The following is a 45,141-nucleotide window of genomic DNA, read 5'->3' on the forward strand; positions in this document are numbered from 1 at the left end:
CACCATCGGCCTGATCAAGTCGATCGACCGCTTCGACCTCGGCCGCGGGGTGGAGTTCTCCACCTACGCCACGCCGACGATCGTCGGGGAGATCAAGCGCCACTTCCGCGACAAGGGCTGGGCCGTCCGCGTGCCCCGCCGCCTGCAGGAGCTCAAGCTGTCGCTCACCAAGGCGATCAGCGAGCTGTCGCAGCGGGAGGGCAGGGCGCCCACGGTGGCCGAGCTGGCCACCTACCTCAAGATGACCGAGGAGGAGGTGCTCGAGGGCCTGGAGTCGGCGAACGCCTACTCGACGGTCTCCCTCGACGCGCCGGACTCTGGCGACGACGACGCGCCCGCCGTGTCCGACTCGCTGGGCATCGTGGACGAGTCCCTCGAGGGTGTCGAGTACCGGGAGTCGCTGAAGCCGCTGCTCGAACGGCTTCCGCCGCGCGAGAAGCGCATCCTGCTGCTCCGGTTCTTCGGGAACATGACGCAGTCGCAGATCGCAACAGAGCTGGGCATCTCGCAGATGCACGTCTCGCGCCTGCTGGCCAGGACGCTGGCACAGCTGCGCGAGGGCCTTACCGCGGACGACTAGCGGTCCTCGCCGTAGAGTGCCTGGGTGGTCGGGGGCGCGAGCAGCGTGCCGATCCCCAGCACGGCGAGCACCAGCAGCGGGACGCCGATGAGCGGCTGCCCGTCGGCGAGCACGGTGCCGCCGACGGGAATGAGGAAGATCTGCGCGAGCACGCCTGGGGTGCGGCCCCAGCGCTCGACCTTGAACAGCCCGCCGTACGCGACCCAGACCAGACCGGCGCCGATGAGCAGGAAGAACGCGACCTCGGCGATGGCTGCGGTGGTCTCCTGCGCTCCGCCGCCGAGGGTCTCGACGCCGAGGAAGATCCCGAAGGCCAGCGCCGCCAGGCCCTCGACGGCCACCACTGCGGCCCCTGTCACCAGCGTCCACGGCTTGTTCACCCCCGCACCCTACCGCTGGGTGGCGTCGCTCTCCCTTCTGACGTGGTGTTGTCTGTACGGCGGAGCCGTGGGACACCCACTCGCCGACCGTGGCCGGGCTCCGTCCAGGGACACGCGACGACGAGCGTGCCCATTACCCGCCGTTACGACTGCCTCGTCTGGTTTTGGTGATCAGCGGATACGCTGGCGATATGCGCGCCATGCTCCTGGTCAACCCGAAGGCGACGACCACCAACCACCGCACCCGCGACGTGCTGATCCGCGCCCTTGGTGCGGCCGTGGATCTGACGGTCGAGGAGACCGGCTACCGGGGGCACGCGGCGACGCTGGCGGGGACGGCGTGCGCGAAGGGTTTCGACGCCGTGGCCGTGCTCGGCGGGGACGGGACGATCAACGAGACCGTCAACGGGCTGCTCAACGCGGACACCGGCGCGTCCGCCGACACCCGGCCCGCGCTGATGGTGATCCCCGGGGGGAGCGCGAACGTCTTCGCGCGAGCGTTGGGTCTGCCCAACGATCCGGTGGAGGCGACGGGCGCGGTGCTTGAGGCGTTGCAGGAGGATCGGCGGCGCACTGTTGGCCTGGGCCAAGCCCTGTGGGACAACGAGTCCCGATATTTCACCTTCTGCTCTGGTATGGGGTACGACGCGGAGGTCGTCCGGGCTGTCGAGGGTTTGCGGGGCGCAGGCCGTAAAGCCACTCCCGCGCGCTATGTGAACACCGCCGTGCGCCACTACTTCCTCACCGACAAACGCCACCCCGCGATCACCGTCACCGGCCCGGGGATCCCCACGGCGAAGGGGGTGTACCTGGCGATCATCTCCAACACCTCGCCGTGGACATACGTCGGCTCGCGCCCGGTCTCCCCGACCCCGTGGGCGAGCTTCGAAACGGGGCTCGACCTGCTGGGGCTGCAGCGGATGGGCCTGCCGTCCTTCCTGCCGATCGTGCGGCAGATCCTGCGGGAGAGCGACGGGTCGCTGCCCCACGGGCGGCACCTGGTGCAGCTTCATGACGAGCCCGAGTTCACGCTGACCGCCGAGCGGCCGGTGGCGTTCCAGCTCGACGGCGACTACCTGGGGGAACGCGAATGGGTGACATTCCGGTCTATCCCGAACGCGTTACAAGTTCTGGTCTAGCTGGTTACATTCGGTCATTGTGTGACGCATCCGACATCCATATCCGCCAAAACTTCCCACCAACCCTCTTGCGTGCACTCTGCGTGGCTGACAATCTCGAATCTGACGTCGGAACGTAGGACCTTTGCAGAACCCCCAAAGATCCTTCCGATGTTCAGCGAACATCCCCCGGGTCTAACCAGGACTCGGGTAAATGTTCGCGCTAGTTAGTGAAAGTCTTCACAAAGTCATGCCGCACCGGAGCCCACACGGCTCCTCGACGAAGGAGTGGACGCATGGACTGGCGCCACAGAGCTGCCTGCCGTGACGTGGACCCTGAGCTGTTCTTCCCGATCGGCAACACCGGTCCCGCACTGATGCAGATCGAAGAGGCCAAGCAGGTCTGCCGTTCCTGCTCGGCCGTGGAGAAGTGCCTGAAGTGGGCCCTCGAGTCCGGTCAGGACGCCGGCGTGTGGGGCGGTCTGAGCGAGGACGAGCGCCGCGCACTCAAGCGCCGTACGGCTCGCGCTCGAGCCAGGGCCAACGTCTGAACGGGGTCCGCGAGGCTTTCGCGACCACGTCGAGGAGCGATCACGCGGTTGTTCCGGTCATGTCTTGCACATGACCGCTGCAATCAGCGTGATCGCTCTTCCTTTTCCACCCCTCTGACTCCACACCCCTTCACCCCCACAACACACACCCTTCACACCCGCCTGCCCGCCCTCCGCCCACCCACCCACCCACCCGCCCCTGGTCCTGCTGTGGCTGGCCACTTCTGGCAGTTTCCGTCCGTGCATCTGACGTCCAGGACGGTCAGCCGGTCTCAGGGCGACGCCTGCACCCTTCCGGGGTGAAGGTAAAGGCCTCACAGAACGGCACAGAGCCCCGGCGGATGGCCAGAAGGAGGGGCTCGCTGTAGACCGGCCGCCGGCTCGACGGATCTCCAGGATCGGTTCCATTCCAGAGGTGGAAGAAGATCATCGGATTCGCGGACTGCATGGCGACGTATCCGAGCGTCTTGCCGTACAGGGGGCTGCTGCCGCCGAAGAGCACGGATGGTGCGCCGAATGTGTCCACCACCTCGCTGAGGGTGTGGTCCTGGACGGCCCAATCGTCCAGTCTCTCGTCCATGGCCGCATATTCGTCGGCAGAGAGCACCTCAGTTACTTCCAGCCAACCGCAGGCTCTGACGAACTCCGCATAGGCCGACGCAACACCGTGCCCGCAATCGCCTGGCATCACGGCTTGGAACGCACCCGTTACGCCCAGCGCGTTGTGAGTCCCATGCCCCTCCATCACGCGCCACTCTGCCGCCCACGACGCTTCGCGTTTGTCTACGTAGGCAAGATGATCGAGCAATAGTCGCAGAGCAACTTCTCCGCCGAACATCTCCGGACGGCGCAGGGCGTGATTGAGCCGACCGATGAGGTACTGGCGAATCTCAGCTGAGGACCGTGGGGCAGGGGGTGCAGTCATCGCACCATTTTGGTCCGAGAGGCCCCCTCCCTACCGCACGAGTCACTATCCGGTGTGAACGGAGTGATCTCGCTACGCTGGAGGCTGTGGCGACGAATCCTCGCGACCTGCGAACCCACAGGGCTGAGATTCTGCGGCGAGTTGAGGACATGGACGCCCTGGACACGAATCAGCAGGTGCGTGCTCGCCGTATGTGGATCCCTGCGGAGGAGGTCGCTGCCGGACTTCGCTCCCTTGGAGCTAGAGATAATGCCTTGGCGGCGACGCTTCGTGAAACGCTGACCAACACCACAGACGATCTCCTGTGGTGAGGCGGGTCACGCACGACGCGGGCTTCTCATGACCAAGGTCCCACTGCCTGGCGGCTCGGGCCGACGATGGATGGTTACGAGGCGGGCAAGGGGAGGGAGAGGGTTACTTCGGTGCCGCCGCCCTCCCTGGGTTCGATGGTCAGCCTGCCGGAGAGTTCGCCCACCACCAAGGTCTTCACGATCTGCAAGCCCAAACTCGTCGAGTTCTCCAAGACGAAGCCCTCCGGTAGTCCCTGGCCGTCGTCCCATACGACCACGCCCAGCCTGCCTGGCTCGCCTGCTGGGCGTTCCGACGAGACCAACACCTGCAGACGCCTTGGCCGCCCGTGTTGCAGAGCGTTCTGGAGGAGTTCTGTCAGGGCCATCGCCAAAGGTGTGGCAATCACCGAGGGCAGGACGCCGAAGGCGCCTACTCTGCGTGGGGTGACCATCGCCTCGGGCGCCGAGACCTCGCCGGCCATCGCGATCACCCGGTCGGCGATGTCGTCGAAGTCCACGAACTCCTCCGGCGCGTGCGACAACGTCTCGTGCACGATGGCGATCGAACCCACCCGTCGTACGGCCTCCTCCAAAGCCTCCCGCCCCTCGGGGACCTGCAGCCGCCGGGCCTGGAGGCGGAGCAGGGCGGCCACGGTTTGCAGGTTGTTCTTCACGCGGTGGTGGATCTCGCGGATCGTGGCGTCCTTGGTCATCAGTTCGCGTTCTCGGCGGCGCAGCTCCGTCACGTCGCGGATGAGGACCAGCGCGCCGATCCGGCCGCCGCCCACGATCAGGGGGATCGCGCGGAGCTGCACGATCGTGCCGCCGGACTCGACCTCGGTCTCCTTGGGCGCTCGCCCACTTGCGACGATCATGAGGTCTTCGTTGATCGGCTCGTCTGAGTAGCAGAGCGTCGCGGTCACCCGCCCGAGCTCGGCTCCCACCAGGTCGGCGTTGAGGCCCAACCGCCTGTAGGCGGACAGCGCGTTCGGTGAGGCGTAGGTGACGCGGCCGGCCCGGTCGAGGCGCAGGAGGCCGTCGCCGACCCTGGGTGACCGTACGAGGATGGGCTCTTCCCCGGAAAAGGGGAAACGGCCCTCGGAGACCATCTGGGCCAGGTCGGAGGCGCTTTGCAGGTAGGTGAGCTCGAGCCTGGACGGGGTGCGGGCCGACGAGAGGTTCGTGGAGCGCTGGATCACGCCGAGGATGCGGCCGTCACCATCCGGGAGCGTACGGCGGACCGGGATGGTCTCCTCGCGCACCGGGACGCCCGTCGACCAGTCCGGGTCGCCTTCGCGGCAGATGCGCCGCTCGTTCCAGGCGGTGTCGATGAGGTGGCGCTCGCCCTTGGAGACGATCGTGCCGACGATGTCGTCGTGGTAGACCGTGGGACCCGTCGTGGGGCGCATCTGCGCGACCGCCAGCCAGCCCTGGCCGCTGAGCAGCGGAGTCCAGAGGATGAGGTCGGCGAAGGAGAGGTCGGCGAGCAGCTGCCAGTCGGAGACGAGCGCGTGCAGCCACTCGAGGTCGCCATCGTCGAGCGCGGTGTGGCGGACCGCGAGGTCGCTGAGAGTCGGCACGAGTGCATCATGCGTGCTTTCCCCCACAACAACCAACTCGACGTGCACTCAAGGCTGCTTTTTCGGGAATCTCACAATGTGAGAACCATCACACAGTGGAGGGGAGCCCCTTGGCCAGCGCGCCCATGGCTGTGGATATTCTTCACCGACTGCCCGAGTGGTGGTTGACCGTTCGGGCCCATCTGAGTTCCGATGATCTCGCGGTGATCAGACACGACCTCACCGCCGTGGCTGAAATGAAGGTGTGAGCGTGACTGAAGATCCACCGCGCGTTCCCAAGTACTACGACGTCAAGCGGAGCCTGCTCGAACTGACCAAGAGCCTGCCCGCCGGCGCCTCGCTGCCGCCTGAGCGGGCGCTGGCCGTGCGGTTCGAGACGTCCAGGACGACGGTACGGCAGGCGCTGACCGAGCTCGTGGTCGAGGGACGGCTGCTGCGCATCCAGGGCAAGGGCACGTTCGTCGCCCAGCCGAAGGTGGCGCAGGTATTGCAGCTGACCTCCTACATCGGCGACCTGCGCACAGCGGGTCTGGAGCCGGACACCAAGATCCTCGACATCGGCTACATCACGGCCGACGAGGCGCTGGCGCGCCGGCTGGCGATCAACCCGGGCGGGCGCGTGTTGCGCATCCACCGGCTGCGGCTGGCGAACGGGGAGCCGGTGTCGATCGACACCACGCACCTGTCGGCACGGCGGTTCCCGCGGTTGCGCCGGGAGCTGGAGGTGCACTCGTCGTTGTACGAGACGTTGCACAACGCCTACAACGTGCGGCTGACGGACGCTGAGGAGATCATCGAGACCGTGCTGGCCACGCCGTACGACGCCAAGGCGTTGGGGGTGGACGTGGGGTTGCCGATGTTGCTGCTGACGCGGCACGCGTTCGACGCGGACGGGAATCCGGTGGAGTGGGCGCAGTCGCTTTACCGTGGCGACCGGTACAAGTTCGTCACGAGGCTGAGAAGACCTTAGGGGTACGGCGGAGCCGTGGGATCCCCAGTCGCCGACCGTGGCTGGGGACATTCCAGGGACACAGCCGACGGCCGTGCCGACGACCCACCGTTACGCCGACGCGTCAGCGCCGGCAGCTCTCCAGCTTCCACGCCTCGGTGAGCGTCGTCGGGAGGATGCCGCCACACGGCTGGAAGTCGCCTTTGTAGGTCCACTCGCCGACACCCGGACGAGTCCAGAGCCGCATGGGCGCCCAACCGGCCGCGAGGTAGTAGACGTCCTGCGTCGGGTCGCTCCCGTAGACCACGCCGTAGAAGAGCTCCTTCGCCGCGCCGTCCGCCTTGGCCTCCGGTGTGGTGCCCGTCGCCGCCAGGACCTCGCTGCGGAGGCCGGGGGCAAGAGTGAGACCGGCGGCCATACCGGCTGGCTGGCGGGACGGCGTGCTGACCGCGGTCGGCGTCGGGCGGGGTTTGCCTGCAGGCAGGAGCTGCATGACCGCCAACACCCCCGCGAGGAGGACGCCGAAGGCTAGAGCGGCGATGACCGCGGGGCCCAGCCATGATCTCGACACCCACGATTCCTAGCGAAATATCCGGCAAAAGACAACATGTCGGCCGGGGTGATCGCGTGGGAAAATCATCGCCGGGGAATCACACGGGCTCGGAAACGGACGTTCATGCTGCGCCTCCACGTTCTTGGACCGCTCCACGCAACCCTGGACGGTCACCCCCTCGACCTCGGCACCTCACGCCAGCGGGCGGTCATCGCCAGGCTCGCCGCCGCCGGTGGGCAGGTGATCTCCACCGACCGCTTCATCGACGACCTCTGGCAGGGCCAGCCACCACCCAAAGCCCTCGCCGCCCTCCAGGTCTACATCTCCAACCTGCGCCGCGCCCTGGAACCGGACCGCCCGCCCCGCGCACCCGCCCAGGTGATCGTGAGCGCCCCGCCCGGCTACCGGCTGGCCCTCCCCCAGGACGCCGTCGACGCCTGGCGCTTCCCGAACCTCATCGAGGCAGCGGGCGAGGCGCTCAAACACGCCGACCCCGCGACCACGCACCGCCTGCTCGACGAGGCGCTCGGGCTGTGGAAGGGCCCCGCCTACGCGGAGTACGAGTGGGCGGCGCCCGAGTCGGCGCGACTGGCCGAGCTGCGGCTGCTGGCCGTGGAGTACCGGGCGGAGGCGGCGCTGATGGCGGGCGGCCACGCCGAGGCGGTGCCCGAGCTGCGCGGGCACGTCCGCGAACACCCGCTGCGCGAGAACGCAGTGCGTCTCCTGGCCCTGGCGCACTACCGGGCGGGCAGCCAGGCCGAGGCGCTCGCCGTACTCAGAAGGGCCAGGAACAGGCTCAGGGACGAGCTGGGCGTCGATCCCGGGCCCGCGCTGAAGGCCTTGGAGCAGGAGATCCTGCGCCAGGACGAGTCGCTGCAGGTCCCAGCCGTCGTCGAGCCCGCCAGGAGGCCCAAGCAAGAGCCCCAGGGCCTGGTCGGCAGGGCGCGCGAGCTGGCCAGGCTGCGCGAGGAGGCGGAGCAGCACGGGCACAGGACGGTGTGGCTGGGCGGCGAGCCCGGCTCGGGGAAGACGACGCTGGCCGAGGCGTTCGCCGCCGCCTCCACCAGGCGCGTGGCGTTCGGCCGCTGCCCGGAGATCGACGGCGACGCCCCGCCCGCCTGGGCGTGGAGCGAGATCGTGCGGCAACTGGGCGCGAAAGACGAGCGGCTGAGGCCGCTGACAGAAGACGGCGTGCCGATCGCCAGCCAGTTCCTGCTGGCCAGGGCGCTCGCCGACTACCTGGCCGGGCTCGGCCCGCTGCTGCTCGTGGTCGAGGACGTGCACCGGGCCGACAGCGAGACCCTGCACCTGCTCAGGCACCTGACCAGCGCGGACGTCCTGGTGATCGCCACCTACCGCCCGGACGAGGCGGGCGACGACCTGTTCGCCACCATGGCGGCCCTGGCGTCCGTGAGCGCCCACCTGCGGCTCGACGGGCTGGAGGAACACGAGGTGGCCACCGTCCTCGCCAGGATCTCCGAGCGCGAGGTGGACGCCGACCTGGTGCGTACGGTCACCGAACGGACGGCGGGCAACCCGCTCTTCGTCAGCGAGGTCGCCAGGCTCATCGCGGGCGACGGCCCCGAGGCGGCGCAGAAGCTCCCGCTGGGCGTGCGCGACGTGATCAGGCGACGGATCGCGCGGCTCCCGGCCAGCGCCAGAACCGTGCTGCGCAACGCGGCCATCGTCGGCAGGGACGCCGACGTCGAGGTGCTCCTGCACCTCCAGGACGAGGACGCCGTGCTCGACGGCCTGGAGGCGGGCGTGCTCACCGGCCTGCTGACCGAGCCGCGCCCCGGCCAGGTGCGCTTCACGCACGTGCTGGTCAGGCAGGCGTTGTACGAGGAGACCGCGCGGATCCGCCGCACCCGCCTGCACGGCAAGGTCCTGACCGCCCTCCAGCAGGTACGGCCGGCCGACGTGGCGGCGCTCGCCCACCACGCCCTGGAGTCCGCCTCGCCCGAAGCGGTGCGTTACGCCTCGGCGGCAGCCGTACAGGCCTCCGGGCTGTACGCGCACCGGGAGGCGGCCGCGTTGTGGGAGGCGGCGCTGGAGTTCGCCCAGGACGACGACACCAGGCTCGACCTGCTCTGCGGGCTCGTCTCGGCGCGCGCGCACGCGGGCGACGTCGTGGGCGCGTTACAGGCCAGGGCGCGCGCCGTACAGCTCGGCCTGCGCACCGGCCAGGCGGCCAGGGCGCTGACCTCCTACGACGCGCCGGTCACCTGGACGCTGCAGGAGAACGGCGCGCTCGACCCCGCGTTCGTCGCCGCCGTGGAGCGGGAGCTGGCCGCCGAGCACGACGACGTGACGCGGTGCCGCCTGCTGGCCGCGCTGGTGTTCGCGCTGGAGAGCCACGACGACGAGCGGGTGGACGAGGCCGGGCTGGAGGCGGTGGCGCTGGCCCGCCGGCTGGGCCGTCCCGACCTGCTCTGCCTGGCGCTCAACGCGCGTTACTTCTCCGTCGTCGGCCCGTGGCGCAGGGACGAGCTGGCCGCGCTCGGGCACGAGCTGCTGGAGCTGGGCGAGACGCACCGGCTGGTCGGCTACCTCATGCAGGGGCACCACGCGCTGTTCATGGTCGCCCTGGGCGGCAACGACCTGGAGACGGCGCAGCGCCACGCCGACCGCGCCGTCGAGCTGTCGGCGACCGGCCAGCTCGGCCTGGCGCTGGCCGTACTCGGGCTGTTCGGCGCGGTGCGCAGGCTGCTGGAGGGCGACTTCGACGCAGCCGAGGCCACCTACGCCGAGATGGCGCGGCTCATGGGCGAGCGCGGCGGGGTGAACGCGGCCTGGATCGGCGTGCTCGGCCGGTTCTTCGTCAAGCAGGCCCGGGGCACGGCCGGAGACCTGGTGCCCGAGCTGAGGGCGCTGTTCGAGCTGGCAGCGCGCAGCGGCCCGCCGAACGAGGGCGTGCACGAGGTGTACGCGGGCGCGCTGGCCGCCGCCGGGGACCTGGACGCCGCCAGGGCGGTGTGGCGGCCCCACATGCCGCACCCGCGTAACTACTACTGGCTGCTGTGGGAGACCCAGCGCGCGATCACCGCGGTGGCGCTGGGCGACACCGAGGTCGCCGCGCGCTGCTACGAGGAGCTGCTGCCCTGGTCGGGCCAGCTCGCCGGGCTGCACAGCGGCTCGATCACGCTCGGCCCCGTCGCGCTGGTCCTGGGCGACCTGGCGGTACGGCTCGGCCTGCCCTCGAAGGACCACTACGACAGGGCAGCGAAGGTGGCCGAGTCCGTCGGGTCGGGACACTGGGCGGACGAGGCTAGGCGAAGATCAGCCGCTGCCGCCTCCGGTGTCCGCGGTTGAAGAGCGCCAGCAGCGCCACCATGAGCGGGCCCGCCTCCTCGCGCAGTGCGTCCATCTCGTCCGGCCTGGCGTACTGCGCGATCCTGGGCAGCTCGAAGCTCAGCTTGCTGCCCTTGCGCGCGGCGTCCTCGACGGTCTTCCAGTCGGCGTCGGACACGTAGCGGGTGATGAGCGGGAAGATCAGCCGCTCCTCCTCCTCGATGTGCTCGTCGAGCAGGTCGGCCAGCCGGGCGAGCGCCTTGGCCATGCGCGCTGGGGCGGCGACGTTCTGGACGACCTCGTCCAGCAGCGGGTCGAGCGCCTCGTGGTCCTCGGTCAGGTCGCTGAGATCGGCTGCCGCGCCGGCCGACCTGACGATGATCGGCCACAGCACGTCGTCCTCGGTCTCGTGGTGGTGCTTGATCGTCGCGCAGAGCCGGGTGGCGAAGCCGCCGATCGCGCGCAGCCGTACCGCGTCGGGGAGAAGCTCACCGGCGGCGATCTCGTTCATGAGAACGGCGAGGCGCCGGGTGTCCGCACGCATGGCCCGGTGGGCGATCCGGATGCCGAGCAGGTTGGGGGCCATCGGAGACCCTCCTTTCTTGGGTGACTCCAGCGTGCGGTTCCCCTCTTGTGTCCCTCTTGGTTCAGACTTGGGACCGATGAGCGTGCTAGTGGTGACGGGGACGGACGCAGGGGTCGGCAAGACCGTGGCGACCGCTGCGGTGGCCGCGCTGGCGAGGGCGCGCGGCTCGACGGTGGCCGTGGTCAAACCGGCGCAGACCGGCGACGCGAGCGACGTCGACGACATCATCAGGATGTCGGGGGTGACGACCACCTTCGAGCTGGCCAGGTTCCCCGAGAAGCTCTCCCCCGCGGCGGCTGCCAGGCTCTGCGGGCTACCCCCTGTCTCGTTGCGCGCGGCGGCGGAGCGGGTTACCGAGCTGGCGGAGTCGAACCGGCTGGTGCTGGTGGAGGGGTCGGGTGGGCTGCTGGAGCGCTACGACGAGGACGGCGCGACGGTCGCGGACCTGGCCAGGTCGCTCGACGCGCAGGTCCTGGTGGTGGCCGGGGCGGTCAACCACGCGGCGCTGACGCTGGAGGCGCTGGCCCACCGGGGCCTCGACCTGGCCGGGGTGGTGATCGGCTCGTGGCCTGCCGATCCTGGTCCCGCCGACCTGAGCCTGGCCGACGACCTGGAGATGCTCGCCGCGCGGCCCCTGGCGGGCGCCCTGCGGGAGGGCGCGGGCCGGTTGTGCGGCGAGGCGTTCCTGGAGGCGGCCCGCGCCGGTCTCGGCCCGACGCTGGGCGGCGCGTTCCGCCGTTAGCAGGCGGCTTCCGGGAGCCGGCAGACCTGGCCGAGCATCTCCTCGGCCAGCTTGATCAGGGGACGGAAGCCCTTGAGCGGCAGGCTCTTCGTGGGCCAGTCGTTCTGACCGTAGATCATGATCGCGGCGCCCCTCCTGACGACCACGTCGTGCGTACCGCCCTCATCGAAACGGGTTCCCGCTCTGAGCGCATCGTCACCCAGGTCCAGCGGTTTGTACCAGTAGTGGGAGGGCGCGGCCTCCTTGGCGACGGGCGGGCATTTGGCGAGCTGGCCACGCAGCCCCTTCATCGCGGCTTCCGCAGAGGAGACGTCCTTGTAGACGATGAGTTGCTCCCATTTGCCGCCGCCCTCTCCCTCAGGGCTGTAGACGACGGTCCTGGCCTCCAGGCGGCCTTTGTCCCAGTGGCCCTTGAAGCAGGGGTTGAGGACGAAGGGCAGGGTGCGCGTGTCGTCGACCGACCAGTTCTTGTGCCCCTTGGCCTGCGCCTCCAGGAGGAGAAACCCGTCGGGCAGGCTCGCTGGCGTGAGTGCGATGGCCGCCGCTGCGGCTAAGTGAAGGATCACGATCGGTGTGATGCGTAGTAACCCGTATTCGTTCTGGTATTTCGGGACTTCTCGATTACCACAGGTGATGATGCAGCCATGGCAAAGGCAATCGAACAGCCGGTCCCCGGCATCACGGTCGGCCACGCTCTCCTGGCCCGCTCCAACGGTGTCGCCCAGCCGGTCGACAAGATCGTGCACGACGGCGACACCATCAACATCGCGGCCGACGGCAACTTCGGCGTCCGCCTGCTCGGCGTCGACGCCCCGGAGGTCAGTTTCGAGCTGCCGCGCAGCCCGAACTTCCCCGGTCACCCCAAGGGCTTCGTCAAGATCGAGCACCCGGCGTGGACGGAGTTCCTGACCGACCCGTTCGCCAAGGGCTACCCCGAGCTGGTGCTCCGTACCGCCCTCCACGACCACCTGCTGACCAAGGTCGGCCCGCAGGCGGCGGCCAACCACGCGGCGCTGGCCAAGCCGTCCACCGAGGCGCTCAAGGCGATGGTCCAGCAGGACATCACCGAGCAGGGCCACACCGACGAGACGTTCAAGCTGCGGCTGGCCTTCGCGCACGAGATCCTCGACAGGTACGGCAGGCTGCTGTGTTACGTCAACCGCGACCAGAGGGAGAAGCCGCGCCCCGACCCCTACAACGAGCGCCTGCTCGCGGCCGGGCACGTGATCCCCTACTTCATCTGGCCCAACGTCGACCCCTTCGTCCGTCAGGAGGGCCGCATCTTCGACGCGGTGCCCGAGCCGGGCAGCGCCCGCACGATCGCCGAGGCGGGCACCCTGGGCCGGGCCAGGCAGGGGGTACGGCAGGCGCGCGAGGCGGGACTCGGCCTGTGGAACACCGCTGAGCCGCTGAAGCTGCTCCCGTTCGAGCTGCGCTTCCTGGCCCAGCGCCGGGCCCCGGACCGCTTCGTGCTCGACCTGTCGGACAACGCGCACGAGCTGCTGCACCCGCAGAGCTACTTCCGCATCCCCAACCCGGAGGACCGGCTGTTCGTCAACGCCGAGCACGCGCCGCTGTTCAAGGAGAAGGGCTGGTCGGTGCCGCTGTAGGTGGGGCTAGCCCCACCTTTTTCCCGGCTACCACACCTATGTCGGCGCGCCCCGGGAGGTCTCTACCGTAGAGACCATGAAGTTGCCCTGGTCAGCGCGCGCCTGGCTGGACACCGCGCACGTGGTCACCGGGCTCGTGGTCTCGACGATCACCGGGTTCCTGACGATCGTGCTCATCGTGTGGCCCGGCCTGTGGCGGCGCGCGGTGTCGTTGTTCACCCGGGTGCAGCGGTCCAGGTTCGCCGCGTTCCAGGGGGTGGACATCCCGTCTGCCCCTTACTCCCGCAGGCAGGCCGTCTACCACCTGTTCAGCGTGTTCCTCGGGCTGGCGGGCACGCTCGTGACCTGCATGGCGTGGGCGGCCGCGTTGATCCTCACGCTGTCGTTCCTGCTGCCGGTCGCCTTCCCGCCGCCGATCGTGTTCGCCTTCGACTACCGCAGCCCGATCGTGCTCTCCGTTGCCGTCGCCTCCGGCCTCGTCCTGCTCCTGGTCACGCCGTGGATCGCCAGGGGCTTCGCCACCCTCGACCTGGCGATGGCCACCGCACTGCTCGGGCCGAGCCGCGTCGAGCTGACCCAGCGCATCGAGACGCTGCGGGAGAGCAGGGCGGGCGCCGTCGACGCGGCTGACGCGGAACGGCGGCGCATCGAGCGCGACCTGCACGACGGCGCCCAGCAGCGGCTGGTCTCCCTCGCCATGAACCTCGGCCTGGCCAGGGCCACCATCACCGACCTGTCCGAGCCGGCGGCTGAAGCGCTGGCGCAGGCGCACGACGAGGCCAAGCTGGCGCTGAAGGAGCTGCGCGACTTCGTCAGAGGCCTGCACCCGGCCGTGCTCAACGACGAGGGCCTGGACGCCGCGCTGTCCGGCATCGCCGCCCGCGCCCCGCTGCCGGTGCAGCTCCGCGTCGACGTCGGCGGGCGGATCTCGCCGACGATCGAGGCCGTGGCGTTCTTCGTGGTCTCCGAGGCGCTCACCAACATCAGCAAGCACGCCGAGGCCACAAGCGCGGAGATCGTCGTCCAGCGCAGCGGCGACCGGCTGCGCCTTATGGTCTTCGACGACGGGAAGGGCGGCGCCGCCCTCGACGGCGGCACCGGGTTGCGCGGGCTGAGCCAGCGCATCGCCTCCGTGGACGGCGTGCTGCACATCGAGAGCCCCGACGGGGGCCCGACGAGGATCAAGGTGGAGCTTCCGTGCGAGTGATTCTGGCCGAGGACTCCGTGCTGCTCAGGGAGGGCCTCATCAAGCTGGTCCACGCGGGCGGCATGGAGGTGGCCGCCGCCGTGTCCGACGCCTCCGAGCTGCTGCGCGCGGTCGCGGCCGACCGGCCCGACCTCGTGCTCACCGACGTCCGCATGCCGCCCTCGCACAGCGACGAGGGCCTGCGCGCCGCGCTCGTCCTGCGCAAGGAGCACGTGGGGCTGCCCGTGCTCGTGCTGTCGCAGTACGTCGAGGAGCGGTACGCGGCGCAGCTGCTCTCCTCGGCGAGCGGCGGCGTGGGTTACCTGCTCAAGGACCGGGTGGCCGACGTCAGCGACTTCCTCGACGCGCTGCGCAGGGTCGCCGCCGGTGGCACCGTACTCGACCCCGAGGTCGTCGCCCAGCTCCTGCTGCGCGGCGACAGGGACCCGCTGGAGAAGCTGACCAGGCGCGAGCGCGAGGTGCTCGCGCTGATGGCGGAGGGCAGGTCCAACAGCGGCATCGGCGAGGCGCTCGTGCTCAGCGAGGGCGCGGTCGGCAAGCACGTCGGCAACATCTTCACCAAGCTCGACCTCCCCCCTGCGGAAGGGGACCACCGGCGGGTCCTCGCCGTCCTGCGATTCCTGAAAGGTGCTCCGTGATGACCATCGTCAAAAGCCTGTGGTTGTTCCTGGGCATCGCGACGACGACGGTCGCGATGTTGTTCTCCTCCACGGCCGTCTGGGAGCTCCTCGCCAGGGCGGACGAACCGACGGAGGACACCCAGCGCTCGGTCCCCTTCACCGGCTCCCGCCTGAAGATCGAAGTGGTCGAGGGCGCGGTGGACGTCGCCGTCGAGCCCGGCGCGGCCGGCGCCATCACGCTGAGAAGGGCGCTCCAGTGGTCGGGTGACAAGCCGAAGGTCAAGGAGGAGTGGGACGGCGGCGTGCTGCGCCTCAGCGCCACGTGTCCGGGCGCCGACCAGCCGGACGGGCCGACCTGCCAGGCCAGCTACGTGATCTCCGTCCCGCCGGAGACCGCGCTCGACGCCTCGACGATCTCCGGCGAGCTCGACGTGCGTGGCATCTACGGCGCGCTGCGGCTGAGCTCCGTCTCCGGGGACGTCGAGGCGGGGCAGACGCCGGCCAGCCTCTGGGCGCGCACGCAGACGGGCAACGTCAACGCGCACGACCTGCGCGGCGGCCCCGCCGACGTGGAGATCGGCAAGGGCAACGCCGACCTGTCGTACAGCAAGGCCCCCTCCGACGTCAGCGTCATCGTGCGAGCCTCGGGCGACATCCGACTCAACCTGCCCACCGGGGAGCCCTACGCCATCACCACCTCGGGGGAGAACGTCGACACGACAGGAGAGGTGCTCGCAGAACCCACCTCCCCCAGGAAGATCGTCGCCCGCACCGCCGAGGGCAACGTGTGGATCAGCGGGCGCTAGCGCGCCACCCGCGCCGTGCCGTCGTCGGCCACGATGATGGGCCGCTGGATCAGCACCGGATGCTCGGCCAGCGCCGCCAGCCACCTCGCCCGGTCCTTCGGCCAGGCGTCCATCCCCAGCTCGCGCGCCACGCTCTCGCCGAGCCGTGTGATGTCCCACGGTTCGAGGGCGAGCCTGGCGAGCACGTCCTCCAGCTCGGCCACCGTCGGCGGATCCTCCAGGTATCTGCGCACCGTGTAGCCCGCGCCCTCCGCGTCGAGCACCGTCAGGGCCGACCTGCACTTGGAGCAGTCGGGGTTGATCCAGATCTCCACGCTGACCTCTGTTTAGCTTTGTGACTGGCTGGTAGGTTCCACGCCATGGAGCCAGCCAAGCACGCAGGCGATGCCGCTGTGGCCGTTTCCCGGGCCTACGGCGTCGAGACCATGTTCACCCTGTCAGGCGGGCACGTCTTCCCGCTCTACGACGGCGCCGTGCACGAGGGCATGCGGATCCTCGACGTACGGCACGAGCAGAGCGCGGTCTTCGCCGCCGAGGCGACGGCCAGGCTGACGAGGAAACCCGGCCTGGCCGTGCTGACCGCCGGCCCCGGCATCACCAACGGCGTGAGCGGCGTGGCCACGGCGCACTTCAACGGCTCGCCGGTCGTCGTCATGGGCGGCCGCGCGCCGCAGTCGCGCTGGGGCAGCGGCGCGCTGCAGGAGATGGACCACCCACCGCTGCTCGAACCCGTCACCAAGCTCTCCTTCACCGCGACGGACGCGGGCCAGGACGTCGAGACCGCCTTCCGCACGGCCCTGGCCCCCCATCGCGGCCCGGTGTTCGTCGACTTCTACATGGACCACCTGTTCTCCCCGGCGCCCATGCACCAGGCCGAGATCCAGACGCCCTCGCCGCTGGAGCCCGATCCCGAGTCGCTGGCCGCCATCGCCCGCCTGCTTTCCGAAGCCGAGCGGCCGGTGCTCGTCCTCGGCTCGGACGTGTGGATGGACCGCGCGGAAGAGGCGGCTCGCGACTTCGCCGAGGCGTGGAAGCTGCCCGTCATCCCGAACGGCCAGGGCCGCGGCATCCTGCCAGCGGGCCACCCGCTGCTCGTCACCCGCGCCCGCGGCCAGGCCTTCAGCCAGGCCGACCTGGTGATCGTCGTCGGCACCCCGCTCGACTTCCGCCTCGGCTACGGGTGGTTCGGCGGCAAGGACGGGGCGCCGCTGGCCCGCGTCGTTCACATCGCGGACGCGGCCTCGCAGCTCGCCACCCACATGCAGCCGGTCGAGTCGGCAGCGGGCGACCTGTCCGTGGTCTTCTGGAGTCTGAGTACGGCCTGCGACGCGGCAGGCGTCCGCCCCGTGCGATACGAGCCGTGGGTCTCCGGCCTGGCGCAGGCCGCGGCGGCCGCCATCGCGGGCGACGCCGACCTGCTCGGCGCCTCGACCGACCCGATCCACCCCATGCGGATCTACGGCGAGCTGGGCAAGGTGCTCGACGACGACGCGGTGGTGATCGGCGACGGCGGCGACTTCGTCTCCTACGCCGGGAAATACGTCGAGCCACGCAAGCCGGGCAACTGGCTGGACCCTGGGCCCTACGGGTGCCTCGGGACCGGGCTCGGCTACTCCATCGCGGCGCGCCTGGCCCGGCCGTCGTCGCAGGTGGTGCTCCTGCTCGGGGACGGCGCCGCCGGGTTCTCGCTCATGGACGTGGACACGCTGGTGCGGCACAACCTGCCCGTGGTCATGGTGTGCGGGAACAACGGCATCTGGGGGCTGGAGAAGCACCCGATGCAGATGCTCTACGGCTACGACGTGGCGGCGGAGCTGCGGCCGCAGACGCGGTACGACCAGGTGGTGACGGCGCTCGGGGGCGGCGGCGAGCTGGTCACCTCGCCCGACGAGATCGGTCCCGCGCTGCGCCGGGCGTTCGACTCCGGCGTGCCGTACATGGTGAACATCGCGACGGACCCCCAGATCGCCTACCCGCGCAACACGACGGGGGTCTAGCTACTTGGTGGACGGCGTCGGCGTCGGGCTCGGCGTCGGCGTCGGGCACTCAGCGCCGAGCTGCTGGACGAGGACCAGCGTCACCGGCCTGCCCACTTCCAGCCAGGTGCCCTTGGCGGGCTTCATCTCACCGACGCGCGCGCAGGCGTCGCCCATCGTCTCGTCGACGACCTTGACGGTGAACTTCTGTGCCAGGAGGGCCTTCTTGGCGTCGGGAAGGCTCATGTCGAGGACGTTGGGCACCTTGTTCTTCTTCACCGTGGAGGTGGGGGTGCTCGTCGGCGTCTTGGTCCCGGTGCTGGTGGTGGGGGTATGCGTCGGTGTCTTCGTCGGATCCGGCGTCGGTTCCTCGGTGGGCTCGGGATCCTCGGTGGGTAACGTCGGGGTCGGTCTCTGCGTGGGGGTCTTGGTCTTTTTGGGGGGCTTTGTCGTCGGTGCCGGGCTGTTCAGGCTCGACTCCGCCGCGCCAGGCTTCACACCCTGCGTGGGACTGGGATCCCCCTTGGTGAAGCCGGTCAGGGCCACGGCGCCCGCACCTACGCCCAGGACGACCGCGGCGGCCAACCCCGCCACCAAGCCACCCCTACGCGGTGCTTTGGCCGCTCTGCGGCGTCTGGGGCCCGCGAGGGTGGTGTTGTCCGGCTGGACCGCTCCCGTCTGCGGCGCGTCGGGCACCGGTGGCGCCATCGTCGCGCCCGTGACCGGCGACAGCTCCGCCAGCGGCGCCGCCCCAGTCTCCGGCGGCAGCACGGCCTGGCGCGCCGCCGCCGACATCGCGGCAGCGCTGGGGAAACGCCTGGCGGGATCCTTGGACAGCGCCCGCTCCACCAGCGCGCGCACCGGCGCAGGGATCTCCAGCGGCAGCGCCGGCGGCGCCTCGCGGATGTGCTTGAGCGCGATCGTGACCGGGCTGTCGCCGTCGAACGGCCGCACCCCGACCAGGCACTCGTAGGCGACCACGCCGAGCGCGTAGATGTCGACGGCCGGCGTGACCGGCGCGCCCTCCGCCTGCTCTGGCGCGCAGTAGGCGGCCGTGCCGAGCACCATGCCCGCGTCCGTGAGCCTGCTGGCCACGTCGGCGCGGGCGATGCCGAAGTCGGTGATGACCAGGGTGCCGTCGCGCTGGACGAGCAGGTTGCCCGGCTTCACGTCGCGGTGCACGATGCCCTGGTCGTGTACGGCCTGCAGCGCGGAGGCCGCCTGCGCGATGAGCTCCATCGCGGGTTCAGGGGCGATGCGCCCGATCCTGGCCAGCAGCCGGTCGAGCGGCTCGCCGTCCACGAACTTCATCACCAGGTAGACCGTCGCCCCCGCGCCGGCCACCTCGCTCACGCCGTAGTCGTAGACATCCACGACGCCCTGGTGGTTGACGGTCGCCATCGCGCGCGCCTCGCCCTGGAAGCGGGCCACGAAGCCGGGATCGTCCATGCGCCCAGGAAGCAGCACCTTGACGGCGACGGTGCGCGCAAGGACGATGTCCTCGCCGCGCCACACTTCGCCCATGCCGCCGGCGCCGATGCGGGTATCCAGGCGATACCGCCCCGCCAGCGTGATTCCTTGAGCCACCATGACTCCCCCGCTACCCCCTGCCTCTCGAACCTCTTCCGCCCCCGGAACTCTCCAACAAAGCGGATTTGTATCGCGGCAGGGTAACGAGGAGGTCACGGAACTCAGAGAGTGTACGACTCACTCACCTCAACCGCCACATAAATGCCGCGAGTTCGTACAAACCTATCCTGCGGCCTAGCAATCCCGCTTGTCCGCCATTCACCGAGATCAACCCGCCAAACCGCCTACACCGCTCCTCAGGGAGAGCCGCCACCCACACCCCATAAGACGCACCCCCACCCCACCAGGTTCATGAGAAGCCCTCATGCCTCACCCCTTGAGGGCGTAGCTCCATTGGGGCCCGGGCGCGGCACCCGTGGGGGCGTGGGTGGGCTGGGTTGGCGGGGTTGTTCTGGGAGGCGGGGTTGTTCTGGTGGGGCGCAGTACGCTGGCGGCATGACGCTCGCCCCGGGCCTGCGCGCCCAGCTGCTCATCATGGTGGAGCGGGAAGACACCGCCCAGAAGATCGGCAGCGGCGACGTGCCCGTGCTGGCCACCCCGCGCCTCCTGGCCCTGGCCGAGATGACCACCGTCCAGGCGGTCCGCCCCCACCTCTCCCCCGGTCAGACCTCCGTGGGGACGCGCGTGCAGCTGGAGCACCTGGCGGCCAGCGTCCTCGGCGCCCACATCGAGATCTCCACCGAGCTGGTCGAGGTCGACGGGCGCAGGCTAGTCTTCACCTTCCAGGCCCGCGACCGGAGCACCGTCGTCGGCCGCGGCACCATCGAGCGGGTCGTCGTGGATCGCGAGAAGTTCCTGGAGCGCGCGGCGGCTACTCGATGACCGCGATCACGTGACCTTCCTGGATGACGTCGCCCTCGGCCACCTTCAGGCGCACGACGCCGCCGTCCTCGGTGAGCACCGGGATCTCCATCTTCATGGACTCGAGGATGACCAGCGTGTCGCCGTCCGCGACCGTGTCGCCGTCGGCAACCACGATCTTCCAGACGTTCGCCACCATCTCCGCGCGTACCTCAACCACGGCAACTCCCTTTTCTCGACGATCCAACAGTGACATATGCACTCATGAGCGCATACGCCCGACCGGCGAAGCCAGGGGACGCCCTACCCGCCGCACAGGGTTGTGGCACTGAGGTCCCGGGGCTTCTCGTGCGCCGTGACGGCGGTCAGCCGGGGAGCTCGGTGAGCGTCACCCTCCCGAGGACGCCGGCCACGTGCGGCGGGTGGCGCGTCCCCCGGCTCCGCCGTACGAGATCTCAGAGAAGCCGGGACGGTGTCGCGCGGTCGACCACGTGGGACATGGCTTCGATGACGGCCAGGTCGTACTCCAGCCCGCACCCCAGCCGCAGCCGCTCCAGCGCCGCCCCCGCCCGCTCCCGGTCCGTCGACCCGCCCACCAGGTCGTCGTAGGCGTTGGCCGCCTTGATGACCCGGCTCGCCAGCGGCGGCTCCTCGCCGATCGAGTCGCACTGCCGCCGCACCAGGTCGGCCACGTGGTCCAGCACCCCCGTCTGCCTGATCACCTCGGCCCCCAGCTCGGCGATCCGCCGCGCCTGCTCGGGGTCGGTTAAAACAGTCGCCCCGCCGGGGATCGGGTCGCGCAACGAGAGCTGACCGATGTCGTGCATCAGCGCCGCGTACTCCAGCTCCAGCAGCTCGGGCTCGGCCATCCCCAGCTCCCGCCCGACCGCCACCGACAGCCGCGAGACCCGTCGCGAGTGACCGGGCTCGACGTACCCGCCCACCTCGGTCACCCGCGACAGCGCCCGCACGGTCTGCAGATACGTGGCGCGAATACCGGCATATTTCCGGAACGCCACTTGCGTCACCAGCAGCGGCGCGGCGAACACGATCAGCGCCACCAGGTCCATGCTGTGCGTCGCCAGCGCCAGCAACACCCCGGAAGCCGCCACCGCGGCCCCCAGCGGGAACGCCATCCTGATCTCGTCGCGCACCGCCACCCGGAACGCCGTCCGCACCTGCTCGGCGCGCAACATCGCCGCGATCAGCACGTCCACCAGCAGGGCGATCGCGATGAGCGTCACCATCACCGTCAGCGCCGGCCACCACGTGCCGCCAGGCCCCTCGGTGAGCCCGTAGAGCGTCCCGGCCAGCGGGCGGAACGCGAACGCCAGCAACGCCCCGGTCAGCAGCCGGCGCGCCATCGCGTCGAGCCGGGGCGGCCGCCCCACCGCCAGGTGCGGCAGCGCCCCCGCCACCATGCCGACCGCGATCACCGCCACCACCTGCAGCGCCGAGTGGTTGAGCGGCTTGTTGCTGAGGTCGAGCAGCAGCGTGTAGCCGAGCGCCGCTGCGGCGCCGATAGGCGCGACCTCCCTGTTGCCCGGCATCGTCAGCCTGGCCAGCTCGCCCACCGCGATGAGCGCGCCGAACCCGATCGCGATGTCCGGCCGGTCGAGCGTCGTCGCCGCGGTGTGCGCCACGCCCGCGACGGCGACCAGCCCCGCCGCGCAGATCAGCAGCAACTGCCCCGAGTCGAGCCCCTGGAGCCCTCTGCTCACGGACCGCTCACCACTTCGATGGGCATCGTCGGGTCGTCGTGGTCCTTGGTCGTCGTCTCGGTGGCGACGCCCGGCGGCGGTTCGACCCGGCCGGGCGGTTGCCACGGGTTGTGCTCCAGCGCCTTGATGAAGGCGGTCACCATCTCGGGGTCGAACTGCGTGCCCGACCCCTTGCGCAGCTCGTCCACGGCCACCTCGATCGGCTTCGCCCCCCGGTAGGCGCGGTCGGAGGTCATCGAGTCGAACGCGTCGGCCACCGCGATCACCCTGGCGAACTCGGGGATCTCGTCGCCCGCCAGGCCCATCGGGTAGCCCCTGCCGTCGTATTTCTCGTGGTGGTGCATGATCCCGGCGAACGCCTCGTCGAGGAAGTCGATGCCGCGCACGATCTCGAGCCCGCGCATCGGGTGGAGCTGGATCGCGGCGAACTCCTCCTCGGTCAGCTTGCCGTCCTTCTGCAGGACCTTGGTGGGCACGCCGAGCTTGCCCACGTCGTGCAGCATGCCCGCGTAGCGGATCGCGCGCTGCCGTTCCATGCCCATGCCGATCTCCTGCGCGATCAGCGTCGAGGCCAGCGACACCCGCGTGCAGTGGCCGCGGGTGTAGTAGTCCTTGGTCTCCACCGCCTGGCAGAGCGCGGCGATGGTGGCGTCGTAGGAGCGCTCCTGCGCGTGGTATTGACCGAACGCCCAACGCGCCACGAAGAGCGGCAGCAGCACGAGCACGGCCGAGATCGACTGCACGGTCGCCCACAGCCCGGCCACCAGCAGCCCGAACGTGCCGTAGCCCAGGTAGGACAGGAGGAACTGCACGAGGCCGCGCAGCGGCACCTCGGCCGCCCGCATCCGGGACGCCAGCCTGATCATGGTGAGCGTCAGGATGATGTTCAGCGGCACGAAGACCGCGGTCGCCGCCGCGTAGGGGCCGATCAGGTCCTGGAAGCCGTACGGCTTGGGCACTCCGGACACCCCGCCCAGGGCGACGTAGACCTCACCCGCCGCGTAGCCGCACAACGCGAACTGCGCCCCGTTGAACAGCCGCTTCACCAGCGGAAGGCCCGGCCGTACGCTCAGCACGGCAGTCAGGCCCACCAGCGCGGCGCCCTCCGGCCCGATGAGCACCACCGCGGCGAGCGCGGCGGAGAAGCTCACCGACACGGCGAAGTGCTCCACGTTGAGCAGCGTCGGCATCGACTCGCACACCAGGAAGAGCAGCGCGAGCACCAGCAACATGCCCCACTCGCCCGGCTCGACCAGCCGTCCGGACACCACGCTGCGCCCGATCAGGACGGCCGCCGCCCCGATGATGGCGACTAAATAAACCCTCGCGGGCCACGGCAAATCACGCATTGCTCCCCCTAGGGGCGCGAACCGGGCGCCTGCTCAGGTCCAAGAGACTCCCGGGGGTACGGCTCCGCCGCCCCACAGAAGCACAACCACCATGGCGGTGAACAACCAGGCGGCCATTGCCTTCAACATGCGCTGCCTCCACGTCGATGTCTGTGGTTCACGCTACAGAAATCGACCCGTGGAAAGGGGCTGAGTTGGGAATCGCAAGCAAAGCGTAATCAAGCCACTACCTGGGGCGACTTAGTCGGCAAGCTCCGCACGGACGCGCGCGATCCGATCGAGAACCTTCGAGCGGAGATCGGCGGGCACCGGATCGCAACCACAGTGCTTGGCCACCAGAGCCTTGACCGCTTTGTCCAGGTCGTATTCCTTGAGGCACGGGCTGCACTCGTCGAGGTGCACCCGGATGTCGAAGGTGTCCCCCTCGGCCAGCTCGCCGTCGAGGTAGGCGTACACCTTGTCCAGGACCTCGCGACAGTCCTTGTCGTGCGGGTCGCCACAGCTCATTTGGAGCCCCCATCACTGGACGCGGACGGGACCAGTCCACGCTCGCGAGCGTAGTCCTCGAGAAGCGTCCGCAACTGCCTGCGGCCGCGGTGAAGCCTGGACATCACGGTACCGATGGGGGTGCCCATGATGTCGGCGATTTCCTTGTAGGGGAAGCCCTCGACGTCGGCCAGGTAGACCGCGATCCTGAACTCCTCCGGCAGGGCCGCGAGGGCCTCCTTGATGTCGCCGTCGGGCAGGTGTTCGAGCGCTTCGACCTCGGCCGACTTCAACCCGGATGAGGTGTGGGACTCGGCGCGCGCGAGCTGCCAGTCCTCGATCTCCTCGGTCCCCGACTGCTTCGGCTCCCGCTGCTTCTTGCGGTAGGAGTTGATGAAGGTGTTCGTCAGGATGCGGTAGAGCCAGGCCTTGAGGTTGGTCCCCTCCTGAAACTGGTGGAACGACGCGAACGCCTTGGCGAAGGTCTCCTGGAGCAGGTCCTCCGCGTCGGCGGGATTGCGGGTCATCCGGAGCGCGGCCGAGTAGAGCTGCTCGAGGTACGGCATCGCCTCACGCTCGAACCGCTCGCTCCGCTGTTCCAGAGTCTCCGTGCCTGTCGCGGGCACCGGACCCACCCCCCTAAGATCACCGGTGGCCTGCTGTGGCGGAACACCGTACTCAGGGGAGAATACCCGCTCGGCAGTGACCAGCCTGTCACTGGGGAGGGGGCGAACCATTGTGAGCATGCTTGCGGCAACACGCCCGGGACCGCGTCTGTTCCCGCAAGATAGAAGGTGACGAACGACCCGGTGCGGGGAAGAACGTTACGTACCGGCTGGTAGCCATTTCCGGAACACAGGAGTCGCGTGTGCTGCCCATTCCGGCCGAGGAGCTGAACGGTTCGGGGACGCTCGGGCCGTACTGGACCTTCTACCGCGCGGTCGTCGCCGAGCAGCTGAGCCGCTGGCTCCCCGGCCGCCCCTCCGTGGTCGTCGACCTCTCCGGCGGCCGTGGCCGTACGGCTGCGCAGGCCGCCAGGGCCGGTCACCGGGTCATCGAGGTGCTCGACTTCCGCCGCTCGTCAGAAGGGGTGCGCGACGCCGACAGGGTGCGCCAGATCCGCGCGGACGACCTGGGGTTCCTGCCGGACGAGAGCGTCGACGCCGTGGTGGCCGAGGAGCGGGCGCTGTCGATCGAGCTGATGGCCGAGTCCGCGATCAGCGACGTGGCCAGGGTGCTGCGTCCCGGCGGCCGGGCGATGGTGAGCGTCGACTCGCTGGTGCTCGGCATGGCGATCCTGGCCGAGCAGAACTACTGGCAGCACCTGCGTCAGACCGGCGAGGTCATGCTGGTGCCGTGGCCGGACGGCTCGATCACCCGGTGCTTCAGCAGCGCGCAGCTGCGCGAGCTGCTGGTGGGCGCCGGGCTGGAGGTCGAGTGGATCCGCCCGCGCACGGTCCTGTCGCCGTCGACGGTCGACCACGTGCTGGCGACCGACACGCGGGCGCTGGCGTGGCTGGTGCGCACCGAGCTCGACGCGCACCCGGACGACGACGACACGGTCGGCATCCACCTGGTGGCGAGCGCCTACAAGCCGGGGTCGGCCACCTGACCGACGAACAGCGGCGTTCTGGTGGGCTTGTGGACGATGGCGAAGGCGAACGGGTGGTCGGCCCGCACGGTGGCGTCCATCGCGCCGGGGCCCGACGCCTCGAAGGCCAGCGCGGTGACCGCTGCCGCCTCCGTCCCTCTCTCGTCGACGGTGATGTTGGCGCGGTGGATGGCCTGCGAGATGAAGAGGCCGGGGGCGATGCCGGAGAAGTCGGAGTCGCGCAGCCCCAGCTGCTCCATGGGCGGCATGAGGTCGATAGTGGTGGCGAAGTCCCACTTGGGCAGTTTCAGGTCCACGCTGGCCCCCTTCAGCCCCCGCGCGACCTGCTCCAGCGTCTCGGGCTTGAGCAGGTCGCCCGGAGACCCGCCCGGCGACGGCACGAGCACCCACATGGCCAGCTGGCCCCCCTGGTAGGGCAGCTCGACCGCCTGCCACCCCTTACCAGCCGCGTAGGCGAACCTGTCCATGGCGTGCATGGTCGGCGTCTGCAGGGTCGAGCCGTCGTGCCTGGTGAAGGTGGCGTTCTGGGTCGGCTCCTTGCCGAACGGCAGGAGCCAGTCGGCCTTGAGGTGGACGGCGTTGGCGAGAACCAGCTTGGTGCGCGGGTCGAGCTGCTCGAAGACCTTCTTGATGCGCCCGGCGGTGTTCCTGTCCGCCCAGTCGTTGATGACGTCGACCGCGTTGCCCGCGGTGAAGTCCACGGTCTGCACCCCGGTGCCGTACTGGGCCGCCAGCGTACGCAGGAAGTCCTGGTTGATCGGGCTGCCCTGCTGCGGGAACAGCGCGTTGGCCACGCTCACCTGCTTCGACCGCTCCACCTGCTCGGTCAGCGCGTTGAAAGCGGCGTGCGGCCCCTCCTTCGCCGGGAAGCCGAAGACCTGGTCGAGCTCGGCCGCCGTCGCCCCGACCGCGCCCGCCCTGGCCATGCCGTACGCCGAGGCGATGCTCAGTGGCGAGAGCACCACGTTCTCCCCCGGCTTGGCGACGGCGGAGAGCAGAGCGTGGCCGAACGCGGTGACGCCGCGCACGGTCTCCTCGACGGGCGGGTCGCGCGGGATCTCCCGCTTCACCCCTGCCGCCCCGACGAACTGGGCGCTTGCCCCACAGGCGGCGGTGGACACGATCAGCAGGACTGCGAGAAGTCTGCGCACACCGGTACGACGTGCGCGGTGTCCGAGCGGTTCACCGTCGCCGCTCCTGCTTGGACTGGCACTGCACGCACCTGGCCGCCTCGGGCCTGGCTTCCAGCCGCCCTTCTGGCACGGGCTTGCCGCAGTCGACGCACTGCCCGTAGGCGCCGGCTTCGAGGCGTTTGAGCGCGTCCACCACCGCCCGGCGCTGCGCGGTGGTGACGGTCAGCATGGCCTGCGCGCGGTCGGCGTCCGTCAGATCGGACCCGGCGTCGGCCGCCGAGCGGTCACGGACGGCGACCGGGTCTCCGCGCAGGACCCCGATCGAGCGATCGAGTTCGGCGAGCATGCTCTCGAGGCGCTCGCGAGCGGTCGTGACGTCCACGAATCCGCACCTCCGGGTAGGTGAGGGGGGTAGCCGTGGCGCGACTCCCCGGAGGTCACACGCGGCTCATGTATACGGTGACTCCGAGTAAACGGATGCATCGCTTTCCTCACCGGATGCCCACTTAGCGTGCTTCTTACACCGCCCAGTCAGAAAAGCGCTGATTCTTCCTCGGGAGGCAGGGGTTTGATCAGCTCGGGGCTGTTGTTGCGCACGCTGTTGACGTCCGTCGAGACGGGATAGGCCACCAGCCGGCCCGCGTCGGCGGGGACGAGCAGCCTGCTGGCCTCGGCCGTGTCGGTGACCTTAGGGTCGAGCCACTGCTCCCAGCGCTCGCGCTCGATCATCATCGGCATCCTGTCGTGGATGCGCCCCGCCTCGTCCACGCCCTGCGTGGTGATGATCGTGCAGGTGACGAGCCACTTGAGCGGGTCGTCGTCGGCGCGCGTCTTGTCCTTCCAGAACTCGTACAGCCCGGCCATCGCCAGCACGCCGCCGTCTTCCGGGTGGATGAAGTAGGGCTGTTTCTTCTTCTTGTCCTCTTCGAGGGGCATCCACTCGAAGTAGCCGTCGGCGGGCAGGAGGCAGCGGCGCTTGGCGAACGCCTGGCGGAACGACGGCTTCTCGGCGAGCGTCTCCATCCTGGCGTTGATCATGCGCGAGCCGACCGAGGGGTCCTTCGCCCAGACCGGCACCAGCCCCCACTTCACGACGCGCAACTGCCTGACCCCGCGTTCGGCCTCTTCCGGCACGCGCGTCATCACGGCATAGACCTTCTTGGTCGGCGCGACGTTGTAGTCGGGGGCCAGCTCCTCCTCGGGGGCGGCGTCCTGCTCGACCTGGAACTCCTCGAGGAGCTCGTGCTTCTTCCTCGCTGAGGCGTATCTCCCGCACATATTTCCACCTTGCCATGAGGCACTGACCTTTTCGCGGCATATCTGCATGGGTATGCGGTATGGCGTGAAAGCTTTCCAACTGATCGGTCCAGGCAAGACCGAACTGCGCGACATCGAGGCGCCAGTGCCCGGTCCGGGCCAGGTGCTGCTCAAGGTAGCCGGTTCCGGCGTCTGCCACTCCGATCTCCACCTCCTGCACGCGGAGCAGCTCCCCTTCCCCATGACCATGGGGCACGAGCCTGCGGGCTGGGTCGCCGCGATCGGCCCCGAGGTGACCGGCTGGGAGGAGGGGCAGGCCGCCATCGGCTACATCGTCTGGGGCTGCGGTGTCTGCCGCCACTGCGCCACGGGCGCGGAGAACGCCTGCGAACGGTTCCCGCGCGGCCTGGTCCCCGGCCCCGGCCTGGGCTATCCGGGCGCGATGGCCGACTACCTGCTCGTGCCCGCCCGCGCGCTCGTGCCGCTCGGCGACCTGGACCCCGTCGACTCGGCCCCGCTGGCCGACGCGGCGCTCACGCCGTACCACGCGATCGACCGCGCCAAGGCGGTCCTCACCCCGTCGTCCACAGCCGTCGTGATCGGGGTGGGCGGGCTCGGGCACATGGCCGTGCAGATCCTGCGCGCCGTCACCGGCGCCCGCGTCATCGCGGTCGACGTCGACCCGGCGCGGCTGGAGGCCGCGCGCGGCTACGGCGCGGACGAGACGGTGCTGTCGGGCAGGGAGGCGGCCACCGAGATCCTGGACCTCACGAAGACCGGCGCCGACGCGGTGTTCGACTTCGTCGGCGCGCAGCCGACGCTCGACCTCGGCGCGGCCGTCGTCTCCTCCTACGGCCACCTGACCGTGGTCGGCCTGGCCGGGGGCGTTCTGGGCTTCCCCGCAGCGGGCCCGCCGGTCGGCCTGCCGTGGGGCGCGACGGTCAGCAAGCCGTACGGCGGGACCAGGCGTGACCTGCACGAGGTCCTCGCGCTCGCCCGGCAGGGCAGGATCAGGGTGCACGTCGACCGCCACCCGCTCAGCGACGCCGCGAAGGTCCTCGACGACCTGGAACACGGCAAGATCCAGGGCCGCGCGGTCCTCACGCCATGAGTACTCTTTGACCATGTCCGCTCCGCACTGGCCAGCGCCGACCGCCGCAGCACCCGTCGTCGCGACCGTCCGCCTGCCCGGGTCCAAGTCGGTGACCAACCGCGCGCTGCTGCTCGCCGCGCTCGCCGACGGCCCAGGCGTCGTACGGCAGGCCCTGCGCAGCCGCGACGCCGACCTCATGGCCCAGGCGCTGCGCTCGCTCGGCACCGGCATGACGGCCTCGAACGAGACGGTCTCCAGCTCCGACTGGCAGATCACCCCCGGCCCGGTCAAGGGCGGGGTGAGTGTCGACGTCGGCCTGGCGGGCACGGTGATGCGGTTCGTCCCGCCGATGGCCGCGCTGGCCGACGGCGAGGTGTTCTTCGACGGCGACCCGCACGCGCGCAAGCGCCCGATGGGCCCGATCCTCGACGCGCTCCGCGCGCTGGGCGCCCGGGTGGACAACGACGCGCTGCCGTTCACGATCAGCGGGCCGATCACCGGCGGCGAGGTCACCATCGACGCCTCCGCGTCGTCCCAGCTCATCTCCGGGCTGATGCTCACCGCTGCCAGGTTCGACAAGGGCGTCACGATCAGGCACAAGGGCGCGCCCGTTCCGTCGATGCCGCACATCGAGATGACCATCCAGATGCTCAGGGGCGCCGGCGTGGTCGTCGACGACGGCGAGCGCGACGTGTGGCGGGTCGAGCCTGGCCCGATCAGGCCGCGCGACCTCACCGTGGAGCCCGACCTGTCCAACGCCGCGCCGTTCCTGGCGGCCGCGATGGTGACCGGCGGCGAGGTGACGATCCCCGACTGGCCGTCGGAGACCACGCAGCCGGGCGACGCGCTGCGCGGGCTGCTGTCCGCGATGGGCGCCACCGTCACGACCGACGGCAACGACCTGCGGGTGTCCGGCACGGGCGAGTTCACCGGCCTCGACGCCGACCTGCACGAGGTGGGCGAGCTCACCCCGACCATCGCCGCGCTCGCCGCGCTGGCCTCCTCGCCGAGCAGGCTGCGCGGCATCGCGCACCTGCGCGGCCACGAGACCGACCGGCTGGCCGCGCTGGTCACCGAGATCAACCGGCTGGGCGGCGACGCCGAGGAGACCGACGACGGGCTGGTCGTGCGCCCGCGCGCGCTGCACGGCGGCACCTTCCACAGCTACGCCGACCACCGCATGGCGACGGCCGGCGCGGTGATCGGCCTGGTGGTGCCCGAGGTCGAGGTGGAGAACATCGCGACGACGGGTAAGACCCTTCCGGAGTTCACCCGGATGTGGGCCGCGATGCTGGAAGGGGCCTGACCTGCGACGCAGGGAGTACGACGAAGATGACGTGCGGGTGCGGCCCGGCAAGGGTTCCCGGCCACGCACGCGTATCCGCCCTGCCCACGAGGACGCCGTGGAGGGGTTCGTCACGGCCGTCGATCGGGGGCGTTTCACCTGCCTGGTCGAGACCGGGGAGAAGAAGCGGAAGGTGCGCCGCACGGTCGTCGCGATGAAGGCGCGCGAGCTGGGCCGCAAGGGCATCGTGGTCGGCGACCGGGTCGGCATCGTGGGCGACGTGTCCGGCGACGCCGACACGCTGGCCAGGATCGTCCGCGTGGAGCCGCGCACCTCGATGTTGCGCCGCTCGGCCGACGACACCGAGGACACCGACGGCATCGAGCGCCCGATCGTGGCGAACGCCGAGCAGATCGTCATCGTGACCGCGCTGGCCGATCCGCCGCCCAGGCCCGGCATGATCGACCGCATCCTGGTGGCGGCGTTCGACGTCGACATCGAACCGCTGCTGTGCCTGACCAAGGCCGACCTCGGCTCGCCCGACGAACTGGTGGCGCAGTACGCGCCGCTGGGCGTCCCGCACGTCGTGGTGCACAAGGGCGGCTCGCTCGACGAGCTGCGCGAGCACCTGATCGGCAAGATCAGCGTGATGGTCGGCCACTCGGGCGTGGGCAAGTCGACGCTGGTCAACGCCCTGGTGCCGGACGCCAACCGGGCGGTCTCGCACGTCAACGCGGTGACCGGGCGGGGCAGGCACACCTCGACGTCGGCGGTGGCGCTGGAGCTGCCCGAGGGCGGCTGGATCATCGACACCCCGGGCGTGCGCAGCTTCGGCCTGGCCCACGTGGAGGTGGAGACGATCCTCGCGGGCTTCCCCGACCTCATCGAGGGCACGGTCAAGTGCCCGAAGGGGTGCACGCACCAGGACGCGGCGTGCGCCCTGGACGCGTGGGTGGTGGAGACGGGCGCCGACCCGGCGCGGCTGGTGTCGCTGCGCCGGCTGCTGGCCGTACGGGATCCTGCCGCGCGCCCAGGCCTTACCGATTAGGGCGCAACGTCCAGGTGACGGTGAGTTCGGTGACCACGACGCCCTCGGCGTTCCTGACCTCCACCGCGACGTCGAACTCCGGCCGCTGACCGCCGTCGAGCTGGGCGACCACCTCGGCGGGGTCGGCGAGCAGGCGCGCCTCGGCCGTGACCTCGCCCTTGGCCACCTTGCGGAAGCGGATGGTGGACGTCGTCGGCAGCGGCGTCGCGCGGGAGAGCTGGTCGCCGAAGGCCGCCAGCGTCACCGCCCCGGACGCCGACTCGGCGAGCGTGAACAGCACCCCGGCGTGCGGACCGGCCACGTGGTTGCGGAATTCCGGCCGGTCAGGCACCCGGCAGACGGCTACGGACGCATCCACCTTGTCGTAGACGATCCCGAGGGTCTTGGCGAAGGGAACGGTCTCCAGGAGAAAGGCGCCCACATCAAATGACATGGCCTCATATTACTGGCAAGTAACCCAAAGCTCCGCGATACCGTGGCTTCTCGTGACGGGTTACAGCGACGATCTGCGCCTCGCTCATGTCATGGCGGACGCCGCCGATGACCTGACCATGCGGCGCTTCAAGGCGGTCGACCTCAAGGTCGAGACCAAGCCCGACCTCACCCCGGTGAGCGACGCCGACCGCACGGTCGAGGAGGCGATCCGCGGAACGCTCCGCCGGGCCCGCCCGCGCGACGCCGTGGTGGGCGAGGAGTTCGGCAACACCGGTTGGGGCGCCAGGTCCTGGATCGTCGACCCGATCGACGGCACCAAGAACTACGTGCGCGGCGTCCCCGTCTGGGCCACCCTCATCGCGCTGATGGACCACGGCAAGGTCGTGGTCGGCCTGGTCTCCGCCCCGGCGCTCGGCCGCCGCTGGTGGGCGGCCAAGGAGGGCGGCGCCTGGACGGGCAAGAGCCTGACCAAGGCTTCACGCATGCGCGTCTCGCAGATCAGCGACCTGGGCGACGCGTCGCTGTCGCTGTCCAGCGTGACCGGATGGGAGAAGGGCGGCCGGCTGGACAACGTCCTCGACCTGGCGCGCTCGTGCTGGCGCAGCCGCGGGTACGGCGACTTCTGGTCGCACATGATGGTCGCCGAGGGCTCCGTTGACGTGAGCGCAGAGCCGGAGCTGTCCCCCTGGGACATCGCGGCGCTGACCATCATCGTCGAGGAGGCCGGCGGGCGCTGGAGCAGCCTGTCCGGCAGCCAGGGCCTGGAGGACGGCAGCCTCGTGTGCACGAATGGCACGTTGCACGACGAGGTGCTGAAAAAGCTGACGCCCTGACCAGACGTTTAGCAAATGTCGATGCGGGGTCGGCACGCTCTGAGGCATGTCTGAACTTGCTGACCTGTTGCACGAGAACCGCCGCTTCGAACCGCCGGCCGACCTCGCCGCCGCGGCGAACGTCACCGGCGACGCGTACGGCGAGGCAGAAGCCGACCCGAGGGCCTTCTGGGCCAAGCAGGCCAGGCGCCTCGACTGGGCGAAGAACCCGGAGACCACGCTGGAGTGGCGCGAGCCGTACGCGCAGTGGTTCGTGGACGGAGAGCTCAACGCCTCCTACAACTGCGTCGACCGGCACGTGGCCGCCGGGCGCGGCGACAAGGTCGCGATCCACTGGGTGGGCGAGCCAGGCGACAGCCGTACGATCACCTACGCCGACCTGCAGCGCGAGGTCAGCCGGGCCGCGCACGCGCTGACCGAGCTGGGCGTGCGCAGCGGCGACCGGGTCGCCATCTACCTGCCGATGATCCCCGAGGCGGTCGTGTCGATGCTGGCCTGCGCCAGGCTCGGCGCGGCGCACACCGTGGTGTTCGGCGGCTTCTCCAGCCACGCGCTGGCCGACCGGATCCGCGACTGCGACGCCAAGGTGGTCATCACCGCCGACGGCGGCTACCGGCGCGGCGCGCCCGTCGCGCTCAAGCCCGCCGTGGACGAGGTGCCCGCGGAGCACGTCCTCGTCGTCCGGCGTACCGGCCAGGAGGTCGCGTGGACGGACAGGGACATCTGGTGGCACGAGATCATGGACGGCCAGCCGGACAAGCACCTGCCCGAGGCGTTCGGCGCCGAGCACCCGCTGTTCATCCTCTACACCAGCGGGACGACCGGGAAGCCCAAGGGCATCCTGCACACCACCGGCGGCTACCTCACCCAGGCCGCCTACACCCACCACGCCGTCTTCGACCTCAAGGACGACGACGTGTACTGGTGCACCGCCGACGTCGGCTGGATCACCGGCCACACCTACCTCGTGTACGGCCCGCTGGCCAACGGCGCCACCCAGGTCATGTACGAGGGCACCCCTGACTCGCCGCACCGGGGCCGCTGGTGGGAGATCGTCGAGAAGTACGGCGTGACCATCCTCTACACCGCCCCCACCGCGATCAGGACGTTCATGAAGTGGGGCGCCGACATCCCCGCGTCCTACGACCTGTCCTCGCTCAGGATCCTGGGCAGCGTCGGCGAGCCGATCAACCCCGAGGCCTGGATCTGGTACCGCACCACGATCGGCGGCGACCGCTGCCCCATCGTGGACACCTGGTGGCAGACCGAGACGGGCGCGATGATGATGAGCCCGCTGCCCGGCGTGACCACCACCAAGCCGGGCTCGGCGCAGAAGGCGCTCCCCGGCATCAGCGTGGACGTCGTGGACGGCTACCTGCTGATCACCGAGCCCTGGCCCGCCATGTTGCGCGGCATCTGGGGCGACCCCGACCGGTACGTCGAGACGTACTGGTCGAAGTACCAGGGCCGCTACTTCGCCGGCGACGGCGCCAAGCGCGACGCGGACGGCGACATCTGGCTGCTGGGCCGGGTCGACGACGTGATGAACGTGTCCGGCCACCGCATCTCCACCACCGAGGTCGAGTCCGCCCTGGTCAGCCACCCGAGCGTGGCCGAGGCCGCGGTCGTCGGCGCGGCGGACGAGACCACGGGCCAGGCCGTGTACGCCTTCGTGATCGCCCGCGGCGCCGTCGAGGTGGACACCGAGGAACTGCGCGCCCACGTGGCCAAGGAGATCGGGCCGATCGCCAAGCCGCGCAAGATCACGGTCGTGGCCGAGCTGCCGAAGACCCGCTCCGGCAAGATCATGCGGCGCCTGCTGCAGGACATCGCCGAGGACCGCCCGCTGGGCGACGTCACCACCCTGACCGACGCCTCGGTGCTGGACTCCATCAAGCGCTGACCGCTCTTCTCAGGTCACTGACGTACGGCTCGCCGAACAGGACGGCGTGGACGGCGAGCGGGTGCAGCTGATGCAGCCGCACCCGCTCGCGCCACCCGTCCGCCAGCGGCGCGACCTCGTCGTAGGCGCGCAGGATCCGGTCCAGGTACGGCGCGCCGAACAGCGCCAGCATCGCCAGGTCGGTCTCCCGGTGCCCGCCGTGGGCCGCCGGGTCGATGAGCACGCACCGGTCGCCCCGCCACAACACGTTGCCGCTCCACAGGTCGCCGTGGATGCGCGCGGGCGGCTCCTGCGGCTGCCGCGCACACCGCTGGATGAGCCGCTCCTCGTCGGCGTCCAGCCCGATCATGCGCATGAACGGCAGCACCCGCTGCCGCACGTAGAACGACGACCAGTCGTCTGAAGGCGAGTTGTCCATCGGCAACTCCGCGATGAACCCCGGCCACGGCGCGCCGAAGAAGTCAGCCCCCTGCGCGTGCATGGCCGCCAGCTCCCTGCCGAACCGCTCGGCCTGGCTCGGGGTGGGCTCTTTTTCCGCTATCCACTCCAGAACCAGCCGATCCTCCCCCACCTCGATCACCTCGGCGGCGATGTCACCGAGCCAGTGCAGCCCGGCCGCCTCAGAGGTGAACGAAAGGGAAACAGGCCCGGTCTTGACGGCCACCGCCCGGCCGTCCGGCGTCACGGCGCGGCGCAGCTCACCCGATCTCATCGGCGATGCGCTTGACGACGCCCTCCGCCGCCGCCTCCACCTGCCGCAACACTGGGAGGAAACGCCCGTCGTAGTACGGATCGGGCACCTCTCCCTGCGGGTCGAACAGTTCGGCCTCCACCTCGGGCGCCATCCGCCGCAGATTGCGCAGGTTCTCCTTGTCCATCACCAGGACCAGGTCGTAGTCGTCCGCACGGAACTGCCGCGCGCGATGCGCCGATCCGTCGTAGCCGTTCTCGGCCAGCGTCCGCAGCGCCCGCTCGTCCATGGGGTCGCCCTCGTGCCACCCGCCCGTGCCCGAGCTCTCCACGCTGACCCGGCCCGCAAGTCCCTGATCTGCAAGTTTCTGCCGCAGCACCACCTCGGCCATCGGTGAACGGCAGATGTTCCCCATGCACACCAGGCATACGCGATAGGTCATGCCCACCATGATGACGGACGACCTGTGAGGTTCACCGAACGTTCACCCGTGATTGGGGGATTAAGTCACTTTGGCTGCATAACTTCTGGTTCGACTAAGGACCAAGTGGGAGGAACCCAACCGTGAAGTATGTAGGCCGGATCGCCGCGGTCGCCATCGTGGGCGCGCTTTCGCTCGCTGCGTGCGGCACCGACAACAACGGCGGCGCCACGAGCTCCGCCGCCCCGGCCTCCTCGGCCGCGGGCAACGACAACGCTCTGAGCGGCGCGATCAACGCGGCTGGGTCCTCTGCCCAGGCCAACGCGATCGACCAGTGGAAGAAGGACTTCCAGGCCAAGAACCCGGGTGTCAGCCTGAACTACCAGCCGAGCGGCTCCGGCGCCGGCGTCCAGGCCTTCATCGCGGGCACGATCTCGCTGGCCGGTTCCGACTCGGCGCTCAAGGACGACAAGGGCGAGCCCGCCGCCGCCGACGCGCGCTGCAAGACCGGCAAGGCCATCAACATCCCGATGGTGACCGGCCCGGTCGCGGTGGTCTACAACCTGCCCGGCGTCGAAGGCCTGCAGCTGTCCCCCAAGACCCTGGGCGGCATCTTCAACAGCACCATCACCAAGTGGGACGACGCGGCCATCAAGGCCGACAACCCCGACGCCAAGCTGCCCGCCACCGCGATCCAGCCGTTCCACCGCGCTGAGGAGTCCGGCACGGCCGACAACTTCACCAAGTTCCTCAAGGCGACCGCCGACTGGCCGTACGAGCCCGCCAAGGCGTGGCCCGCCGAGGCCAAGGGCCAGGGCGCCAAGGGTTCCGACGGTGTCGCCTCCTCGGTCAAGAGCACCGAGGGCGCCATCAGCTTCGTCGAGCTCTCCTACGCCGAGAACTCGCAGCTGCAGAAGGCCAAGGTCGCCAACGGTTCCGGCGAGTTCGTCGAGCTGACCCCCGACAGCGCCGCCAAGACCGTCGAGGCCGCCGAGGTCAAGGGCACCGGCAACGACCTCAAGCTGGGCATCGACTACGCCACCAAGGCCGCGGGCGCCTACCCGATCGTCCTGGTGACCTACGAGATCACCTGCGAGAAGGGCCTCGCCGCCGACCAGGTTCCGCTGGTCAAGTCCTTCCTGCAGTACACCGCCAGCGACGAGGGCCAGGCCTCGCTGAAGGACCTGGGCTACGCCCCGCTCCCCGCCACGCTGCTGACCAAGGTCCGCGCCGCGGTCGAGGCGATCTCCTAACTGATGGCAACCCCCGTTCGCACGCGTGGAGGCGGGCCGGCTACGCGCCGGTCCGCCTCCCGGCGCACCCGAGGTGAAGGGCTCTTCCGCAATCTCTCCACCGGAGCTGGCGTCGTCCTGCTGGGGATCATGGCGGCCATCGCCGTGTTCCTCATCAGCGAGGCCATCCCGGCGCTGAGTGAGAACGAGGGCAACTTCTTCACCGATCTCACCTGGGATCCCAACGGCAGCCAGGTCTTCGGCATCGCCGCCCTCGCCTTCGGCACCGTACTGAGCTCGGCGATCGCCCTGGTGATCGCCACGCCCATCGCCGTCGGCGTGGCGCTGTTCATCTCCCACTACGCGCCCAGGCGCCTGGCCGGCCCGCTGGGCTTCCTCGTCGACCTGCTGGCCGCCGTGCCCAGCGTCATCTACGGCCTCTGGGGCGCGGTCTTCCTGGTGCCCCTGCTCAGGACCCCCTCGGTCTGGCTGAACGAGAACCTGGGCTGGTTCCCGCTGTTCGGCGGCGAGGGCGCGGTCGGCGGCAAGACCATGCTGGCCGGTGGCATCGTCCTGGCGATCATGATCCTGCCGATCATCGCGGCGATCTCCCGCGAGGTCTTCCTCCAGGCTCCGAAGATGAACGAGGAAGCGGCCCTGGCGCTCGGCGCCACCCGCTGGGAGATGATCAGGATGGCGGTGCTTCCCTTCGGCCGCCCCGGCGTCATCAGCGCCGCCATGCTCGGCCTCGGCCGGGCCATGGGCGAGACCATCGCGGTCGCGCTGATCTTCCCCGCCACGTTCGACATCACCTTCCAGATCCTCACCCCGCACGCCAACAGCATCGCCGCCAACATCGCCAACGGCTACGGCGAGGCGACCCCGATCGGCCGCGGCGCTCTCATCGCCTCTGGCCTGGTGCTGTTCATCATCACCCTGCTCGTCAACATGGGCGCCCGCATGGTGATCACTCGCGGGAGAACGAAATGAGCACGATCCAGCACATCTCCACCGGGCGCAAGGTCAAGGACCGTGTCGTCCAGGGCCTGGTGTACCTGGCCTTCGCGCTGGCCGTGGTGCCGCTCATCTCCGTCCTGTGGATGGTGATCTCGAACGGCCTGGCCAGGTTCGACCTGGAGTTCCTGACCCACTCGATGCGGGGCATCGGTGCCAGGGACGCCGGCGGCGGCGCCTACCACGCGATCATCGGCACCCTGGAGCAGGTCCTGCTCGCCTCGGCGATCGCCGTACCCATCGGCGTGCTGACCGCGATCTACCTGGTCGAGTACAGCAGCGGCGGTCGGCTCAGCCGTACGATCAGCTTCTTCGTGGACGTCATGACCGGCGTCCCTTCGATCGTTTCCGGCCTGTTCATCTTCGCCTTCTGGATTCTCTTCCTCGGCATGCCGTTCTCCGGCCTCGCCGGAGCGCTGGCGCTGTCGATCCTGATGATGCCGACCGTGGTCCGCTCCTCGGAAGAGATGCTCAAGCTGGTGCCCATCGATCTGCGCGAGGCCTCGTACGCGCTGGGTGTGCCCAAGTGGCGCACGATCCTGCGCGTGGTGCTGCCGACCGCGTTCACCGGCATCGTCACCGGCGTGATGCTCGCCATCGCCCGCGTGGCGGGCGAGACCGCGCCGCTGCTCCTGACGGTGTTCTTCGCCGACTCCATCAACAGCGACCCGTTCAACGGGCCGCAGATGGGCCTGCCACTGTTCGTCTTCGACCAGGCGGCCAGGCCGAACGACACCGCCATCGACCGCGCCTGGACCGGCGCGCTCACGCTCATCCTGATCGTCATGCTGCTGAACCTCGTGGCGCGACTCATCGCCTGGTGGCGGTCGCCCGCCCGAGGCCGATAGGGGGTTTCCCGGTAATGTCCAAGCAGATCCAGGTATCCGGGCTCGACGCGTACTACGGTGCGCACAAGGCCATCGAGGACGTCTCGATGACCATCGAGTCGCGCTCGATCACCGCCTTCATCGGCCCCTCCGGGTGCGGCAAGTCGACCTTCCTGCGGACGCTCAACCGCATGCACGAGGTCATCCCCGGTGCGCGGGTCGAGGGCAAGGTGCTGCTCGACGGCACCGACCTCTACGGCAAGGACGTCGAGCCGGTCTCCGTCCGCCGCTCCATCGGGATGGTCTTCCAGCGCCCCAACCCGTTCCCGACCATGTCGATCTACGAGAACGTCGCCGCCGGCCTGCGCCTGAACGGGCGCGTCTCCAAGTCGCAGACCGACAGCGTGGTCGAGGAGTCGCTGCAGGGCGCCAACCTCTGGAACGAGGTCAAGGACCGGCTCAACAAGCCTGGCGCGGGCCTGTCCGGCGGCCAGCAGCAGCGCCTCTGCATCGCCCGCGCGATCGCGGTCAAGCCGCAGGTGCTGCTCATGGACGAGCCGTGCTCCGCGCTCGACCCGATCTCCACGCTGGCGATCGAGGACCTCATGACGAAGCTGAAGGACGAGTACACGATCGTCATCGTCACCCACAACATGCAGCAGGCGGCCCGCGTCAGCGACAGGACCGCCTTCTTCAACCTCGCCGCCCAGGGCCAGCCGGGCAAGGTGGTGGAGATGGACGAGACCTCTCGCATGTTTACGAATCCATCCCAGAAGGCCACTGAGGACTACATCACTGGACGCTTCGGCTGATGGCCCACCAGCAGACGGCCTCCGAGGTGCACGGGGACACCCGAACGGCACCCGTCCTGCTGGTGGCCGATCCTGACGAGTGCGCGGTCCAGGAACTGGCCGTGGCGCTCGGGCGCGAAGGCGTCTCCGTCGTCGGCGTGTCCGACGGCGCCCAGGCTCTGCTGCAGGCCGGAGCATTACGGCCGGACGTGGTGCTCGTCTCCGCCACGTTGCCGATCATCAGTGCGGTGGACTTCGTGCGTGCCGTACGCCTGTCGGGGTCCGTGCCCGTCCTGCTCGGCGTCGGTGAGGGGCACGCCGAGCAGGCGGTCCAGGCTCTCGGCGCGGGCGCTTCCGCCTGCGTGGCCAGGCCGTACCGGGTGCCCGAGCTCCTGCCGTTCATCCAGGGGTCGTCGTCCGGGCAGGCGGAGCTGCGCCGGGTGCTGACCGTGGGGAGCGTGGAGCTCGACGTCAACGCCTACCAGGTGCGCGTGGGCGGCCAGGCCGTCCACCTGCCGCTGCGCGAGTTCGAGCTGCTGCACTACCTGATGCGCAACGCGGACCGTACGGTCACCCGCGAGCAGATCATGCGCAACGTCTGGCACTCGACCCACACCACCTCGACGAACACCATCGCGGTGCACGTCAAACGCCTGCGGGCGCGGCTCGGCGACGAGGACGACACGCTCATCCAGACCGTGCGCGGCGTCGGCTACCGGCTCATCACGCCCGTCAGCACTTCCTGAAGCCCTTCATCATGCGCTTGGCGACGCCCTCGACGGTCGCGATGCCGGTGCCGACCTCGGCACTGCCTTCTGTGAGTACGGCTATCGCGTAGTCGTGGCCGCGGCCGCTCACGATGCCCACGCTGACGACGGCCCAGCGCTTGGTGGAGACGCGCTTCAGCCAGCCGTTCTTGAGCGCGGTGTGCCAGCCTTTGCAGGCGGCGGCGCTGACGCCCCACTTCTGCTCCGCTATGACCTTGCCCATCAGCTTGAGCACCTGCTCGCGGTCGGGCTTCCTCAGCGGGCTCTTGCCGGTCTTGAGGGCCTTCATCAGGCGGATCTGGTCTTCTGCCGACGTTCTGGTGATGCCCCAGCAGTACAGGTCCAGGCAGTCTCCCGGGACGCCCTGGGTGTTCTCGAGTCCCAGCTTCCTGCCTGCCCTGGTGAAGCCTGGGGCGCCGCCTATGCGGAGCCAGAGGCGGTCGGCTGCCTCGTTGTCGCTGTAGCGGATCATGAGGTCGGCGTCGTGTCTGGTCTTGGCGCTGAGCTTTTTCCAGGGGGTTTTGAGGAGCAGGGCCATGAGGATCTGCACCTTGGCGGTGGAGGCGGTGATCAGGCGCTCGCCCTTGTGGTAGCGGTAGACCTCGCCTGTGGTCAGGTCCTTCACCATGGCGGTGACGGGGCCAGGCCTGCTGCTCAGATAGCTGTTGAGGCTGCTGGTGAGCTTCTTGGCCTCGATCGGCGCCCCCGATTGGGCGCCTTTGGCCGTCCGCCCCGCCTGCACCCCTGCCTGGGCGCCTTTAGCCGCCCGCGCCCCCGCCCCTGTCCAGGCCGTCTGCGCGCCTGCCTCCACCTGCGCCGTCCGGGCCGTCGCCGTCGTCCCCGCCTGGGCAGCCGTCATGGGGGCGAGCAGCACCAGGCAGGCCAACACTAATCGGATCACCACGACTCCTTCGATGCTCACCAACCTGGGTTAGTTCGCGATCATCGTGGTGCCAGTGGTGTTACAGGTGCGTAAGTTTCGCGATGGACTCGTCGTCGCAGGTCGCCCAGAAGTCGCCGACGACGTCTTCAAGGTGCTGGAGCGAGTCAGCCCGGAACAACACATCCTGATATTTCGTGATGTCGTACTCGGTGAGCCCCATCTCGTGGAGGTCGAGCGCCCGGATGTCCATCCCCCGGAACTCCTCGATCTCCCCATAGGACGACAGGATGCCCGCGCCGTACGCCTTCAGCTCGCCGTCCTCGCTCATCACCCCGAACTCCAGCGTGAACCAGAACACCTTCGAGATGAACTCCAGCGCCTCCTGCGTCTCCACCCGCCGCGCCGCAGCGCCGGCCAGCCGGTAGAGAGCGGCGTAGCGGTCGTGCGCCAGGGCGTTGGCGTGACCGATGACCTCGTGGATGACGTCCGGCTCCGGCGTGTAGAACGGCACGGAGTGGTGGCGGATGTACTGCGTCGAGTGGAAGTAGCCGTCCTGCAGCACGCCGTAGAAGTCCCGCAGCGGCACCAGGCCCGCGGCCGGGAGGTAGCGGAAGCCGGTGAGCGGTTCGAGCAGCTCGGAGACCTCCTGCAACTGCGGGATCCGGCGCTCGGGCAGGCCCAGTCGCTCGGCACCGGCCAGGTACTCGGCGGTGGCGTATTTGTCGTGCTTGATCTTGAGCTCGCTGGTTACGGTCGCCCAGATCTCGTGCTCCTGCTCCGTGTACTCGGCGACCGGGATGGGCTCGCCGCGCTCGTGGTTGACCGCGAGACTGGCGATCGCGTTGCGCCTGGCCCGGTAGACCGGGTCGGCGAAACCGGGGTGGGAGCTCGCCAGCTCGACGACCACCGAACCGTCGTCGCCGGTCGCGATCGGGGCGAAGTACTGCGCTTCCTCGAACATGGCAGAATAACAGCAATTCTCGCTTTGACTGGCAAGAGCTGACATTTCTACTAGTCGATTCGCCTGGTTTCGCCGCTCACGGCGGTCGCATCCTGGTCGAATCGCACAGTTCTTCTGGAGGGGCCGTGGACGCGCTGGACGCCAGGCTGCTGACCACCATGCGGGCACATCCACGCGTGGGACTCACCGAACTCGCGCGGCTGCTGGGGGTGGCTCGGGGCACCGTACAGGCTCGCGTCGAGAAGCTGGTCTCTCGGGGGATTGTGGTGGATTTCGGCCCGACCATAGATCCGGTGCCTGCGGGGTATCCGATCCTGGCCTTCGTCATGATGCAGATCACCCAGGGCCGCGTGGCGGAGGCGGTGGAAGCGCTGGGCGACGTCCCGGAGATCCTGGAGGTCCACGGCACCAGCGGGCAGGCCGACTTGCTGTGCCGCGTGGTGGCCAGGAGCACAGCGCATCTTCAGGACATCATCGCCACCATCCTCTCCTCCCCCGCCGTGCAACGCACCGACACCACGATCGCCCTGTCCACTCAGATCCCGTACCGCATAGACCCCCTCCTAACAACAGCCACCACCCCCACCCCGCCCTAACCCCACCCCATAGTTCACCCGCGCCCGCCCTCCTCCTGCCCAGCCACCAAGCACGCCCGTTGTTTCGCATGCGGCGCCCCTCCTCCGAGCCACGCTCCGTCCCCTCACCTTGTCGCGGCCCCCTCACCTCCACCACACCCTCGGACCACGCACCCCCGCCCACACCCGCCACGAAGGACCTCACCCCCACCCTCGCGGGAAGAGGGTTGGGCTTGTCGAGGGTGTGGGGAGCGGGGACGATGGGCCGGTGATCCTGCCCGTCGACGACACGCCGCTCCACCAGCTCCCCGGCCTGGCCAGACACCTAGGGATCCCACCCGACCGCCTGTGGGTCAAACGCGAGGACCTCACCGGCCTGGCCGGAGGCGGCAACAAGGCCCGCAAACTGACCGCCCTGATAGAAGACGCCCTAGCCAAGGGATGCAACCACCTGGTGACCGGCGGCGGCGCCCAGAGCAACCACGCCAGGATGACCGCAGCCGCAGCCAACGTCGCCGGTCTGAGGTGCGACCTCGTCCTCACCCGAGGCGACCGCAGCGGCAACGTCCTGCTCGACGAGCTGCTCGGCGCGTCCATCACGTGGCTTGACGGCCCGGCCCTGCCGTACGACGACCTCGAAACCGCCATCCTGACCCGCGCCGACCAGCTGAAGGCCGAGGGACGCAAGCCGTACGCCATCCCCATCGGCGGCTCCACCACGCTGGGCACGGCCTCCTACGCCAGGGTCGCCCAGGACCTGACCCGGCGACTCGACCCGGACGTGGTGGTAGTGGCGGCCGGTTCAGGCGGCACGCAGGCGGGCCTGGCGGCAGGCTTCGGCGACCACACCAAGCTCATGGGCGTAGACGTAGGCGCCCGCCCGAACCTCTCCGACGCCATAACCATCCTCGCCCGAGCCGCCGCCACCCACCTGAACCTCCCCGCCCCAAGCGGCCAGTGCGTGCTGGACACAGGCCATATCGGCAAGGGGTACGGCACGCCGACCGAGGACGGCCGCGACGCCCTCCTCACCGCGGCAAGGACCGACGCGTTGTTGCTGGACCCGGTCTACACAGGCAAGGCGATGGCCGCGATGCTCACGGCCTACAGGGACGGCCGGCTGGGCCCAGACCAGCGCGTCGTCTTCCTCCACACCGGCGGCCTCCCCGGCCTCTTCGCCACCCCCTACACCTCCTGGCTAACCACCCCTCCCGCCCCACCCCGCGAATAACGACCCCTTCCACCACACCCGCGGGTAACCACCCCACCCAGCGTGAAGCCCCCCGCGGGTAGCTGCCCCTTCGGCCACACCCCGCGTGAAGCCACCCCCCCTTCGCACCGCGGGTAGCCACGCCTCCCCCAAGACCCGTGGCCAACCACCTCTAGCGCGACCCGCCCGTGGGGAAGCACCTATCCCGCCGCGACCCCCCGCGAAGACCCCCTAGCTGACCCCCCCGACAGCCAGCCGCGTTGCCCTCCGGCCCTGCCTCTCATCCGCACGACGCCCCCATCCCGCCCGCGCGCCACCGGCGGCCAGTTCGCCAAAGCCCCGCCACACGCCCATCCCCACCGACGGGCGTGTGCGGGGCGAATGGGCTTGTTCGAAGCACGTGGGTGGATGCGCCCGGTCCCGTCCCCAGCTCCCCTCGGGATGGTTACCAGCGGGACATGAGTTTGCGGCGGGTTCTGGTGAGGAGAAGGGGTGGGGACTTGGCGACCTGTTGGCTGCCCAGCACCTGGAACAAGGCGCGCCTGTCGGTCATGTCGCCCTTGCCGCTGGGTTCCCTGCCGAAGAGCGCGAGGAGGGCAGTACGGGTCCCGGTGCGTTCGCTCCACTCCTGGAACGCCCGGTACTCCGCCGGGTCCTCCCCGAAGAACTCGTCGAACAGCAGCAGGCTCCCGCTGGTGAGCAGCGGCGTCACCCAGTCGAGCGCGCACGTGGTCGCCGACTCCAGGTCCGCGTCGAAGTGCGCCAGGCTGATCCTGCCCACCTCGGTGGCCAGGGCCGGAGTGAGCGAGTCCTCGAAGAACCCCTCGACCACCCGCACCCCCGTCAACCGGGGAACCGGCGTCGCGAACGTCCCCGCGGACAGGTTCTCGTAGCCTTCAGGCAACCCCTTGAACGAGTCGCACGCGTAGATCCGTTTACCGCGCTGTCGCGGATCCCAGAGCCTGCTGCGCCACAGCTCGTCCCTGATGACGCGGGTGGAGTATCCCTTCCAGACACCGAACTCCACGATGTTGCCGGGGACGGAGCGGGACAGTTGAACTGCCAGTTCCAGCACTTGCGCCCGCGACGGGAAGGTCGCCTTGGAGCGCATCTCCCCCCATTCGCCGGCCATGCCTTTCAGCCATGCTTCTTCGAGCATGTCACCCATGAGATTTCTCCGCTCTGGCGGCCCCATTGCGAGATCTTCACCATAGAAGCACCGCACCGAACGGGTGAATACGTATAAGTACGCCCTGGACCTGGGCTCATGCCGGGGAACGCAAAAAAGGGCCGCCCCAACCGGGACAGCCCTGTGAACGCAGAAGAGGACCATCCCCCATGACGGGAATGATCCTCTCCTGTTCAAAGATTGCGCGGCGGCGACCTACTCTCCCACACCCTCCCGAGTGCAGTACCATCGGCGCTGGAAAGCTTAACTTCCGGGTTCGGAATGTAACCG

At 69.6% G+C, this 45,141-nt stretch carries 47 protein-coding genes and 1 rRNA gene (1 of these 48 cut by a window edge); 25 read left to right on the forward strand and 23 right to left on the reverse strand.

Annotated features, from left to right (window positions below; all coding sequences use genetic code 11):
* Nucleotides 1-580: the 3' portion of an RNA polymerase sigma factor SigF gene (locus ACIBG8_RS42020; protein WP_397348815.1), read on the forward strand. 200 nt of this gene lie to the left of the window's left edge; the window shows 580 of its 780 coding nt (coding positions 201-780); its start codon lies beyond the left edge, outside the window; it ends in the stop codon at nucleotides 578-580.
* On the opposite strand, the gene ACIBG8_RS42025 is transcribed toward ACIBG8_RS42020, so the two are convergent.
* Nucleotides 577-960, reverse strand: coding sequence for a hypothetical protein (locus ACIBG8_RS42025; RefSeq protein WP_397348816.1), 384 nt, complete (start codon nucleotides 958-960; stop codon nucleotides 577-579). The genes ACIBG8_RS42020 and ACIBG8_RS42025 overlap by 4 nt on opposite strands.
* Before the next feature lie 191 nt (nucleotides 961-1,151).
* Here ACIBG8_RS42025 and ACIBG8_RS42030 point away from each other — a divergent pair, with 191 nt between their 5' ends.
* Both ACIBG8_RS42030 and ACIBG8_RS42035 read left to right on the forward strand, forming a co-directional pair.
* Nucleotides 1,152-2,099 (forward strand): diacylglycerol/lipid kinase family protein, encoded by a 948-nt coding sequence (locus tag ACIBG8_RS42030; RefSeq protein ID WP_397348817.1) that lies wholly within the window; start codon nucleotides 1,152-1,154, stop codon nucleotides 2,097-2,099.
* Between the two features lie 275 nt (nucleotides 2,100-2,374).
* Nucleotides 2,375-2,629: a WhiB family transcriptional regulator gene (locus ACIBG8_RS42035; protein WP_397348818.1), complete on the forward strand. Its 255-nt coding sequence runs from the start codon at nucleotides 2,375-2,377 to the stop codon at nucleotides 2,627-2,629.
* A gap of 262 nt (nucleotides 2,630-2,891) precedes the next feature.
* Here ACIBG8_RS42035 and ACIBG8_RS42040 read toward each other — a convergent pair whose 3' ends face one another.
* Nucleotides 2,892-3,554: a hypothetical protein gene (locus tag ACIBG8_RS42040; RefSeq protein ID WP_397348819.1), complete on the reverse strand. Its 663-nt coding sequence runs from the start codon at nucleotides 3,552-3,554 to the stop codon at nucleotides 2,892-2,894.
* Nucleotides 3,555-3,939: 385 nt separating this feature from the next.
* The gene (locus tag ACIBG8_RS42045; RefSeq protein WP_397348820.1) at nucleotides 3,940-5,424 is read right to left on the reverse strand and encodes a histidine kinase N-terminal domain-containing protein; all 1,485 of its coding nucleotides are present in this window, start codon (nucleotides 5,422-5,424) and stop codon (nucleotides 3,940-3,942) included.
* Nucleotides 5,425-5,674: 250 nt separating this feature from the next.
* Between ACIBG8_RS42045 and ACIBG8_RS42050 the strand changes: the two genes are divergently transcribed.
* Nucleotides 5,675-6,394: a GntR family transcriptional regulator gene (locus ACIBG8_RS42050; protein ID WP_397348821.1), complete on the forward strand. Its 720-nt coding sequence runs from the start codon at nucleotides 5,675-5,677 to the stop codon at nucleotides 6,392-6,394.
* Nucleotides 6,395-6,497: 103 nt separating this feature from the next.
* On the opposite strand, the gene ACIBG8_RS42055 is transcribed toward ACIBG8_RS42050, so the two are convergent.
* Nucleotides 6,498-6,944, reverse strand: a complete 447-nt coding sequence (locus ACIBG8_RS42055; protein WP_397348822.1) for a hypothetical protein — start codon at nucleotides 6,942-6,944, stop codon at nucleotides 6,498-6,500.
* Between the two features lie 105 nt (nucleotides 6,945-7,049).
* Here ACIBG8_RS42055 and ACIBG8_RS42060 point away from each other — a divergent pair, with 105 nt between their 5' ends.
* Entirely contained in the window at nucleotides 7,050-10,238 is a 3,189-nt protein-coding gene (locus ACIBG8_RS42060) for a BTAD domain-containing putative transcriptional regulator (RefSeq protein ID WP_397348823.1), read from the forward strand.
* On the opposite strand, the gene ACIBG8_RS42065 is transcribed toward ACIBG8_RS42060, so the two are convergent.
* Nucleotides 10,195-10,803, reverse strand: coding sequence for a hemerythrin domain-containing protein (locus ACIBG8_RS42065; protein WP_397348824.1), 609 nt, complete (start codon nucleotides 10,801-10,803; stop codon nucleotides 10,195-10,197). The genes ACIBG8_RS42060 and ACIBG8_RS42065 overlap by 44 nt on opposite strands.
* Before the next feature lie 76 nt (nucleotides 10,804-10,879).
* On the opposite strand from ACIBG8_RS42065, the gene bioD reads away from it, so the two are divergent.
* A complete protein-coding gene (gene bioD / locus ACIBG8_RS42070; protein ID WP_397348825.1) occupies nucleotides 10,880-11,545 on the forward strand; it encodes a dethiobiotin synthase in 666 nt (221 codons plus the stop codon).
* Here bioD and ACIBG8_RS42075 read toward each other — a convergent pair.
* Nucleotides 11,542-12,111 carry a hypothetical protein gene (locus ACIBG8_RS42075; protein WP_397348826.1) on the reverse strand — a complete coding sequence of 190 codons (570 nt, stop codon included), beginning with the start codon at nucleotides 12,109-12,111 and terminating at the stop codon, nucleotides 11,542-11,544. The genes bioD and ACIBG8_RS42075 overlap by 4 nt on opposite strands.
* A gap of 78 nt (nucleotides 12,112-12,189) precedes the next feature.
* Here ACIBG8_RS42075 and ACIBG8_RS42080 point away from each other — a divergent pair, with 78 nt between their 5' ends.
* The 4 genes from ACIBG8_RS42080 (at nucleotide 12,190) to ACIBG8_RS42095 (ending at nucleotide 15,788) form a co-directional block, all read left to right on the forward strand.
* Complete coding sequence (locus ACIBG8_RS42080; protein WP_397348827.1) at nucleotides 12,190-13,155, forward strand: thermonuclease family protein; 966 nt, start codon at nucleotides 12,190-12,192, stop codon at nucleotides 13,153-13,155.
* 76 nt (nucleotides 13,156-13,231) lie between these two features.
* Nucleotides 13,232-14,362 (forward strand): histidine kinase, encoded by a 1,131-nt coding sequence (locus ACIBG8_RS42085; RefSeq protein ID WP_397348828.1) that lies wholly within the window; start codon nucleotides 13,232-13,234, stop codon nucleotides 14,360-14,362.
* Nucleotides 14,353-15,000: a response regulator gene (locus tag ACIBG8_RS42090; protein ID WP_397348829.1), complete on the forward strand. Its 648-nt coding sequence runs from the start codon at nucleotides 14,353-14,355 to the stop codon at nucleotides 14,998-15,000. Before ACIBG8_RS42085 ends, ACIBG8_RS42090 begins: the two co-directional genes overlap by 10 nt.
* The gene (locus tag ACIBG8_RS42095) at nucleotides 15,000-15,788 is read left to right on the forward strand and encodes a hypothetical protein (RefSeq protein WP_397348830.1); all 789 of its coding nucleotides are present in this window, start codon (nucleotides 15,000-15,002) and stop codon (nucleotides 15,786-15,788) included. The genes ACIBG8_RS42090 and ACIBG8_RS42095 overlap by 1 nt, the downstream gene beginning before the upstream one ends.
* Here ACIBG8_RS42095 and ACIBG8_RS42100 read toward each other — a convergent pair.
* Complete coding sequence (locus ACIBG8_RS42100) at nucleotides 15,785-16,102, reverse strand: ArsC/Spx/MgsR family protein (protein ID WP_397348831.1); 318 nt, start codon at nucleotides 16,100-16,102, stop codon at nucleotides 15,785-15,787. The two genes, ACIBG8_RS42095 and ACIBG8_RS42100, sit on opposite strands and share 4 nt — an antisense overlap.
* A gap of 45 nt (nucleotides 16,103-16,147) precedes the next feature.
* Between ACIBG8_RS42100 and ACIBG8_RS42105 the strand changes: the two genes are divergently transcribed.
* Nucleotides 16,148-17,785 carry an acetolactate synthase gene (locus tag ACIBG8_RS42105; RefSeq protein ID WP_397348832.1) on the forward strand — a complete coding sequence of 546 codons (1,638 nt, stop codon included), beginning with the start codon at nucleotides 16,148-16,150 and terminating at the stop codon, nucleotides 17,783-17,785.
* Here ACIBG8_RS42105 and ACIBG8_RS42110 read toward each other — a convergent pair whose 3' ends face one another.
* The gene (locus ACIBG8_RS42110) at nucleotides 17,786-19,354 is read right to left on the reverse strand and encodes a serine/threonine protein kinase (protein ID WP_397348833.1); all 1,569 of its coding nucleotides are present in this window, start codon (nucleotides 19,352-19,354) and stop codon (nucleotides 17,786-17,788) included. It lies immediately after the preceding gene.
* Nucleotides 19,355-19,789: 435 nt separating this feature from the next.
* On the opposite strand from ACIBG8_RS42110, the gene ACIBG8_RS42115 reads away from it, so the two are divergent.
* Nucleotides 19,790-20,176 (forward strand): thioesterase family protein, encoded by a 387-nt coding sequence (locus tag ACIBG8_RS42115; RefSeq protein ID WP_397348834.1) that lies wholly within the window; start codon nucleotides 19,790-19,792, stop codon nucleotides 20,174-20,176.
* On the opposite strand, the gene ACIBG8_RS42120 is transcribed toward ACIBG8_RS42115, so the two are convergent.
* From ACIBG8_RS42120 to ACIBG8_RS42140, 5 genes are all read right to left on the reverse strand, one after another.
* Entirely contained in the window at nucleotides 20,166-20,375 is a 210-nt protein-coding gene (locus ACIBG8_RS42120) for a biotin/lipoyl-binding carrier protein (RefSeq protein ID WP_397348835.1), read from the reverse strand. The two genes, ACIBG8_RS42115 and ACIBG8_RS42120, sit on opposite strands and share 11 nt — an antisense overlap.
* A gap of 235 nt (nucleotides 20,376-20,610) precedes the next feature.
* Entirely contained in the window at nucleotides 20,611-21,876 is a 1,266-nt protein-coding gene (locus ACIBG8_RS42125) for an HD-GYP domain-containing protein (protein WP_397348836.1), read from the reverse strand.
* Nucleotides 21,873-23,225 carry an HD-GYP domain-containing protein gene (locus tag ACIBG8_RS42130; protein WP_397348838.1) on the reverse strand — a complete coding sequence of 451 codons (1,353 nt, stop codon included), beginning with the start codon at nucleotides 23,223-23,225 and terminating at the stop codon, nucleotides 21,873-21,875. The genes ACIBG8_RS42125 and ACIBG8_RS42130 overlap by 4 nt, the downstream gene beginning before the upstream one ends.
* Before the next feature lie 240 nt (nucleotides 23,226-23,465).
* Nucleotides 23,466-23,732 (reverse strand): mycothiol system anti-sigma-R factor, encoded by a 267-nt coding sequence (rsrA, locus tag ACIBG8_RS42135; protein WP_397348839.1) that lies wholly within the window; start codon nucleotides 23,730-23,732, stop codon nucleotides 23,466-23,468.
* The gene (locus tag ACIBG8_RS42140) at nucleotides 23,729-24,346 is read right to left on the reverse strand and encodes a sigma-70 family RNA polymerase sigma factor (protein ID WP_397348840.1); all 618 of its coding nucleotides are present in this window, start codon (nucleotides 24,344-24,346) and stop codon (nucleotides 23,729-23,731) included. Before ACIBG8_RS42140 ends, rsrA begins: the two co-directional genes overlap by 4 nt.
* 233 nt (nucleotides 24,347-24,579) lie before the next feature.
* Here ACIBG8_RS42140 and ACIBG8_RS42145 point away from each other — a divergent pair, with 233 nt between their 5' ends.
* On the forward strand, nucleotides 24,580-25,323 hold the full coding sequence (locus ACIBG8_RS42145; RefSeq protein ID WP_397348841.1) for a class I SAM-dependent methyltransferase: 744 nt from the start codon (nucleotides 24,580-24,582) through the stop codon (nucleotides 25,321-25,323).
* Here the strand turns inward: ACIBG8_RS42145 and ACIBG8_RS42150 are convergent.
* From ACIBG8_RS42150 to ACIBG8_RS42160, 3 genes are all read right to left on the reverse strand, one after another.
* A complete protein-coding gene (locus ACIBG8_RS42150) occupies nucleotides 25,299-26,474 on the reverse strand; it encodes a serpin family protein (protein ID WP_397348842.1) in 1,176 nt (391 codons plus the stop codon). The genes ACIBG8_RS42145 and ACIBG8_RS42150 overlap by 25 nt on opposite strands.
* Before the next feature lie 31 nt (nucleotides 26,475-26,505).
* Nucleotides 26,506-26,838, reverse strand: a complete 333-nt coding sequence (locus ACIBG8_RS42155) for a TraR/DksA family transcriptional regulator (RefSeq protein WP_397348843.1) — start codon at nucleotides 26,836-26,838, stop codon at nucleotides 26,506-26,508.
* Nucleotides 26,839-26,987: 149 nt separating this feature from the next.
* Nucleotides 26,988-27,734 carry an SOS response-associated peptidase gene (locus ACIBG8_RS42160; RefSeq protein ID WP_397348844.1) on the reverse strand — a complete coding sequence of 249 codons (747 nt, stop codon included), beginning with the start codon at nucleotides 27,732-27,734 and terminating at the stop codon, nucleotides 26,988-26,990.
* 64 nt (nucleotides 27,735-27,798) lie between these two features.
* On the opposite strand from ACIBG8_RS42160, the gene ACIBG8_RS42165 reads away from it, so the two are divergent.
* From ACIBG8_RS42165 to rsgA, 3 genes are read left to right on the forward strand one after another with little or no spacing between them, the layout of a single operon-like run.
* Complete coding sequence (locus tag ACIBG8_RS42165) at nucleotides 27,799-28,824, forward strand: NAD(P)-dependent alcohol dehydrogenase (RefSeq protein ID WP_397348845.1); 1,026 nt, start codon at nucleotides 27,799-27,801, stop codon at nucleotides 28,822-28,824.
* A gap of 13 nt (nucleotides 28,825-28,837) precedes the next feature.
* Nucleotides 28,838-30,112, forward strand: a complete 1,275-nt coding sequence (aroA, locus tag ACIBG8_RS42170) for a 3-phosphoshikimate 1-carboxyvinyltransferase (protein ID WP_397348846.1) — start codon at nucleotides 28,838-28,840, stop codon at nucleotides 30,110-30,112.
* Between the two features lies 1 nt (nucleotide 30,113).
* Nucleotides 30,114-31,139, forward strand: coding sequence for a ribosome small subunit-dependent GTPase A (gene rsgA, locus ACIBG8_RS42175; protein ID WP_397348884.1), 1,026 nt, complete (start codon nucleotides 30,114-30,116; stop codon nucleotides 31,137-31,139).
* Here rsgA and ACIBG8_RS42180 read toward each other — a convergent pair.
* Nucleotides 31,129-31,572, reverse strand: coding sequence for a DUF4442 domain-containing protein (locus tag ACIBG8_RS42180; protein ID WP_397348847.1), 444 nt, complete (start codon nucleotides 31,570-31,572; stop codon nucleotides 31,129-31,131). The two genes, rsgA and ACIBG8_RS42180, sit on opposite strands and share 11 nt — an antisense overlap.
* 52 nt (nucleotides 31,573-31,624) lie before the next feature.
* Here ACIBG8_RS42180 and hisN point away from each other — a divergent pair, with 52 nt between their 5' ends.
* Together hisN and acs are read left to right on the forward strand one after the other, a co-directional pair.
* Nucleotides 31,625-32,407, forward strand: a complete 783-nt coding sequence (hisN, locus tag ACIBG8_RS42185) for a histidinol-phosphatase (RefSeq protein ID WP_397348848.1) — start codon at nucleotides 31,625-31,627, stop codon at nucleotides 32,405-32,407.
* Between the two features lie 46 nt (nucleotides 32,408-32,453).
* Nucleotides 32,454-34,310: an acetate--CoA ligase gene (gene acs, locus ACIBG8_RS42190; RefSeq protein ID WP_397348849.1), complete on the forward strand. Its 1,857-nt coding sequence runs from the start codon at nucleotides 32,454-32,456 to the stop codon at nucleotides 34,308-34,310.
* Here the strand turns inward: acs and ACIBG8_RS42195 are convergent.
* Together ACIBG8_RS42195 and ACIBG8_RS42200 are read right to left on the reverse strand one after the other, a co-directional pair.
* Nucleotides 34,300-35,022 (reverse strand): fructosamine kinase family protein, encoded by a 723-nt coding sequence (locus tag ACIBG8_RS42195; RefSeq protein WP_397348850.1) that lies wholly within the window; start codon nucleotides 35,020-35,022, stop codon nucleotides 34,300-34,302. The genes acs and ACIBG8_RS42195 overlap by 11 nt on opposite strands.
* The gene (locus ACIBG8_RS42200; RefSeq protein WP_397348851.1) at nucleotides 35,009-35,443 is read right to left on the reverse strand and encodes a low molecular weight protein-tyrosine-phosphatase; all 435 of its coding nucleotides are present in this window, start codon (nucleotides 35,441-35,443) and stop codon (nucleotides 35,009-35,011) included. The genes ACIBG8_RS42195 and ACIBG8_RS42200 overlap by 14 nt, the downstream gene beginning before the upstream one ends.
* 122 nt (nucleotides 35,444-35,565) lie before the next feature.
* On the opposite strand from ACIBG8_RS42200, the gene pstS reads away from it, so the two are divergent.
* The 5 genes from pstS to ACIBG8_RS42225 are packed head-to-tail and all read left to right on the forward strand — an operon-like array spanning nucleotide 35,566 to nucleotide 40,032.
* Nucleotides 35,566-36,675, forward strand: a complete 1,110-nt coding sequence (pstS, locus tag ACIBG8_RS42205; protein ID WP_397348852.1) for a phosphate ABC transporter substrate-binding protein PstS — start codon at nucleotides 35,566-35,568, stop codon at nucleotides 36,673-36,675.
* A gap of 3 nt (nucleotides 36,676-36,678) precedes the next feature.
* Nucleotides 36,679-37,644: a phosphate ABC transporter permease subunit PstC gene (gene pstC / locus ACIBG8_RS42210; RefSeq protein WP_397348853.1), complete on the forward strand. Its 966-nt coding sequence runs from the start codon at nucleotides 36,679-36,681 to the stop codon at nucleotides 37,642-37,644.
* Nucleotides 37,641-38,516 (forward strand): phosphate ABC transporter permease PstA, encoded by an 876-nt coding sequence (pstA, locus tag ACIBG8_RS42215; protein WP_397348854.1) that lies wholly within the window; start codon nucleotides 37,641-37,643, stop codon nucleotides 38,514-38,516. Before pstC ends, pstA begins: the two co-directional genes overlap by 4 nt.
* Before the next feature lie 14 nt (nucleotides 38,517-38,530).
* The gene (gene pstB, locus ACIBG8_RS42220) at nucleotides 38,531-39,307 is read left to right on the forward strand and encodes a phosphate ABC transporter ATP-binding protein PstB (RefSeq protein ID WP_397348855.1); all 777 of its coding nucleotides are present in this window, start codon (nucleotides 38,531-38,533) and stop codon (nucleotides 39,305-39,307) included.
* Nucleotides 39,307-40,032: a response regulator transcription factor gene (locus ACIBG8_RS42225; protein ID WP_397348856.1), complete on the forward strand. Its 726-nt coding sequence runs from the start codon at nucleotides 39,307-39,309 to the stop codon at nucleotides 40,030-40,032. The genes pstB and ACIBG8_RS42225 overlap by 1 nt, the downstream gene beginning before the upstream one ends.
* Here ACIBG8_RS42225 and ACIBG8_RS42230 read toward each other — a convergent pair.
* A complete protein-coding gene (locus tag ACIBG8_RS42230) occupies nucleotides 40,019-40,954 on the reverse strand; it encodes a serine hydrolase (RefSeq protein WP_397348857.1) in 936 nt (311 codons plus the stop codon). The genes ACIBG8_RS42225 and ACIBG8_RS42230 overlap by 14 nt on opposite strands.
* A gap of 61 nt (nucleotides 40,955-41,015) precedes the next feature.
* Nucleotides 41,016-41,897, reverse strand: coding sequence for a phenylalanine 4-monooxygenase (locus ACIBG8_RS42235; RefSeq protein ID WP_397348858.1), 882 nt, complete (start codon nucleotides 41,895-41,897; stop codon nucleotides 41,016-41,018).
* 125 nt (nucleotides 41,898-42,022) lie between these two features.
* On the opposite strand from ACIBG8_RS42235, the gene ACIBG8_RS42240 reads away from it, so the two are divergent.
* Both ACIBG8_RS42240 and ACIBG8_RS42245 read left to right on the forward strand, forming a co-directional pair.
* Nucleotides 42,023-42,493 (forward strand): Lrp/AsnC family transcriptional regulator, encoded by a 471-nt coding sequence (locus ACIBG8_RS42240; RefSeq protein WP_397348859.1) that lies wholly within the window; start codon nucleotides 42,023-42,025, stop codon nucleotides 42,491-42,493.
* Between the two features lie 247 nt (nucleotides 42,494-42,740).
* On the forward strand, nucleotides 42,741-43,703 hold the full coding sequence (locus ACIBG8_RS42245) for a 1-aminocyclopropane-1-carboxylate deaminase/D-cysteine desulfhydrase (RefSeq protein ID WP_397348860.1): 963 nt from the start codon (nucleotides 42,741-42,743) through the stop codon (nucleotides 43,701-43,703).
* Nucleotides 43,704-44,127: 424 nt separating this feature from the next.
* On the opposite strand, the gene ACIBG8_RS42250 is transcribed toward ACIBG8_RS42245, so the two are convergent.
* Both ACIBG8_RS42250 and rrf read right to left on the reverse strand, forming a co-directional pair.
* A complete protein-coding gene (locus ACIBG8_RS42250; RefSeq protein WP_397348861.1) occupies nucleotides 44,128-44,841 on the reverse strand; it encodes a TylF/MycF/NovP-related O-methyltransferase in 714 nt (237 codons plus the stop codon).
* A 212-nt stretch (nucleotides 44,842-45,053) separates the two neighbouring features.
* Nucleotides 45,054-45,141, reverse strand: a 5S ribosomal RNA gene (rrf, locus tag ACIBG8_RS42255); the annotation flags it as partial.

The organism is Nonomuraea sp. NPDC050556 (genome assembly GCF_044457355.1).
Lineage (GTDB): Bacteria > Actinomycetota > Actinomycetes > Streptosporangiales > Streptosporangiaceae > Nonomuraea.

What these genes read in the sequence shown, in the direction of transcription:
- ACIBG8_RS42060 (WP_397348823.1), top strand. Translation starts at nt 7,050, where the DNA reads ATGCTGCGCCTCCACGTTCTTGGACCGCTCCACGCAACCCTGGACGGT.
- rsrA (WP_397348839.1), bottom strand. Translation starts at nt 23,732, where the DNA reads ATGAGCTGTGGCGACCCGCACGACAAGGACTGTCGCGAGGTCCTGGAC.
- ACIBG8_RS42095 (WP_397348830.1), top strand. Translation starts at nt 15,000, where the DNA reads ATGACCATCGTCAAAAGCCTGTGGTTGTTCCTGGGCATCGCGACGACG.
- ACIBG8_RS42105 (WP_397348832.1), top strand. Translation starts at nt 16,148, where the DNA reads ATGGAGCCAGCCAAGCACGCAGGCGATGCCGCTGTGGCCGTTTCCCGG.
- ACIBG8_RS42160 (WP_397348844.1), bottom strand. Translation starts at nt 27,734, where the DNA reads ATGTGCGGGAGATACGCCTCAGCGAGGAAGAAGCACGAGCTCCTCGAG.
- ACIBG8_RS42030 (WP_397348817.1), top strand. Translation starts at nt 1,152, where the DNA reads ATGCGCGCCATGCTCCTGGTCAACCCGAAGGCGACGACCACCAACCAC.
- ACIBG8_RS42115 (WP_397348834.1), top strand. Translation starts at nt 19,790, where the DNA reads ATGACGCTCGCCCCGGGCCTGCGCGCCCAGCTGCTCATCATGGTGGAG.
- ACIBG8_RS42235 (WP_397348858.1), bottom strand. Translation starts at nt 41,897, where the DNA reads ATGTTCGAGGAAGCGCAGTACTTCGCCCCGATCGCGACCGGCGACGAC.
- ACIBG8_RS42065 (WP_397348824.1), bottom strand. Translation starts at nt 10,803, where the DNA reads ATGGCCCCCAACCTGCTCGGCATCCGGATCGCCCACCGGGCCATGCGT.
- ACIBG8_RS42195 (WP_397348850.1), bottom strand. Translation starts at nt 35,022, where the DNA reads ATGAGATCGGGTGAGCTGCGCCGCGCCGTGACGCCGGACGGCCGGGCG.
- aroA (WP_397348846.1), top strand. Translation starts at nt 28,838, where the DNA reads ATGTCCGCTCCGCACTGGCCAGCGCCGACCGCCGCAGCACCCGTCGTC.
- ACIBG8_RS42040 (WP_397348819.1), bottom strand. Translation starts at nt 3,554, where the DNA reads ATGACTGCACCCCCTGCCCCACGGTCCTCAGCTGAGATTCGCCAGTAC.
- ACIBG8_RS42080 (WP_397348827.1), top strand. Translation starts at nt 12,190, where the DNA reads ATGGCAAAGGCAATCGAACAGCCGGTCCCCGGCATCACGGTCGGCCAC.
- pstA (WP_397348854.1), top strand. Translation starts at nt 37,641, where the DNA reads ATGAGCACGATCCAGCACATCTCCACCGGGCGCAAGGTCAAGGACCGT.
- ACIBG8_RS42250 (WP_397348861.1), bottom strand. Translation starts at nt 44,841, where the DNA reads ATGCTCGAAGAAGCATGGCTGAAAGGCATGGCCGGCGAATGGGGGGAG.
- bioD (WP_397348825.1), top strand. Translation starts at nt 10,880, where the DNA reads ATGAGCGTGCTAGTGGTGACGGGGACGGACGCAGGGGTCGGCAAGACC.
- ACIBG8_RS42200 (WP_397348851.1), bottom strand. Translation starts at nt 35,443, where the DNA reads ATGACCTATCGCGTATGCCTGGTGTGCATGGGGAACATCTGCCGTTCA.
- ACIBG8_RS42035 (WP_397348818.1), top strand. Translation starts at nt 2,375, where the DNA reads ATGGACTGGCGCCACAGAGCTGCCTGCCGTGACGTGGACCCTGAGCTG.
- ACIBG8_RS42110 (WP_397348833.1), bottom strand. Translation starts at nt 19,354, where the DNA reads ATGGTGGCTCAAGGAATCACGCTGGCGGGGCGGTATCGCCTGGATACC.
- ACIBG8_RS42180 (WP_397348847.1), bottom strand. Translation starts at nt 31,572, where the DNA reads ATGTCATTTGATGTGGGCGCCTTTCTCCTGGAGACCGTTCCCTTCGCC.
- ACIBG8_RS42085 (WP_397348828.1), top strand. Translation starts at nt 13,232, where the DNA reads ATGAAGTTGCCCTGGTCAGCGCGCGCCTGGCTGGACACCGCGCACGTG.
- pstB (WP_397348855.1), top strand. Translation starts at nt 38,531, where the DNA reads ATGTCCAAGCAGATCCAGGTATCCGGGCTCGACGCGTACTACGGTGCG.
- ACIBG8_RS42130 (WP_397348838.1), bottom strand. Translation starts at nt 23,225, where the DNA reads ATGCGTGATTTGCCGTGGCCCGCGAGGGTTTATTTAGTCGCCATCATC.
- acs (WP_397348849.1), top strand. Translation starts at nt 32,454, where the DNA reads ATGTCTGAACTTGCTGACCTGTTGCACGAGAACCGCCGCTTCGAACCG.
- pstC (WP_397348853.1), top strand. Translation starts at nt 36,679, where the DNA reads ATGGCAACCCCCGTTCGCACGCGTGGAGGCGGGCCGGCTACGCGCCGG.
- ACIBG8_RS42225 (WP_397348856.1), top strand. Translation starts at nt 39,307, where the DNA reads ATGGCCCACCAGCAGACGGCCTCCGAGGTGCACGGGGACACCCGAACG.